The sequence below is a fragment of the Actinoallomurus oryzae genome (assembly GCF_039541955.1).
GTDB lineage: Bacteria > Actinomycetota > Actinomycetes > Streptosporangiales > Streptosporangiaceae > Actinoallomurus > Actinoallomurus oryzae.
This window is the reverse complement of sequence record NZ_BAABHF010000066.1, coordinates 1-42,786: the sequence shown is the minus strand read 5'-3', so window position 1 is coordinate 42,786 and position 42,786 is coordinate 1. Positions and strand designations below refer to the sequence as shown.

Annotated in this window: 42 protein-coding genes and 1 riboswitch; of the genes, 19 read left to right on the top strand and 23 right to left on the bottom strand. The window is 70.3% G+C overall.

The window, feature by feature from the left end:
* Positions 1–428 precede the first annotated feature (428 nt).
* Positions 429–806: a DUF1622 domain-containing protein gene (locus ABEA10_RS48485; RefSeq protein ID WP_345475478.1), complete on the top strand. Its 378-nt coding sequence runs from the start codon at positions 429–431 to the stop codon at positions 804–806.
* A 312-nt stretch (positions 807–1,118) separates the two neighbouring features.
* On the opposite strand, the gene ABEA10_RS48480 is transcribed toward ABEA10_RS48485, so the two are convergent.
* Positions 1,119–1,757, bottom strand: a complete 639-nt coding sequence (locus tag ABEA10_RS48480) for a hypothetical protein (protein WP_345475477.1) — start codon at positions 1,755–1,757, stop codon at positions 1,119–1,121.
* 1,077 nt (positions 1,758–2,834) lie between these two features.
* Positions 2,835–3,356 (bottom strand): DUF2199 domain-containing protein, encoded by a 522-nt coding sequence (locus tag ABEA10_RS48475; protein WP_345475476.1) that lies wholly within the window; start codon positions 3,354–3,356, stop codon positions 2,835–2,837.
* Positions 3,357–3,722: 366 nt separating this feature from the next.
* Between ABEA10_RS48475 and ABEA10_RS48470 the strand changes: the two genes are divergently transcribed.
* Together ABEA10_RS48470 and ABEA10_RS48465 are read left to right on the top strand one after the other, a co-directional pair.
* Positions 3,723–4,004, top strand: coding sequence for a hypothetical protein (locus ABEA10_RS48470; protein WP_345475475.1), 282 nt, complete (start codon positions 3,723–3,725; stop codon positions 4,002–4,004).
* A 453-nt stretch (positions 4,005–4,457) separates the two neighbouring features.
* Positions 4,458–5,222: a hypothetical protein gene (locus ABEA10_RS48465; RefSeq protein WP_345475474.1), complete on the top strand. Its 765-nt coding sequence runs from the start codon at positions 4,458–4,460 to the stop codon at positions 5,220–5,222.
* 512 nt (positions 5,223–5,734) lie between these two features.
* Here ABEA10_RS48465 and ABEA10_RS48460 read toward each other — a convergent pair.
* Positions 5,735–6,001 (bottom strand): hypothetical protein, encoded by a 267-nt coding sequence (locus ABEA10_RS48460; RefSeq protein WP_345475473.1) that lies wholly within the window; start codon positions 5,999–6,001, stop codon positions 5,735–5,737.
* Positions 6,002–6,700: 699 nt separating this feature from the next.
* Here ABEA10_RS48460 and ABEA10_RS48455 point away from each other — a divergent pair.
* Complete coding sequence (locus tag ABEA10_RS48455; protein ID WP_345475472.1) at positions 6,701–7,372, top strand: hypothetical protein; 672 nt, start codon at positions 6,701–6,703, stop codon at positions 7,370–7,372.
* Between the two features lie 277 nt (positions 7,373–7,649).
* Here ABEA10_RS48455 and ABEA10_RS48450 read toward each other — a convergent pair whose 3' ends face one another.
* The gene (locus tag ABEA10_RS48450) at positions 7,650–8,435 is read right to left on the bottom strand and encodes a barstar family protein (RefSeq protein WP_345475471.1); all 786 of its coding nucleotides are present in this window, start codon (positions 8,433–8,435) and stop codon (positions 7,650–7,652) included.
* Positions 8,436–8,872: 437 nt separating this feature from the next.
* A complete protein-coding gene (locus tag ABEA10_RS48445) occupies positions 8,873–9,478 on the bottom strand; it encodes a class I SAM-dependent methyltransferase (RefSeq protein ID WP_345475470.1) in 606 nt (201 codons plus the stop codon).
* A gap of 327 nt (positions 9,479–9,805) precedes the next feature.
* On the opposite strand from ABEA10_RS48445, the gene ABEA10_RS48440 reads away from it, so the two are divergent.
* Positions 9,806–10,681, top strand: coding sequence for an SdrD B-like domain-containing protein (locus ABEA10_RS48440; protein WP_345475469.1), 876 nt, complete (start codon positions 9,806–9,808; stop codon positions 10,679–10,681).
* 174 nt (positions 10,682–10,855) lie between these two features.
* On the opposite strand, the gene ABEA10_RS48435 is transcribed toward ABEA10_RS48440, so the two are convergent.
* Positions 10,856–11,338, bottom strand: coding sequence for a DinB family protein (locus tag ABEA10_RS48435; RefSeq protein WP_345475468.1), 483 nt, complete (start codon positions 11,336–11,338; stop codon positions 10,856–10,858).
* 261 nt (positions 11,339–11,599) lie between these two features.
* Between ABEA10_RS48435 and ABEA10_RS48430 the strand changes: the two genes are divergently transcribed.
* Positions 11,600–12,151 (top strand): DinB family protein, encoded by a 552-nt coding sequence (locus tag ABEA10_RS48430; RefSeq protein ID WP_345475467.1) that lies wholly within the window; start codon positions 11,600–11,602, stop codon positions 12,149–12,151.
* 33 nt (positions 12,152–12,184) lie between these two features.
* Here ABEA10_RS48430 and sigJ read toward each other — a convergent pair whose 3' ends face one another.
* From sigJ to ABEA10_RS48405, 5 genes are all read right to left on the bottom strand, one after another.
* Positions 12,185–13,069: an RNA polymerase sigma factor SigJ gene (gene sigJ / locus ABEA10_RS48425; protein WP_345475480.1), complete on the bottom strand. Its 885-nt coding sequence runs from the start codon at positions 13,067–13,069 to the stop codon at positions 12,185–12,187.
* A 5-nt stretch (positions 13,070–13,074) separates the two neighbouring features.
* Complete coding sequence (locus tag ABEA10_RS48420; RefSeq protein WP_345475466.1) at positions 13,075–13,542, bottom strand: carboxymuconolactone decarboxylase family protein; 468 nt, start codon at positions 13,540–13,542, stop codon at positions 13,075–13,077.
* Between the two features lie 109 nt (positions 13,543–13,651).
* Entirely contained in the window at positions 13,652–15,445 is a 1,794-nt protein-coding gene (locus tag ABEA10_RS48415) for an ABC transporter permease (protein WP_345475465.1), read from the bottom strand.
* Positions 15,446–15,450: 5 nt separating this feature from the next.
* The gene (locus ABEA10_RS48410; RefSeq protein WP_345475464.1) at positions 15,451–16,191 is read right to left on the bottom strand and encodes an ABC transporter ATP-binding protein; all 741 of its coding nucleotides are present in this window, start codon (positions 16,189–16,191) and stop codon (positions 15,451–15,453) included.
* The gene (locus ABEA10_RS48405) at positions 16,188–16,721 is read right to left on the bottom strand and encodes a PadR family transcriptional regulator (RefSeq protein ID WP_329243693.1); all 534 of its coding nucleotides are present in this window, start codon (positions 16,719–16,721) and stop codon (positions 16,188–16,190) included. The genes ABEA10_RS48410 and ABEA10_RS48405 overlap by 4 nt, the downstream gene beginning before the upstream one ends.
* A 134-nt stretch (positions 16,722–16,855) precedes the next feature.
* On the opposite strand from ABEA10_RS48405, the gene ABEA10_RS48400 reads away from it, so the two are divergent.
* The gene (locus ABEA10_RS48400; RefSeq protein WP_345475463.1) at positions 16,856–17,371 is read left to right on the top strand and encodes a GNAT family N-acetyltransferase; all 516 of its coding nucleotides are present in this window, start codon (positions 16,856–16,858) and stop codon (positions 17,369–17,371) included.
* 25 nt (positions 17,372–17,396) lie between these two features.
* On the opposite strand, the gene ABEA10_RS48395 is transcribed toward ABEA10_RS48400, so the two are convergent.
* A complete protein-coding gene (locus tag ABEA10_RS48395; protein ID WP_345475462.1) occupies positions 17,397–19,445 on the bottom strand; it encodes a hypothetical protein in 2,049 nt (682 codons plus the stop codon).
* Positions 19,446–19,593: 148 nt separating this feature from the next.
* Here ABEA10_RS48395 and ABEA10_RS48390 point away from each other — a divergent pair, with 148 nt between their 5' ends.
* Positions 19,594–20,472, top strand: coding sequence for an NmrA family NAD(P)-binding protein (locus tag ABEA10_RS48390; RefSeq protein WP_345475461.1), 879 nt, complete (start codon positions 19,594–19,596; stop codon positions 20,470–20,472).
* A 353-nt stretch (positions 20,473–20,825) separates the two neighbouring features.
* Positions 20,826–22,454 (top strand): ABC-F family ATP-binding cassette domain-containing protein, encoded by a 1,629-nt coding sequence (locus ABEA10_RS48385; RefSeq protein WP_345475460.1) that lies wholly within the window; start codon positions 20,826–20,828, stop codon positions 22,452–22,454.
* Between the two features lie 44 nt (positions 22,455–22,498).
* Here ABEA10_RS48385 and ABEA10_RS48380 read toward each other — a convergent pair whose 3' ends face one another.
* The 5 genes from ABEA10_RS48380 to ABEA10_RS48360 form a co-directional block, all read right to left on the bottom strand.
* A complete protein-coding gene (locus ABEA10_RS48380) occupies positions 22,499–23,293 on the bottom strand; it encodes a DUF4097 family beta strand repeat-containing protein (protein ID WP_345475459.1) in 795 nt (264 codons plus the stop codon).
* 89 nt (positions 23,294–23,382) lie between these two features.
* On the bottom strand, positions 23,383–24,759 hold the full coding sequence (locus tag ABEA10_RS48375; RefSeq protein ID WP_345475458.1) for a protein kinase domain-containing protein: 1,377 nt from the start codon (positions 24,757–24,759) through the stop codon (positions 23,383–23,385).
* Entirely contained in the window at positions 24,728–26,086 is a 1,359-nt protein-coding gene (locus ABEA10_RS48370; protein ID WP_345475457.1) for a serine/threonine-protein kinase, read from the bottom strand. The genes ABEA10_RS48375 and ABEA10_RS48370 overlap by 32 nt, the downstream gene beginning before the upstream one ends.
* Positions 26,083–26,910, bottom strand: coding sequence for a hypothetical protein (locus ABEA10_RS48365; protein WP_345475456.1), 828 nt, complete (start codon positions 26,908–26,910; stop codon positions 26,083–26,085). The genes ABEA10_RS48370 and ABEA10_RS48365 overlap by 4 nt, the downstream gene beginning before the upstream one ends.
* A gap of 151 nt (positions 26,911–27,061) precedes the next feature.
* Positions 27,062–29,551, bottom strand: a complete 2,490-nt coding sequence (locus tag ABEA10_RS48360) for a S8 family serine peptidase (protein WP_345475455.1) — start codon at positions 29,549–29,551, stop codon at positions 27,062–27,064.
* Positions 29,552–29,872: 321 nt separating this feature from the next.
* Between ABEA10_RS48360 and ABEA10_RS48355 the strand changes: the two genes are divergently transcribed.
* Positions 29,873–30,118: an SHOCT domain-containing protein gene (locus ABEA10_RS48355; RefSeq protein ID WP_345475454.1), complete on the top strand. Its 246-nt coding sequence runs from the start codon at positions 29,873–29,875 to the stop codon at positions 30,116–30,118.
* 137 nt (positions 30,119–30,255) lie between these two features.
* On the opposite strand, the gene ABEA10_RS48350 is transcribed toward ABEA10_RS48355, so the two are convergent.
* The 3 genes from ABEA10_RS48350 to ABEA10_RS48340 all read right to left on the bottom strand — a co-directional run bounded on the left by ABEA10_RS48350 (position 30,256) and on the right by ABEA10_RS48340 (position 32,886).
* Positions 30,256–30,813, bottom strand: coding sequence for a MarR family winged helix-turn-helix transcriptional regulator (locus ABEA10_RS48350; RefSeq protein WP_345475453.1), 558 nt, complete (start codon positions 30,811–30,813; stop codon positions 30,256–30,258).
* 69 nt (positions 30,814–30,882) lie between these two features.
* Positions 30,883–31,956: a calcium/proton exchanger gene (cax, locus tag ABEA10_RS48345; protein WP_345475452.1), complete on the bottom strand. Its 1,074-nt coding sequence runs from the start codon at positions 31,954–31,956 to the stop codon at positions 30,883–30,885.
* A gap of 123 nt (positions 31,957–32,079) precedes the next feature.
* Positions 32,080–32,886, bottom strand: coding sequence for an SAM hydrolase/SAM-dependent halogenase family protein (locus tag ABEA10_RS48340; RefSeq protein ID WP_329243659.1), 807 nt, complete (start codon positions 32,884–32,886; stop codon positions 32,080–32,082).
* Between the two features lie 99 nt (positions 32,887–32,985).
* Here ABEA10_RS48340 and ABEA10_RS48335 point away from each other — a divergent pair, with 99 nt between their 5' ends.
* From ABEA10_RS48335 to ABEA10_RS48325, 3 genes are all read left to right on the top strand, one after another.
* Entirely contained in the window at positions 32,986–33,312 is a 327-nt protein-coding gene (locus ABEA10_RS48335) for a DUF3263 domain-containing protein (protein WP_329243656.1), read from the top strand.
* Between the two features lie 146 nt (positions 33,313–33,458).
* Positions 33,459–34,265 (top strand): trehalose-phosphatase, encoded by an 807-nt coding sequence (gene otsB / locus ABEA10_RS48330; RefSeq protein WP_345475451.1) that lies wholly within the window; start codon positions 33,459–33,461, stop codon positions 34,263–34,265.
* Positions 34,266–34,362: 97 nt separating this feature from the next.
* The gene (locus ABEA10_RS48325; protein ID WP_329243651.1) at positions 34,363–34,776 is read left to right on the top strand and encodes a hypothetical protein; all 414 of its coding nucleotides are present in this window, start codon (positions 34,363–34,365) and stop codon (positions 34,774–34,776) included.
* Positions 34,777–34,881: 105 nt separating this feature from the next.
* On the opposite strand, the gene ABEA10_RS48320 is transcribed toward ABEA10_RS48325, so the two are convergent.
* The gene (locus ABEA10_RS48320; RefSeq protein WP_345475450.1) at positions 34,882–35,418 is read right to left on the bottom strand and encodes a PadR family transcriptional regulator; all 537 of its coding nucleotides are present in this window, start codon (positions 35,416–35,418) and stop codon (positions 34,882–34,884) included.
* A gap of 72 nt (positions 35,419–35,490) precedes the next feature.
* The gene (locus ABEA10_RS48315) at positions 35,491–37,170 is read right to left on the bottom strand and encodes a serine/threonine-protein kinase (protein WP_345475479.1); all 1,680 of its coding nucleotides are present in this window, start codon (positions 37,168–37,170) and stop codon (positions 35,491–35,493) included.
* Positions 37,171–37,224: 54 nt separating this feature from the next.
* Here ABEA10_RS48315 and ABEA10_RS48310 point away from each other — a divergent pair, with 54 nt between their 5' ends.
* Genes ABEA10_RS48310 through ABEA10_RS48300 form a run of 3 tightly spaced genes read left to right on the top strand, consistent with a single transcriptional unit; the run spans position 37,225 to position 38,684 of the window.
* Complete coding sequence (locus ABEA10_RS48310; RefSeq protein ID WP_329243644.1) at positions 37,225–37,776, top strand: RNA polymerase sigma factor; 552 nt, start codon at positions 37,225–37,227, stop codon at positions 37,774–37,776.
* Positions 37,776–38,219, top strand: coding sequence for a helix-turn-helix domain-containing protein (locus ABEA10_RS48305; protein WP_345475449.1), 444 nt, complete (start codon positions 37,776–37,778; stop codon positions 38,217–38,219). Before ABEA10_RS48310 ends, ABEA10_RS48305 begins: the two co-directional genes overlap by 1 nt.
* Before the next feature lie 48 nt (positions 38,220–38,267).
* Entirely contained in the window at positions 38,268–38,684 is a 417-nt protein-coding gene (locus ABEA10_RS48300) for a VOC family protein (protein ID WP_345475448.1), read from the top strand.
* 10 nt (positions 38,685–38,694) lie between these two features.
* Here the strand turns inward: ABEA10_RS48300 and ABEA10_RS48295 are convergent, their stop codons facing one another.
* Positions 38,695–40,116 (bottom strand): alpha,alpha-trehalose-phosphate synthase (UDP-forming), encoded by a 1,422-nt coding sequence (locus ABEA10_RS48295; protein ID WP_345475447.1) that lies wholly within the window; start codon positions 40,114–40,116, stop codon positions 38,695–38,697.
* Between the two features lie 178 nt (positions 40,117–40,294).
* Positions 40,295–40,462: riboswitch (SAM riboswitch) on the top strand.
* A 15-nt stretch (positions 40,463–40,477) separates the two neighbouring features.
* On the opposite strand from ABEA10_RS48295, the gene thrC reads away from it, so the two are divergent.
* The 3 genes from thrC to ABEA10_RS48280 all read left to right on the top strand — a co-directional run bounded on the left by thrC (position 40,478) and on the right by ABEA10_RS48280 (position 42,447).
* On the top strand, positions 40,478–41,722 hold the full coding sequence (gene thrC / locus ABEA10_RS48290) for a threonine synthase (RefSeq protein ID WP_329243638.1): 1,245 nt from the start codon (positions 40,478–40,480) through the stop codon (positions 41,720–41,722).
* Complete coding sequence (locus ABEA10_RS48285) at positions 41,719–41,997, top strand: MoaD/ThiS family protein (protein ID WP_345475446.1); 279 nt, start codon at positions 41,719–41,721, stop codon at positions 41,995–41,997. Before thrC ends, ABEA10_RS48285 begins: the two co-directional genes overlap by 4 nt.
* Before the next feature lie 249 nt (positions 41,998–42,246).
* Entirely contained in the window at positions 42,247–42,447 is a 201-nt protein-coding gene (locus ABEA10_RS48280) for a cold-shock protein (protein ID WP_285568450.1), read from the top strand.
* Positions 42,448–42,786 lie beyond the last annotated feature (339 nt).

The window sequence follows — 42,786 nt, the reverse complement described above, 5'->3', positions numbered from 1 at the left end:
CAGTCAGTCGTTGGGTCAGACCCGGCCGGGAGGCGCTCATCTACATCATCACTGTCAGTGGTTGAGGTGGAAGCCGGGTAATCCCCTCTGCCGACGCCCAGGCAAAGCCATGCAGACCAGGCCCTACAGGTCCAGGTCGTTCGTCCGGTGGGCCGCTCCCCCCGACCCGTAGGGCCTGGCCCGCTTCCCCTCCGGGATGGGCGACGGCAGAGGGGATGACCCGGTGGGGGGAACTGTGGTGTTCGGCCGAGCAGGTCATGAACCGTCAGCGGAAGGCGAGGAGGCGCTTCCCTCGGGTGGGGTTAGGGCGATCCAGTACTGTTCCTCACCTCCTCACACGACGTGATGATTTGTTTTGTCGGTGGCGCAGGTCAACAGCGCTCGATCGAGGCCAAGTCGACGACGCCGCGACTGGGTATGACCACCGCGTGGACCTCGCGGGCATCACCAAGGCGGTCGGTGCGGGTGTCGACCTCGCCGGGGTGGCGGTCATTGTCGTCGGCGGCCTCATCGTGACGGCCGTGTTCGCGGGTCGTCTCCGGCGCGATGGCGGCCGGCTCCCGGCCGCGTACCGGCTCTACCGGCAGAACCTCGGGCGGGCGATCCTGCTTGGGCTGGAGTTCCTGGTCGCTGGTGACATCATCCGTACCGTCGCCGCGTCCCCGACGTTCACGAGCGTCGGGGTGCTCGCGCTGATCGTCGCGGTGCGGACCTTCCTCAGCTTCTCGCTCGAGGTTGAGTTGGAGGGCTGCTGGCCGTGGCAGCGACGCCGGGCGGCGCGTGCGCTGGGCACACCGGAGGCGTGACGCGCGACCGCCGGAAGTCACGCATCGGCCGGTAACGGTTCCAACGCCCAGACCGCACCGCACAATGCGGGTTCAGCGTCTATGAGCAGCGGTCCTATGGCAAGACTATGTAGAGGGCGAACGGCGGGTCAGTGGTCAGATCTGGACCGCCGTGGACATGACCGGCCTCACTCGTAATGAAAATGAATGGGTTGGACTGCTGGCCAAGCGGGCGTCGCTCCCGTGGAGGCTTCGCGGTCTTGGGTGCTAAGGGATGGCCGTCCGATGCTGATTTCTATGGAGCACGCATTGGGTGAGCGTGTGATGGCCTGGTTACTGGGTGAAGAAGGACGCTGGGTGCTCGGGAGCGGCTGAACAGACGAAGAAGCCGCCATGGCTGTACCGGCCGATCTGCAGGCCGGTCGGTTCGTGTGCGCGGTTGTGTTCTGGGGTGGCGAATTCCAAGTGTCGGTCTTCCAGCGGCGCCCAGCGCAAGCCCTCGGCATCGGTGGACCACTCACAACTGTCCAACTGCAGCAGCAGCTCTAGGGACGCGCCGCAGACGTCACATGGGGGCAGTTCTCCCATGTCGGTGACTTCCCAGGACATCCCGCCGCTGACTTTGCAGCCGGGCACGATCGACAGCATGTACTGGTACAGGCTTTCTCCGGCCTCCCATTCCTCCAGCTTGTCCCGGAGGTCTTTGGGGAGTTCCTCGTGCCATGGATACTCGATTACGCGTTCCGGGTGGAGCACACATGGCCGCGGTACATAGTCCGCATCACCGATCAGGTGCGGCGTCGGAGGAGCCGCGAGAGGTTCGGCGACGGTGGAGGAGTCCCGCCAGATCAGCCGGAACGCGGGCGCGTAACCCCAGTCCGGGTGATGGCTCGGGCACCAAAGGATCTGTGCCAGGTCGGTGCCGGCGGGGAAGGCGATCTCGGGGAAGTCCGCCGCGGCAAGCTGAGCCACGGGGACCATCGCCACCGGATGGTCTGGCGTCTTCCGCCGGTTCTGCTCCGAGTATTTGGGGTCCGAGCAGTGCGGCCACGGTTCGTCCGCCGGCCACAGCACCGGACCGCCGATGTGACTGCTGGAGATGGCTGGGGTCCCTGGCCGTGGGTGCAGCCGGACGACCGTCCGGGCGTAGGCGCCCAGACCCGGAACGGCCTCAGCCATATCGAGCGGGGGAGGCTCGGTCGTACGAGCCCCCGTAGCATCATCCATGACCACACCGTAGAGCCCCACTCTGACACCACAACAAGGGCTCTGCCGGTCACGGAACCCGGGGTTCTATCGCGAAGTAGCGCGGTTGCGGTACAGCAGAAAAGTACGGCAACACCCCCGCGCACCAGCGGATCCGGCCCCCCAACGGGCGCTCTGCCAGCACCGGAACCGTCTGGCCTTGGGACTGCCGGTAATTCGAATTGCAGAGGGGTCTCATAGTGCCCGTCGACGTTCAAGCCGATCGCCCAGAGCGTTCGCCGCCGTAGGGTTCAGGGGCGAACGCCGCCGCGCGGTTTCCGGTGGGCCCGCTTGCCCTCAGGCAACGCGCGCGCAGCCGACGGCAACGGTGATGGCAACGACGGCAACTGGAGACAGCCGTCAGCGCACGGTCGGCACCCTTGACATCGGCCGATGTTGCGTGAGCACGGGTATCCGTATTTCTTGTAAGCGGCAGGTCGCCGGTTTGAATCCGGCCGGAGGCTCGTGTTGGCCCGGGGGGACGACCCCCCCACCGGTCGTATTGGGAGCGTCGGAACTCGATCGTCGCTTCAGCGAATGCGCTGTACGCCTGTAGGCGCTCCTGCCAGAGCCGTTGTTCACGAGCAGAGCGCTCGGCATGCTCCGCACTCCTGCGTTGCAGGAGGTAGGTCACCACCGAGCCAACGAGGGTCCCCACAACCGCGAACAAGCCAGTAAGCACACCCTGCATGAACCCAAGTGGACCACATCGCCCTGGTCGACTAACCCGGCTTCGATGGTCTCGGCAGCCCTGAACACGACACTGCTGCTGGTAGTGCGGGTTCGGTTCCCACCTTGCAACGGTTACTGCGGAGATTGCCCAGGGTGGAGGAGGGTTTCAGCGATTTCCTGAACTCTCGCGTGGGTGATGCCATTACGTTGCTCGACGGCCAACGGGTGTGCGGTGGGCTCCAGCTCAACTGCCGGACGTTCACCGACCGGGCGGGTGTGCAGATTGGTCTTCAGTTCGATCGTGGTCGGTGAGTAGAGCGGCAACTCGGTCGAGAGCCATCCGAAGTAAGGCGGCTCGCTCTCCCTGCCGGAGACGTTCCAGAGCTGTGAGGCGCGGATGAAGTTCTTCTCGCTGAGCGAGACCCACACTCCCCAGGTGAATACCTCGCCGGTGTCGATGACCGGGATCTCAATCAGCCCACGGACGAAGAACACCTGCTTCTTGATCACGCATTGGTCGGAGGAGAGTTCGCTGTCAGGGTCATCAAGCAGGTCAGGCGTCCAGTAGTCCGGGGCCGGAGTCATGAAGGAGAGCGGTACCTCTCCGTGGTGCTGGCCGCAGCACGAACACGTGAATCCCGGATCCTCTGGCATGGCCGAAGGCTACCGAGATGTCGATCTGCAGTGGGCGCGCACCCCCGTACGCGCTCACTGCCTCCGGAGCCTGGCTCCCGGGAGCCACCGAGGCGAACGACCTCGATGTTCGCCGTACGAGTCGGGACAGTCATAGCGAGGCTCACCCAGCGTACAGACTGATTCGAACGATCTCGGAGATCGTTTGGGTACCTGTCCCACCCCTCCAAGAGCCGGACCGGACCCATGCCCGTTCCGCCTCATAGGCGGGGTTCTCGGAGTAATCGACGCTGATCAGGGTCTCGCGCTGCGAACGTCCTCAACACGTGTACGACCTGATGGGGAAGGAAGCCATGTCGGGCAATCGGGCTGCCTAGACTCCAGGGCATGGATCTCAAAGAGGCGTCGTACATGGTCCTTAGCGAATCCGCTCCGTACGCAGAGTTGCGCAGCGTCGCCCAAGCCGCGTATGAGGACTTCTCCGCCGGTCGCGAAGTCCCCTACGTCGCTCTGAAGGGAATGTTCGTCGAGGCCAGCCGCAAAGGTGTGCTGGGCAAGCTCAAGCAGAGATACGGCTACGACACGTTCTGCGACATGGTCATCGTGCTCGGCCGCGAGACAGATCGCCAGCGGACCATCGCCGGAAAAGCGCCCGTCAGAAGCCGCTAGGTGTCCGACAGAACAAACGCCTCCGGCGGGGCGCTCCGGCCCGGGGATGGCCCGACACCGCACGTGCTGGAGCGGTAGTCAGGGGTTGAGGTGGAAGCCGGGGCATCCCCTCTGCCGACGTCCCAGGCGAAGCCGAGCAGACCAGGCTCTACGTCGACGGGTCGAGATCGTTCGTCCGTGGGGCGCTCTGCCCCGACCCGTGGGGCCTGGTCCGCTTCCCGAAGGGCGGGACGACGGCGGCGGGGATGACCCGACAGGCGGAAACGTAGGCGACGCCGCCCCGCGTACTCACTACCCCTCCGGCTACGCTCCCGCCACGGTTCCGCCGCAGTTCAGACAGATAGACGGCGTGAAATGCGCTACCGCCTTCCGGAGCCGGGTGCGTGGTTCCGGCTGGACAAGGTGTGAGCCGGTGTTGTGTCGATTCGGGCTCTGGTGTGCGAGGCGGAGAAAATGAGTGGTGTGCCGGACCGCTTTGATATCGCCCTTGAGATGGTGGCCGCTTGCCGCGGCCGGCGGGATGCCTGGGATTTCTTGTGTCGCTTCACCGAGGCCTGGGCGACCTGCCTGGATGAGTCGAGTGGCTGTGATGACCAGGAGCTCACCGCAGCCGAACGGCGTCTGGGGCTGACCTTGCCGGCGGCAGTCCGCGAGGGTTATGCGCTTTTTGGACGACGCGACGACCTCACCAGTAACCAGGACACCCTGCTGCGACCGGATCAACTGCAGTTCGATGAGACAGGCCAGGTGCTGGTCTTCCGCGTCGAGAATCAAGCCGTCGCGTACTGGGGCATCGCCGCGGAAGACCTGCGACTGGACGATCCGCCCGTGGTCTTTCAACTCAACGCCTCCCGCAGTGTTCCCCAGCCGTGGAGACGCTTCCTCGATCGCTTCTCCCTAACCTGTGTAGAGATGGTCTTGGCCGAGCACCAAAGCGACCATCACGACAACCGGGCGTCCGACCAGGCCACCCTTGAGCTCCTGGAACGCCATTACACTCGGTTGGCGATGCCGGACTATCCACTGTGGGCCGGCACGGACTACCCGATGCCGGCCGGTCCGGAGGAGCCGCCGGTCCGCTGGTTCGCCGGCCGCGATGTGCTGATCCGAGACGACAGCCGTCAATGGATGTGGGTTGCGGCTCGAACGCCTGAAGCCCTTCAAGCCGTACGTCACGCCATGCCCGGCGACTGGCTCATGGCGCCCCCGGCCGTATAACAGGGACCGACGCTCGGGCGCCGTCTGCATGTGCCGAGAGCCCGTTCCAAGATCTGGAACATACGCGGAATGCGTCGGCGGCTTCCGGGACACCGGTTCGCAGTCCGCAACCGTAAATCCGCCGGCGTCAGGGAGGCTGACGGCAACGGTGACGGCAACATGGGACAGCCACCGGCATACAACACCGTCTATCTCGGCGGACGGTGCGCGAGCAGGGATGTGCGTATTCCTCGTAGGCGGCAGGTCGCCGGTTCGAATCCAGCCGGAGGCCCCCACCTGACCAGGCCAGACGCCCCTGCCTCTGAACGCAGAGACGGGGCGTGAGTGTCTAACCGAGTGACTAAGCCTCCAGCTCTGTAGGGAAGATGGCGTCCATGGCGCGGGCGCCCTCCTACATGACCGGGCGAATCTGCTTCCGGCAGACGATCTCCGTCACGATGGTGTCGGTGTGGCCGATCAAGCGGGAGATGTTCTCCAACGGCATGTCGTGGGCGGAGAGCAGGAACACGCCGCTAGTCGCCGGTAACCCCGAAGAATGCGATCTCGTCAGGGACGTTGTCGCGGTAGAGAACCACGTAGCAGCCGTATCCCCGGTCCTGGATAACATCCCACATCACGTCGATCGCGCCTTCATAGTCTGCACGGGTAGGGCACTCGGCCCCGAACACCTCGCGCGTGACCTCCGGACTCAGAGGGGCGGCACAGCAAATTTGCGGCTCCTCTCCGGGCCGCGAGACGCCGAACATGTCCAGCACCGAGTGCGTCATGAGCTCCTGCATGACAGGGTCTTCCCAGAGCTCATCCACTGAGTCAGGCCGAGGACGTTCGGGAAAGCTCCGCCTCCCGTCATGGGCCCAGAAGTAATCACCCTCACTGAATGCCTTCGCCTGCGCCGTACTCAGCGCCACTGCAGCATCCTCGTGATACGGCACTACGTAGTCCCATGCAGACCCGCCCAAAGCAAACCCTCCCGGACGCGTTCTCACCTAGCCCGAGCGAAGCTAGCGAAGACGTCGGACAGTCCGGCACTCGTCGCCCGCAATAGCCTCCGGCGGGGGTACTCCAGCTCGGGGATGGTCCAGCCCGCACGCTCCCGCACGGCTGTCAAAGGTTGGGGTGGACGCCGGGCCATCCCCTCGGCCGCCGTCTCAGGCCAAGCCAAGCAGGCAAAGCCTCCGGAGGGAAAGTCGTTCAGTCAGTGGAGTGCTCCACCTTCACCCCCGGAGGCTTGTCCCGCTCCCCTGACAGGTGGGACGACGGCCGAGGGGATGACCCAGCGGAGGGAGCCGTCTGCACGTCACAGAAGACCGACAACAGGTCAGGTCGGCTCCAGGCCCGAGATGCGGTGCCGGCCGGCCTCCGAAGCCAGGTGCGCGGGTCCGGTGGTGCGATTAGCGTGGCATTGGCTCAGTGGTCCGCACCGAGAACGGTCACTCTCGAGCGCACTGGCGAGCAGGTCAGACGAGCGAAGGTCCGAGATGGAGATTGATGATGCGTGGCACGATCGCTTGGGCTGGGCTTTCGATCTGATCGCAGAAGATGCCACAGATCGATTTCGTGCGCATGCTCGTCTGATGGAGACGCAACGGCTGTGTATCGAGGCGTTGCAGCGTTTCAACCAGGTCTTCTATGAACGGGAGCACCCGGAGTACCGGCACCGGTTGGCGACGTGGCAGCAAGCGCGACGTGGCACCCTGCCCGACGCCCTTTGGGAGAACGTCGACCCGAGGACTCTGGCGGCATGGGCCGGTCTTCCCTACGCCCTGCTGTACCTGCGGTGGGAGGCGCTGTTTCCGGATGAGTGGTTCGCGTACGCGAAGGGCTGGGGAACCAAGCAGGTCTTGTTGTCGCTTTTCACGCGCGGCAGCAACGATGTGCCGGGTTCGGTCGTCCATCAGCTGATCGATCTGGTGGTCTTGGCCGCCCGTCGGGAGCATCGCTGCGAGGATGTCGGCTACGCGAGACTTGCACGCGTTCTCGACAGGCCGCATCTGCGGGCGCGGCTGGCGGCGGTCGCAGAACAGCCGATCGAACCGGCCCGTCTCCGCGCTGGCTACCTACTGTGGCTGCTGGACCACCCCGACGCGCCTCACCCGAAGAAGAGCCAATGGCTGTCCTGGCTCAGCGCACAGGACAGCCGGCCAAGCTGAAGGGGCAGCCCACGGCACCGGACGTGATCCTGAGTCGATGGCAACAGCTGACCGAAACCAAGATCCGGAAAATACGCGGAATGAGCCGACGGGGTCGGAGGAGTCGTCAGGAGGCCCGGGCAGGTCGGCAGTCGAGTAGCCGCAAGATCCATGGCGCACTGTCAATCTGTTGGCTTACGACGGCTAACAACGATCTGGATTGAGCATGGACCGGGTAGAGGATGGACAGCAGGTCAATGGTCAGAGTTGGGCCCTGTGCAGCCAACTTGGTGGCTGGTCAACACATGACGACGTCGACGCCGCCTTGATGGAGGGTCTCCAGCAGCGGTGCGCTGCCGGTGAAGGTTGGTTTGTGCTCCATCAGGTACGGTCGGGCGAGGTCGGAACGGCGCCAGTACAGAGTGAACGGAGGCTTTGCCCCCCAACAGCCGTGCAGGCAGTCAGCAAGCGCGTCGAGATTCCATCCGAAGTAGCCGCCTGGTCCGTTCACCGCCTCCCCGAGCGCGCAATAGAAGCTGTCCGTGTCCACCACATGCAGGCCGTCGAGTTCGTACTCAGCGTTGACCGGATCATCGGGGAGGGATCGATAGCCGTGATGATTCAGCGCCACGGACAACCACGCCCGGCGCCCGGCCGGACCGAGTGTTTGCCACATCCCCTTCCGGTTCAGCCGGTCGGTCCGGATGAGTTCCCAGACCCAGTCGGAGTGAGGGAACAAGTCGTCGCACCACAGGCGCACGGTGAGATCGATCAGATCTGAACCGTGCGTCGAGGACTCGGCAGCTTCGACCGTCAGATCGTTGACGAAGTAACCGCCGATCTCCGCTCCGGACGGAGCCAGTAGCGTGAGGTTGGCGTTTCCTGCCTGTGCTCGCTTGCGGCCGATATGACCAAGGCAGGTCAGCAGGCTGCCCCGAGGGGCGCACCCCAGCAGTCGGACCTGCCGGTTGCCATCCTTGTCTGAGCTAAAGAGTCCCGTCGCTTCCTGGACGTATCCCCAAACGTCGTTGTCGTCCTCATCGCTGGTGAGGAGGTAGTGAGCCCCGTTCGCCTCACAGGTCATGACGTGATTCCTGCTATTCGCTTGTGGAGTGGGTCCTACGCGCCCACCGATACACACCCACGACTCGGCGGTCGAGCGAGGTGTGAACTCCTCGGCACGGGATATGTGCGAGATGACCGATAGCGGGCTGCGGCGAAGCGTAGCTGTTCTCCGAGGTCAACGGGGGATTCGCATCGAGATTACTGGCCCTCTGTAAAGCCGTCGGCGATAGGGAGGTTGACTTCAACGATGGCAACCAGCGACAGCCATCGGCGCACATTCACCTGACTATGCCTCCGGGCGATTGCCCGAACCTTGAGAGGAATTCCATCAGTGCCGGCGACGCTCGCAGCGAGCCGCCCCCTCGCCCCCCACGGGCCGAGGTCCGAAGGAAGCGCTCAGCCGCTCAGCCGAGGTCAACAGCCCGGAACCGTCCTCCGGTGGAGACAGAGGGATCCTCAGCGGCGGTGGACGCTGATGGCATAGCCGCCGTCGTCGTAGGGGTCGGCGTCCCAAGTGGCGAAGCGGTCGACGAAGGTGAGGCCGGCCGCGACGCAGTAGGCGTCGTACTCCGGCAGCGTGATGCTGGGCGGTACCGGCAGGTGGGCCTCGTCCAAGCCGAATCCGGCGACCATCAGACCACCCGGGCGCAGGGTCGCGGCCAGGCGAGTGACCACTGTGGGCTCAGTGCCGGCGGCGAGAAGCGGGAAGATGTTGCCGGCGGCGACCACGAGATCGAAGTCTGCGGCCATATCGACCGCCGCCGGGTCGAACTCCGCCAGGTCAGCCTGGATCCAGGGCAATTCCGGCGCCTCTTTCCGCGCTACCGCCAGCATGGACGGATCAAGATCCACCCCGACACAGTCGTACCCGAGCTCCGCAAGGCGGATCATGACTCGCCCGGTACCGCACCCGGCGTCCAGCACCCGTGCTCCGGCGGGAACAAGTGTGGCGCAGAACCGCGCCTCACCGTGCATGTCCTTGCCGCTGGCGGCCAGAGCCGCGAACCGCGCGGCGTAGTCCTCCCCAGACCTCCCACCGGTCAGCTCGTCCCAACGACTCATGGCGGCAAGCATATTGAGCGGGTTTCCGCTCTGCTATGGCCCATGGGGTGAGCGGCGATGAGCCGGACGGACGCTGCGTTGCTCGTGCTCCGTCACGAGAAAGCCGTGCTGCGCCGCCATGTGGCTCATCGCAACCACTGCGAGTTTCCTGGATGTCTCCGGAGCGGGTACTCCGAGCCCGGGATCGTCTAGCCGGTCAGTGGTTGAGGTGGAAGCCGAGTCCGCTCCGTCGACGTTCTGAGGTGGCCATGTACGGTCACGCCGCCAACCGGTGGGCCGTGGGGGCGCGTCCCTGTTGCGGGAAACCTCAACGGAACCGGGGGAAGCATGGCCAGAACACGGATGACCTTGGCGTTGCGCGGCCCGCTGGTGGCGGTCACCGCGGCGGCGCTGACGTTCACGGCGAGCGGAGTCGCGCACGCGGCCCCGGCGGCCAAAGCACTTGCGGACGTGGCGGTCGACCTGAGTGCGGATCCGCCCGTCGTCGGCACTGGTTATGGCACCACGGTCACGGCGACGGTTCGCAACCAAGGCGACCGCCCCGCTCGTGACCTCCAGTTGAAGATCACGGTGCCGACCGGCTTCGAGCTCTTCGGCACAAGCTCGTCGTCCGCCCTGCCCTGCACCCCGGCCGCGCAGGTGGTGACGTGCACCGGGACCGCCGACCTCGCCGCGCACGCCACCGAGTACCCCATCACCCTCAGTCTGGAGGCGATGGCGCCCCCGGGCACCGACGCGGACTTCGACGCGAGTGTGACGACGACGTCACGAGAGTCCGACACCTCCAACAACACGGCGACTCGAACCGTACAGATCGTCGGCGTCGGCACCGTCCAGGGGAACGTCTGGAACGACCTCAACGGCGACGGCCAGCGCGAACCCGGAGAACCGCCCCTCAACGACATCAGCAGCATCCAGGTGATCAATCCCGACGATGGCGATGGCTCGGGCGTCAGCAACATCTTCGACGGCTACTACTCCTTCTGGGACGTGCGCGCGACGCGGAACATCGTTCGTGTCACCCTCAACGGGTCGGGTCCCTGGACGTTCACGACACCGAACGTCGGCGACGACGCGACGGACTCCGACATCAGCGACGTCTCGGAGACTGGATCCGTCATCATCGGCGACAGCGCCGAATTCAACGTCACCGCGGGTGGCGTGGTGACCATCGACGTCGGTCTGGTGGCCAAGTCCCAGTGACGGGCCGGCCGGTCGGTCACCAGCCGGCGCTGGAGACCGACCGGCTCCGCCACGAAGAGGCCGGACGGTTTTCCCTCCAGGCGCCAGGTCGTGAAGAACAAGGGCACGGCGTATCCGGTGTGCGACCTGATGGCGGAAGAAAGCAGTCCCGGCTGATGCTCGCCGCCCGAAGACTCACCGGGGGCCGAGTCCCGTCTTTCCGTCGATCAGCTCGCGCGCGATGTCGAGGTGGCCCGCATGGCGCGCGGTCTCCTCGATCATGTGGAGGACGATCCGCCGTAGGTCAGTGATCTCTTCTCCGAGTGGATCAGGGTGACGTCCGCGCGGGGGCGTCGACAGTGGCATCGAGGCGAGGATCGCGTTCGAGCGCTCGCACTGGGTGCGGTAGAACTCGAAGACCACCGATGGTGGCCGTGACATGATCAGTGGCGTGTGGTCGTCCGGCCAAGGCAGCGGCTCGGCGGAGCCGGTGGCGATCTCTTGGAACCAGTGCCGCTCGGCGTGGCCGAGGTGTTCCACGAGTCCTAGAGGTGTCCATCCCGATGGCAGGACCGGGGTTGTCAGGGCTTCGGTATCGAGCCCATCGATGATCGCCAGAACGCTCGCGCGTTGCGCCTCCAAGAACGTCAACAGTGCGTTCTTCTCGCCGTCGTCCATCCAGCCCATGCCCTTCCTGATCGCCCGGTGAAGAGGGGTCCGGGATCTCACGCCGGCCATCGCCGGCGCCTGCGGACGGTAGCAGGCCGGACCGTCAGTCTTGCCGCGGCCGCGTACGCCCGTCGTCCGATTCCGCAGGGCCTCATGCCGATGAACACGGTCGCCGCGATCAGCCTGAACGTCGATGGGCCCGACGAGCGCCTCTGGTGATTCGCGGAAATTCGCTGGCGAGCCGGCTGTCCGAGGACCACCATGACCCGAGTGAGCGACCAACCCCAGCGGTGGAGCCGGGCGAACGTCTACCCGGACATGTGGGTGGATCCGGATGAGGATCCCCGAGACAACGCCGGAGCCAGCCCCGACGGCGAGCTGGCGACGCTGCAGGACTACCTGGCGAATTACCGGCTGACCCTGCTGATGAAGTGCGAGGGTCTCACCCCGGAGCAGCTGGCCCGCCGGTCGGTGCCGCCGTCGACCATGTCACTGCTCGGCCTGCTTCGGCACCTCGCCGAGGCCGAACGGGACTGGCGCGGCTGGATCCTGCCCGGCGACCCTCCACCGAAGCTGTACGACGCCGACTTCGACGGGGCGGTCGCCGAACAGGCGATGGTCGACGCCGCGTACGCCGATCTGGCCCGTGAGCAGGCGGCCACCGACGCCGTGCTGGCCGAGCACCACGATCTGGGCGTACGTCTGGGGAAGGACGCCATCGCCGTACGGGACCTGCTGGTGCACCGGATCGAGGAGTACGCCCGGCACTGTGGCCACGCGGATCTGTTGAGAGAGTGCATCGACGGTCGCGTGGGCCAGTGAGGCGTTGAGTGCGACGCCCCGGCGGCCTCCGGTTCACCTGGGCAGATGGCTCAGCTTCTCGGGCGTGAGGATGGCGAACAGCTGCCCGATGCGTCCCTCGGCGTCGTACTGGAAGAGGTAGACGACCCTGCGTACCGGCGTGTCGATGACCAGCGCCGGGGCGTGGTTGTACCAGGCGTGCCGGATCTCGGTGCGGGGGTCGAAGCGCTCGAAGACCTTGGTGACGAGCCGGCCGACCTTCTCCGCCCCGTGGACGGGGTGCCGTCCCGCGCGGGCCGTGCCGTTGCCGTCGGTGGTGAGGGTCACGTCCTCGCGCAGCAGCGACTCGAGCCGCCCCAGGTCGCCGCTGCGGGCGGCGGCGAGGAAGGCGTCGACCAGCGGTCGGGCCGCCGCCGGGTCGAGGGCGCTGACGTGCGTCGGGGCGGTGACCGTACGGCGGCGGGCGCGGCTGAGCAACTGACGGCAGGACGCCTCGCTACGGCCCAGGATCGCGGCGATCTCGGCATAGGGGACATCGAAGGCCTCGCGCAGCACGAAGACGGCCCGCTCTGCCGGGCCGAGCCGGTCCAGGAGCAGCAGCATGCCGACGGACGCCGACTCGCGCAGCGCCGCGCTCTCGACAGGATCGTCCCGATCGGCCGTGGGAAGCGGCTCCGGCAGCCACGAACCGACGTAGAACTCGCGCCGCGCCGTCGCCGAGCGCAGCCGGTCGACGGCGAGCCGGGTGGTGATCGCCGTGAGGAACGCGGCCGGGTTCGCCACCTCCGCGCGGTTCGCCGCGCTCCAGCGCAGGTACGCGTCCTGGACCACGTCTTCGGCCTCGTGCACCGAGCCGAGCAGGCGGTAGGCGAGCGCGAGCAGCATCGGTCGATGGCCGAGGAAGATCTCCTCGTCCGCCCGGGCCGCCGCGCCCGCCACCGTACTCAATGCCGCGGCCTCACGTGCGCGTGCGTCGCGACGGCCAGCCGGTTCCACCCGTTGATCGTAACGATCGCCATCAGGACCCTGACCAGCTCCTTCTCGTCGAACTGTTCCGCCGCTGCGGCCCAGACGGCGTCCGGCACCCCGTGCTCGCCGAGCCGGGTCACCGCGTCGGTCAGCGCCAGGGCGGCCTGCTCGCGCTCGGTGAACAGGTGCGGTGCCTCGTTCCACGCGCCGACGACGACCAGGCGCTGCAGTGTCTCACCGCGCTCGGCGGCGTCGGCGGAGTGCAGGTCGAGGCAGAACGCGCAACCGTTGAGGTGGGAGGCGCGCATCCAGATCAGCCCGCGCAGGGTCGGGTCGATCTGGTCGGCGCCGACCTGGTCGAGCCGCAGCATGGCCTGCCGTGCCTCGGGGTCGACCCGCGCCCAGGCGAGGCGGGTCCGGATGGCCTGCGGCTGTTCACTCATGATCTGCCCTCTCGAGTAGGAGCGGCGCCGGCCGGCGCCGCTCCTACTCGACGAGACAGCCCTCCCGCTTGTGACAACCCACCGAAGCAGCCAGATCGTCGGCTGGGGCTCACGCCGCTTCGGCGCTGAGGGTTCGTGCCACGGATCTGCGGGCCGCGACGCGGGCGGGCACCGCGGTGAGCGCCGCCGTTGCGGGCAGGGCGGCGAGTGCGGCGGCGAGCAGCGACCACGCGGGTGGCCAGGTCACGTTCCCGGCGCTGAAGGGCAGGCACAGGATGATGCCCATGGGGACGCCGGCGAGGGCGCCGGGCAGCGTCGGAAGCAGTTGCGCGACGGAGAGCCCGGCGGTGATCTGTCCGGGGGTGGCGCCCAGCGTGCGGGCGATGGCCATGGTGGGCCGGGCTTCTTGCGCCGTGGTCCAGGTGGTGGTGACGGTGTTGATGGCGGCGAGGGCGATCAGCGCGGCGGTGACGGCCAGGATCACGTGGTGTTCCTGAGCGTTTCGCAGGTCGTTCGCCATGGCGGAGCCCGGGTACCCCTTCGAGGGCTGGGCGTAGATCATCAGCAGACCGGTGACCGTGGCCAGGGTGGCCGCGGTGTTGCAGGCGTGCAGGACGGCGCGGCCGGGTCGGCGGGCGATCAGGCGGAGCCCGAGGAGGAGCGGGGTCGGCAGCAGCGCGGACAGTCTGGTCAGGTGGGCCCGGTGCTGAGGCTGGTGGGCACTGTCGGCGAGCGCCGTGACGGTCTCGGTGCGCAGGGCCCGTACGGTCGGGCCGAGGCTCGTCAGGGCCGCCACGGCCACGGCGACGAGGGTCGTGACGACGATCGTGCCGCCGGTCGGCCCGGTCGCCGTGGTGACCAGGCTGGCGCTGGGATTGATGATGACGGGCTGGATCAGCCTCGCGGCGACCAGCCCCAGTGAGTCGGCGAGCAGCGCCAGGGTCAGGTACTCGGCGAGCAGGACGGCGGCGACGATGCCGGGTGTCGCGCCGACGGCCTTGAGCAGTCCCACCCGGCGGGTCTGCTTGGCCGCACGTCCTGCGGCCAGCGTGGCCACACCGGCGGTGGCCAGGAACGCGAGCAGCCAACTGCCGATGACCAGGATCGGCTGGCTGGCCTTGAGCATGATGGAGTCCTGGGCGGCCATGTCCTGCCACGCCCTGATGTTCACCCAGGTGTCCCCGACCGCGGAGGCCACGGCGGGATCGCGATGCCCCAGCGTCAGGGCCGTGTCGGGATCCCGCAGCTTCAGGTTGACGAAGGAGGTCACCGAGAGATCGGACGTCTTCAGCGCGCGGGTGTCCCGTTCGGCCATCCAGACCAGACCGCCGCCGTCGCTCGGCCCGCCGCCCGGGCCGATCCCCGGCGCCCACGGGTACACGTTGTGGGCCGCGGTCACGGCGATCCCGACGATGGGCAGCGAGCGGCCGGCGACGGTGACACGGTCGCCGACGCCGGCGCCCAGAGCGGTGGCGAAGCCGCGTTCGACCACGACGCCGCCCGGGCGCACCCAACGGCCCGAGGTCACGAGCGGACGGTCGATCGGACCCGGTGTCGCATCGGCGGCCTGCACCACCGCGGCTCCCGTGGAGCCGTGCGCCGTGAGCGTCGTGTAGTACTCGCGGTACGGTCCGCTGTACGCGACCACCCCGGGCATGTGCGCCAAAGACGTCAAGGCCCTGATCGTGGCCCGGTCGGTGCCGGGGGAGAGCGCGACCGCGTCCGGTCCGGCCGTGGCCGTCCGGGTCTTGCGGTAGAGCGCTTCGGTCGCACCGTGCAATGACGCGCCCAGGCCCAGCATGGCGGTGGCGGCGGCGACCGAGACGAGAAGGATGACCGCCTGGGTGGGATGGCGGCGTACGTCGGCCAGGACGAGGCGGACGATGAGCAGGACGCGACCCACGGCGATCAGTCCTCCAGCCCGATCAGGCCGTCGAGCCGTCCGGTGGTGCGGCCGGCCAGCTGGGTGTCGTCGACGAACATCCCGTCGCGCATCGAGATCAGCCGATCCGCGGTGGCCGCGACCCGCTCGTCATGCGTGACGATCACCAGGGTCTGTCCCGCGGTACGCAGGTCCTCGAAAAGCCGCAGCACATCGAGCGTCGCCGCCGTGTCCAGGTTCCCGGTCGGCTCGTCGGCCACCAGGACCAGCGGCTCGTTGGCCATCGCCCGCGCGATGGCCACCCGCTGACGCTGTCCGCCCGACAGCTGCCAGGGCAGATGCCGGGCGCGGTCGGCGAGCCCGAACCGCTCCAGCAGAAAGGCGGCGCGACGCCGGGCCGCGCGCGGCGAGCCCCCGGCCAGCAGGACGGGCAGCTCCACGTTCTCCGCCGCCGACAGCTCCTCCACCAGATGGAACGCCTGGAAGACGAACCCCACGGCCCGGCGCCGCAACCGGGCCAGGGCCCGCTCGTTCAGGGTGTCGATGCGCCGGCCGGCCACCCACACCTCGCCGTCGGTGGGCCGCTCCAGGCCGCCCATCAGATGCAGCAGGGTGGACTTCCCGCAGCCGCTCGGGCCCATCACCGCCAGCATCTGCCCCGCCGGCACGTCCAGGTCCACTCCGTCGACCGCGCGGACCAGGCTCTGCCCCTGCCCGTGCTCCTTGTACAGGTCGCGGGCCTGCAGCACCGCGCCGATGTCGTTCATGCGTCCTCAGATTTCCGTCCGGCTCTGGACCAGGCCCGCTCGCAGGCCGCCAGCCAGCGCAGGTCGGCCTGCAGACGCAGCACGACCCCTTCCAGCAGCAGACCGGCGGTCGACCCGTCCGGCTCGGCCAGCATCGCGCGCTGCGCATCGCGCAGGCGCCGCATCAGCTCGCGGCGCTGCGCGGCCACCAGCTCCACCGGGTCGGCCAGGCGGGCCGCGGCGGCCGTGGCGAGTTTGAGGTGGAAGTCCGCCAGGTCCGGCTTCGGCCAGTTCACCTCGGTCAGCCAGGCGGCCACCCGCTGCTGTCCGGCCGGCGTCAGCGCGTACACCTTGCGGTCGGGCCGCTCCGGCAGCCCGTCCGCCCGTTCGCAGACGACCAGTCCCGCGCGCTCCAGCCGGGCCAGGGCCACGTAGACCTGACCGGCGTTCATCGACTCACCCAGCGGGCCAAGAAACCGCCGCAGCCGGGTGCGCAGCTGATAGCCGTGCGACGGCTCCTTCGCGAGCATCGCCAGCACTGCGTCCTGCATGTATCACCCCTAACGGCTAGCTAATAGATAGCGGTTATCCCCCCGGTCGTCAACCGGCGAATCACGCGGCGGCATCGCGCGCCCTCGACATTGGTGCGTACGTGGCCATAGCGGTCTATTGAGATGATTCGGACATGGATGCGAGTACGGGGGCGGACGGGACACGGCCGGGGCGGGTCGCGGCGGACCGGCCCATCGAATGGAGGCTGCGTCCTGCCGAGCCGGCGGACGTTGAGGCGATCGCGGAGCTGCGGGCGATAGTGATGCGACCGGACCTGGAGCGGCTGGGGCGGTTCGACGAACATCGGGTCCGGCAGCGGCTGCGCGATTCCTTCTCCCCGCGGCACACGTCGGTCATCGTGGTCGACGGCGCCCTCGCCGGCTCCGTGACCGTGCGCCCGGCCGAGGGCGGGCGGTGGCTGGAGCACTTCTACCTGGCCCCGGACCTCCAGGGCCGGGGGCTCGGATCGGCCGTCCTGCGCACACTCCTGGAACGGATCGACGCCGACCGTGTGCCCGTCCGCCTGAACGTCCTGCAGGGCAGCGCCGCCCGGCGACTGTACGAGCGCCACGGCTTCACCGTGGAGGATCAGGACCCGATCGACGTCTCCATGGTGCGACGGCCGGGAGCGGGCGCCCTGCCGACGTGAGACGGGCCGCGGGGGTGACGCGTCGTCAGAGCTCGCGGAGTGCGACGACGGCCTCTCGCAACCGGTCCTGCAACCGCTCGTCCTGCCAGACGATGTCGTCGTCGATCCCCGAGGTCACGATCCGCTCGTCGCGGCGGGCGAGGCGGTCCAGATCCGCGACGGCGTCCACGGCGCCCATGTCGACCAGCAGCGCCACCGCGCCGCGACCGCCGTACGGGGCCGGGATCGCCGCGATCAGGGGAGCGACCAGCTCGGCCGGAGGGGTGCCGAGACGCCACAGTGCGCGGGCCGCCGCCACCGTGCTCCAGCGATCGTCGAGCCGGCCGCGCAGGACCGGTTCCAGGTCGCCTACGCCGGTCCGGAACGTCGTGGCGAGGTCGGCGACCAGGCCGGCCGCCCCGCTCGCGGACGTGCCGCCGGCCTCGAGGACGGCGCGGACGGTCGGCAGCGCCGGCGCCGGGTCGCCGGTCGCGGCCGACAGCACGCGGGCCGCGAGTACCTGGACGTCGCGCTGCGGGTAGGTCGCCGCCGCGGTGCCGGTGAGGTGGTGGCGTGCGGCGGGGACCAACGGCAGCAGGTGGGAGCCCACGTCGCCGAGGTCGGGCGGGTTGCGCGGCGGCTGTACTCGCTCACCCGTCAAAAGCCGGTTCAGGGCCTCGATCGGCAACCGGGCGTCATCGGTCATGCGCCACGCGTCCAGTGCGGCCTCCAGGTCACCGGTCCGCTCGGCGAACGCACGCAGGTAGGGCTCGGTCTCGGGAGCGGTGTGGCCGATCCGCGACAGTGCGCGGGACACCGCCTCGCCCGCGTGCGGCAGGACCGCCAGGAGTTCCGGAACGGCGGGCGCGGCGTCGGAGCCCCACTGGCCGAGGACCGTGGCCAGGACGGAGACCGTCGCGGCGTCCCGGCCGGCCGGCGCGGCCAGCCGCCGCCGCACTTCGTCGAACGCCCGCCGGCTCCACGGCATGCCGTGATGCAGAAGCCGTATCCGCCTCGTGTCAGGGTCGGCGGCGACGGCCGCGCAGACCGGGTCGATCCAGCCGGGATCGCCGAGCAGCATCAGGGTCTCCACGGCCTTGAGCTCGGGGGTGATCGCCACCTGATGCGCCGTCCGCGGGTAGCGCGCGGCCACCGTACGGAGCTCGTCGGCGAACCGCGCGGACGCACGCCCGGACCTGCGCAACGCGCCGACGACCTCACCGCGTACGCCCTCGTCCGGGTCGTCCAGCAGCGGGCGCACCAGCGGCAGCAACAGCGCCGGGGTCGTACGCCGGGCCTGGCCGCGTACCGTCATCCCCCACACACCCGCACGGCGGACCTGCGCGGAAGGCGCCGTGAACATCTGCCTCAGCAGGGTGGTGGCGAGGGCGTCATCCGTCTCGACCAGCAGGTCGTCGGTCCAGTCGGCGTGACGCTGCCAGGCGTACTCGACCTCGGCGTCGTCCATGGCGCCGACCACGGCGGCCGCCGCGCCGTCCGGCCACGCTTCGCCGTTCCGCGTCAGGGCCAGGGCGGCGGCGACCCGCTCCACCGGCGGAGCGTGCACGACGGCGCGGGAGAGATCCTCGACGGCCCGCGCCGGATCGAGGAGACCGAGCGCGAACGCGAGCGAGGCACGCACGTCCGCGTCCTCCTCGACCGCCCGCCGGTCCCACAGCGGGGCCGGCGGCGCGCCGCACTGGGCGAGGGCGTACGCGGCGGCCGCGCGTACCTGCGGGTCGGCGTCGCCCAGGAGCGGTATCAAGGCGTCGGCGTTCGCGCTGACGGCGGCCTTGACCGCGTCGAAGGCGGAGCCGTGGGCATGGTGCGGATCGGCCGACATACCGAGCAGCCAGACGAACTCGCTGCGCCGTTCCGGCGCGTACCGCGCCAGCTCGGTGAGGAACGGCACGGCCGCCGTCGTCGCGGTGTAGACGGTGCCCTGGTGGAAGAGGCAGCCGAAGATCTCCGAGAGGGCCTCCTCGGCCGCGTCCCCGCCCGACGCCGCCCGGCGCAGCAGGCCGGGAACGTCGCCGGCCTCTCCGTACGCGTGCCTCAGCTCAGACCATGCGACGTCGTCGAGTCCATCCAGCATCGACGCACTCTATCCGGGAGAACACCGGCGTTTTCCACCGCTCCCGTCACCTGATTGACAACCGGAATCTGGATTCCGTAACGTACTCCTCGCCTCCTACTGGAAGCGAAATTCCGGTTCCGAAAACCGAGCGAGGGGCAGAGATCTCGTGATCGTCATCACCACTCCCACCGGCCAGATCGGCCATCAGGTCCTCGACAACGTCCTTGAGCGCGGCGCGCCGGTCCGCGTGCTCGCGCGCGACCCCTCTCGCCTCTCCCCACGGGTCCGCGAGCGTGTCGAGGTCGTGCGGGGTTCGCTGGACGACGTCGGCGCGGTCACCGAGGCGTTCGCGGACGCCGGCGGTGTGTTCTGGCTCGTGCCGCCGACGCCCACCGCCGACAGCATGCGCGACCGTGCCCTGGAGTTCACGCGGACGCTGTGCGCGGCCATCGGGAGCCAGGGCGTCGAGCGCCTGGTCTACATCTCGGCCCTGCGCGGCGACGGGGACGCGCCGGGCAGGCACGCGCCGACGTCGCTGATCATGGACGAGATGATCGAGGGCACGGGCGTGAGCTGCCGGGCCCTGCGGATGCCGGCGTTCATGGAGAACCTGCTCCAGCAGATCGGGCCGCTCAAGAGCCAGGGCGTGTTCTTCTACCCGGTGTCCGGGGACCGAAGGCTTCCGACGTGCGCCACCCGCGACGTCGCGGCCACCGCGGCCCGGCTGTTGCTGGACGACTCCTGGAGCGGGCGGGCCAGTGTCCCGATCCTCGGGCCCGAGGACCTGTCCTACGACGAGATGGCGCAGATCATGTCCGAGGTGCTGGAGCGGCCGATCCGCTACCAGCGGGTCCCCGGCGACGCGTTCAAGGCCAACCTGACGCGGAACGGGATGAGCGAGGGCTGGGCCCAGGGCCTGGTCGACCTGCTCGCCGACGTCGACGAGGGCGTCTATAACGCCGAGCCGCGAACCCCGCACTCCAGCAGCCCCACGACCTTCCGCCAGTGGTGCGAGGAGGTGCTCAAGCCCGCCGTCCTCGGCTGATCGAGCGGGTCACCGGGGAAGACGGGGACACCGGGCCGTTGCGACCTCCCCGAAATGCGTTTGCCCGCCGGTTCCGGGCCTGTCTAATATCGGCTCGTCTCTGCTGCCGGCGATAGAGGTGGATGTTGCTCGTCTGAGGTTCGCGATCACTACGCGGTACGGCTCCGCCGTACGACGACGCGTGGCAGCGACCTCGGTGCACGAGCCTTCCTCAAGCGCTCCGCTCCGCCGCGTGGTGTTCGCATACGACGCCCCGAACACCACGACCGCGAAGGACCCCATCATGAGCGAGCGGAAGCGAGTGAATCAATGAACACAGCGCGCCTGGCCTCCCCTCCGACGAAGGAGGGCTCATGACTGCATCCGTGACCTGCTCCGCTCTCTCGTTCGCCTGGCCGGACGGGACGACGGTCTTCGACGGGCTGTCCCTCGGTTTCCCGCCGGGACGCACCGGGCTGGCCGGGGCGAACGGCTCCGGGAAGTCGACCCTGCTCCGGCTGCTCGCCGGACGGCTGAAACCCATCGCCGGATCGGTCGGCGTCCGCGGCGGCCTCGCCTACCTCCCGCAGACCATCACCCTCGACACCGCCGTTCACGTCGACGAGGCGCTCGGGATCGCCGACCGGCGCCGGGCCCTGCGCGCGATCGAGAGCGGCGACGTGCGAGAGGAGCACTTCGAGACGGTCGGCGACGACTGGGACGTCGAAGAACGCGCCCTCGCCATGCTCGGTTCGCTCGGGCTGGACGGCATCGGCCTGGACCGTACGGTGGGGGAGATCTCGGGCGGTGAGACGGTCCTGCTGCGCCTCGCCGCCCTGCTCCTCGAGCGCCCCGACGTCCTCCTGCTGGACGAGCCGACCAACAACCTCGACGTGCACGCCCGCAAGCGGCTGTACGAGGCCGTCGACGCATGGCACTCCGGCATCCTGGTCGTGGTCAGCCACGACCGTGAGCTGCTCGAACGCGTCGATCGCATCGCCGAGCTCCGGGCCGGCGCGGTGTCCTGGTACGGCGGCGGCTGGTCGGCGTACCAGGAGGGCGTGGCGATCGAGCAGGAGGCGGCCGGGCGGATGCTGCGCGCCGCGGAGGCGGACGTACGCCGGCAGAAGCGGGAGCTGGAGGAGACCCAGATCAAGATCGCCCGGCGGCAGCGCAACAGCCGGAAGATGGACCTCGAGCGGAGGGCGCCGAAGATCGTCGCGGGCGCGAAGAAGCGGTCCGCGCAGGAGTCGGCGGGCAAGCTGCGCAACCTTCACCAGGACCGGCTCGGCGAGGCGCGCGACCGGCTCCAAGAGGCGGCGGACGCCGTACGCGACGACGACGAGATCCGCGTGAGTCTCCCGCACACCGCCGTGCCCGCCGGGCGCACCGTGCTCAGCCTGCGCGGCGTACGGCCCCGGTACGGGCGGCTGCGCGAGGCCGACCTGGAGGTGCACGGTCCGGAGCGGATCGCCCTCGTCGGGCGCAACGGCGCCGGCAAGACCTCCCTCCTGCGCACCCTCACCGGAGAGCTTCCGCCGCTGGAGGGGGAGGCGAGGACGTACGTGCCGCTGCGGTTCCTCCCGCAGCGTCTCGACGTGCTGGACGACGATCTCAGCGTCGCCGCGAACATCGCCCGCCGGGCGCCCGGCGTGACCGACAACCACATCCGCGCCCAGCTCGCCCGCTTCCTGTTCAAGGGGGCGCGGGCGGAGCAGCCGGCCGGCACCCTCTCCGGCGGCGAACGCTTCCGCGCGGCGCTCGCCGCCATGATGCTCGCCGAACCGGCGCCCCAGCTGCTGCTGCTCGACGAGCCGACCAACAACCTCGACGTGCCCAGCGTCCAGCAGCTCACCAGCGCGCTCGCGTCGTACGAGGGCGCGCTCGTCGTCGCGAGTCACGACCTGCCGTTCCTGGAGTCGGCCGGCATCACGCGCTGGCTGCTGGTGGAGGACGAGGAACTCCGGGAGACCACCATGGAGGAGATCACCTCATCGGACTGACCAGGAGAACGTGACGGGCTCCCGCTCGCGGGCGGAACAGGCGGCTAACCGGCCGGGACGACGTTCACGCTGCCCGAGTCGGTGCGCAGCGACAGCCGTGCCGTCGCGCCGGACGCCGTGGGCACGCCGACGTGCCGGCCGCCCGAGTCGGTGTGCACGGCCACGGTGTACGGACCGCCGGGCACGGCCAGGTGCAGCGATCCGGAGTCGGCGGTCATCCGGACGTTCTTGGGCGCCGAGGCGAACGCCAGATGGATGGAGCCGGAGTCACTGGAGGCCGTCGCGTCCGCCGAGCGGAGCTCCGTCGTGTGGATCGACCCCGAGTTCGTGCTCACCTGGAGGGTGCCGCCGACATCCTGCAGGGTCACCGACCCCGAGTCGGAGCGGGCGCTCACGTCGCCCGCGACGTGCCGCACGGTCACCGAGCCGGAGTCGGTGCTCACGTCGGCGGTCCGGACGTCCTTGACGTTCACCCGGCCGCTGTCCGTGTGGGCCCGTACGCTGACCGAGGCGGGGACGACCAGGTCATAGTCGATCCGGCACCGGGTGCAGCCGGAGCTGAAGGTCAGCGTCCCGTTGTTCAGCCGCTGACCGGGGTGGGGAGTGCCGCGCTGGTAGTGCACCACCCGGTGGACCGTCACGTCGTCTCCGCTGCCCTTCGTCACGACGACGTGGCCGTCGCCCGCGTCGACCTGCACGCTCGTGACCCCGGAGACATGCGTGTCGTCCATGGTGGTGGTGTGCCGGTAGTCGGCGAAGTGCACGCCCACGCCGCACCCCGACGCGGCCATTGTGGTCAGTGCGGTGAGGGCGACGATCGCCACGCCACGGCTCTTCACGGATGACTCCTCGCAAGTCGGTACGGGAAGAACGCTACGGGACCACCGTCGCCGCTCCCATCCGGCTGGCACGCCGCGTGATGGTGGGGCTAACCCCCCATACCCGGCGCCGGGCCGGGGCGGTCCAGCACGACGGTGCCGGCCAGCTTGTCGGCGAAGGTCTGGTGCTGCTCATCCCAGAGCGGCCAGAGGAAGCCGAGATAGCACGGCAGCGAGTCCAGCACGTGCGCCAGCCGCCGGACCAGGGCCCGCCCGATGCCGACCGGGCGGCCCGTCCGGGCGTCGAGCAGTTCGATCCGCAGCAGCCGCTTCCCCGGGCTTTGCCCGGTGCGTCCCTCCCGCACGAGGGTCCGTACCAGCAGCACGAAGAAGGTGATCAGGCAGGCGAGGGCGACGATGGGGACGGTGGCACGGATCGTGGAGATCGCGACGCCCCGGTTGAGGACGGTGATGTTCTCGCGGCCCCACACGAACGCCATGAGGTAGGCGACGTAGCAGAGGATCGGCAGCACGATGAACAGACCGTCGAGCAGGGCGGCGGCCAGCCTGCGGCCCCACGGCGCGTACGGAGGGGAAGGCGCGGTCGCGGGTGCGGGTGGCCGGAGGGCGGCCTGGCGGAGCACGACGTCGGCGAGCGGGGCGGGGAGCCAGCCCAGGCCGTCCTCCGGCCGGGCGAGCGCGGACAGCAGCCAGGCGGGCGTCGGCCGCTGGGCGGGGTTCTTGTGGAGTCCGGCGGCGATGAGGTCCCGCAGTCCGGGGTCGGCGACGGCGGTGAGATCCGGTTCCTCGTGGAAGGTGCGGTGGAGCAGGAGAGGGACGTCGCCGACGCCGAAGGGGCCGACGGCCGTGGCCGCGAAGCACAGCACGGCGGCCAGGGCGAACACGTCCGTGGCGGGGCCGACCGCGCCGCCCGCCGCCTGCTCGGGCGCCAGGTAGCCCGGAGTGCCGAGAAGCTGCCCGCTCTGGGTGAGCGGGCCGCCGTCGGCGGCCTTGGCGATGCCGAAGTCGATGACCCGGACGCCCTGCGGAGTGATCATGACGTTGGAGGGCTTGAGGTCGCGGTGCGCGATGCCCGCCCGGTGGACGGCGACCAGGGCCTCGGCCAGCGCGGCGCCGAGGGCGCGGACCGCCGGGGGTGGCAGCGGGCCGTGCGCGCGTACCAGGTCGAGCAGTGACAGACCGGGCAGGTAGGCGGTGGCCAGCCAGGGAACCGGGCCGACCGGGTCGGCCTCGACGACCGGTGCGGTGAACGCGCCGCTGACCGTGCGCGCCGCCTCGACCTCCCGCCGGAACCGCTCGCGGAATCCGGCCTCGGCGGCCAGCGCCGGCCGGACCACCTTGATGGCGACCGGCCGCCCGCCCGGCGACGTGCCGAGGAAGACCTGACCCATTCCGCCTTCGCCCAGCCGGGCGATCACCTGGTGGTCCCCTACGCTACGGGGATCGGTGGGGCGCAGTGGTTCCATCGGTGGCTCCGTCTGTGGGCGAGGGCAGGGTGGATACGGCGAACAGGTCCTGGTCGAGGGCGAGCAGAGAGGAGTTCAGGCCGGTCGCCCCGGGGCGGCAGCTCGGGCAGGCCCGGTAGGCCGCGAGCCGCCGGTTCAGGAGGGTCAGGTCGGCGAGGGGCCGTGCGTACCGGGACGCGTCGGTGCGCAGGTGGATCTCCTTCGCCAGCCCGGTGAGCACCGGCGCGGTCTGGTCGGCGCAGCCCGCGGCGCCCTCCGCGCAGCTGTGCGCCGCGTTTTCGATCTGCGGGCTCCAGATCAGGTAGAACGCGGCCTCACTGGTGTGCGCGTGTTCGCACGCCTCGTCGCAGCCGTCCCCGGAGGGCAAGGCCAGCAGCGCGGCGTACACCAGTGCCGCGAGGAGGAAGATTCCGGTGATCAGCACCGGCAGCCGCGTGAGGAGGCGGCGGCGCGGCAGTCCGGCGGCCCGCGCGGAGATCCCGGCGGCGACGGGATCGGGCAGCCAGGCGACGCCCTGCGGCGGGCGGGCGAGCCGGCCGAGCAGGTCGCGCGTGGTGGGACGGTGGCGGGGATCCCGCGCGAGGCAGGACGCGATGAGGCTCCGCAGCGAGGGGTCGGCCACGGCGCCGAGGTCGGGCGGCCCCTGCGCGACCCGGTAGAGCTGGGTGTGCGGGCCGCCCGGCCCGTACGGCGGGTGCCCGGTCGCCGCGTACGTCAGCACGCAGCCGAGGGCGAAGACGTCGTCGGCCGGACCGCTGTCCCGGCCGGCCGCCCGCTCGGGTGACATGTATCCCGGAGTGCCGATCATGGCCCCCGCGCGGGTGATCCGGTCGGCGTCGGCCGTGTGCGCGATGCCGAAGTCGATGACCCGCGGACCGTCGGGGGTGAGCATGATGTTGGACGGCTTCAGGTCGCGGTGCACGACGCCCGCCTCGTGGACCGACCGCAGCGCCTCGGCCAGGCCCGCGGCGAGGGAGAGGACGGCGGGTGCGGTCATCGGGCCGTACTCCTCGACCGCCTCCCACAGCGACAGCCCCGGCAGGAACTGCGTGGCCAGCCAGGGCGGGTCGCCGTACGGGTCGGCGTCGACGACGGGCGCGGTGAACGCCCCGCCGATCGCACGCGCCGCCCGCGTCTCGCGGGCGAACCTCGCGCGGAAGCCCTCGTCGGCGGCGAGATCGTGGTGGACCACCTTCACGGCGACGGGCAGTCCCGAGGGAGAGCGGCCCAGGAAGACCTGGCCCATGGCACCCGCGCCGAGCCGCTTGATCAGCTGATAGTCGCCCAGCCGGTGCGGGTCACCGGGCCGCAGGCCGTCGCCGGTCATCGCGCGTTCGGCGGGGCGGTGATCGGGACGGGCGCCGGCAGTGTGGCCAGGTCCAGGTCGCCCTTCACGTACAGGGGGACGTCCGCGGGGGACCACAGCCCCCAGTCGACCGCGATCCGGCGGACGACGTGGCGCCCGGGGTCGATCCAGACGTCCTCGGCCGCGTCGGAGGGGTTGCCGTGCCAGACCCGGAACAGCGAGCCGAGCCTGGCCCAGTCACAGCCGGGATAGCTCGAGCCGTAGCCGCATCCGGTGAGGTAGTGACGGGTCCGTACGCCGCCGGTCGCGGTCGTCTCCTTGGGCTCGGGCATGTCGATGCCCGCGTGCGAGGTCCAGTACGCCGGATCCATGACGGCCAGATAGAACCGCGGGTCGAGCACGGCCAGGTCGACCGTCGAGGATCCGGTGATCGGCACCAGCTGGTTCGGAGACGACAGCAGGGTCCACTGATCGGCCTCACGGTGCGGCAGGCGCGCGGAGGCGGCGTACGAGCGGCCGGCGACGCTGATGACGCGCACCTTCCGAGTGGACAGGCCCGCGCCGGCCCGGACCGTCGAGGTGCCCGTGAACGTGAAGCCCGCCGTCGTCCGGTCCACCGTGCCGGACAGCTCGTACCGGGCCATCAGGTAGGTGAGCGCGACGTGCACGGTGGCGCGTACGGCGACGGCCGACCGGGTGGCGGCGGCCGCCGCGCCGGTCTGCCGTGCGAACGCCGCGTAGTCCGGCGGGCTGGACACTGTGGAGCAGGCGGTGACGAGGCACACCGCGGCGAGAGGAACCCGCGTCAGACCGCCCGGACGCCGGGCGGCCGCGAGTCGTGGCACGGACACTGGGGACTCGGCTTCGTTTCTGTTCGACGGCGACCTCGCCGTGACAGTAGCGACCCCGAGGATCGGCGCACCGCCAGAACGTGCACGGACTCTCGCCATTCCGTGCACACGCCTCGTCGCCTTCGCCGGCTGAGGCGGCGAGAGGTCAGGAAGGCGGGCGTTTGTCGTCTTCGTCTTCGTCCGGGTCGACGGTGGGGAGGGCCGCCGTCTCGTCGAAGGCCTCCTGCGGGGGCGCGTCGCCGGTGACGTCCAGGTCGGTCTTGCCGAGAGACTCCCAGTTGGTCATGTCCTTGAGCCGGTCGAAGCCTCGCCGGATGCTCTCCCAGCTCTCGTCGGCCAGCGGAGTGCCGACGTCGGAGGAGGAGTCGAACGGGGAGTCGTCGCTCAGCGGGTCGGGCTCGCCGCCGCCCGCGACGCGGAAGTCCTGGTGCGCGGACGTGCGGTGGCCGTTGGTCTCGGCGGGATCGCGGGGCGGCGGCTCGTACGGCTCGAACGGTGTGGCGGGAGCCGGAGTCTCGGGCGCCGGCGGCTCGGCCGGCGGAGTGTCCCGCACGTCCGGCTCCGTGCGGTCCCCGGAGCCGGTGGGGGAGGAGGTCTCGGCGGGCAGGCTGTTCCAGGACTCGGTGGGGGAGGAGGAATCGGCGGGCAGGCTGTTCCAGGACTCGGTGGGGGAGGAAGAGTCGGCGGGCACGCGGCCCCAGGCCTCGGTGGGCGAGGAGGAGTCGGCGGGATCCCAGGATTCGCTCGGGGACGAGGCGTCGGCCGAAGGCGGGTCCCAGGAGTCGGCGGGCGGCGAGGAGTCGGCGGGCGGCCGGTCCCACGAGCGCTCCGCCGGGGGCGGCCCGTCCCAGGAGGCGTCCGTGGCGGACAGCCGGTCCCACGACGGCGACGGTGCCTCGGTCCGGTCCCAGGAGGGCTCCGCGGGCGGCTGCTCGTCGCGGCCGGGGGGCGGTGTCTCGGGCCGGGGCCGGTCCCAGGCGGTCTCGTTCGGCGAGGAGCCCCAGGAGCCGGCGGGCCCGCGGCGGTCCCAGGGGGTGACCGGCGGCGTCGCCTCGGGCGGTGCCGAGTCCCAGTAGGACGCGGGTGTCTCCGGCCGGCGGTCCCAGGGCGTGACCGGCGGTGACGCGTCGGGCGGACCGGCGTCCCAGTGGGGCGCGGGCGTCTCCGGCCGGCGGTCCCAGGGCGTGACCGGGGGCGACGCGTCGGGCGGACCCGGGTTCCAGCGGGGATCCTCGTCCGCGGGCGTCTCCGGGCGGCGCTCCCACGGTGACAGGCCCGTACGCGACGGCGGTGGCGCGGGCCTGCGCTCCCACGGCCCGGTGGCCGACGACGCGTGCGCGGCGACCGGCAGCGCCGACCGCTGCGGCTCCTCCGGCTCGTCGGCGTCCTCCTCACGTTCACGGGCGATCCGCCGCCGTCGCTGCCGCCAGCCGAGGATCAGGCTGAGCAGGATCAGCGTGCCGCCGCCGCTCAGGACGGCGATCAGCATCAGGTCGGGGTCGCTGTGCCCGGACGCCACCGGCTCCGGCCGAGCCGTCTGCTGCGGCGTCTGGACGGGCGTGCCGTCGTGCTCGGCCTTGTTGATCCGCGCGGCCGTGCGCAGTGCGCCGTACGCGTCGGCGACGCCCGTGCCGATCTCGCTGCTGCGCCCGTCGGGCGGCCGGTGGGTGGCGCCCTCCTCCAGGGCCTGCTTGACCTCCTGCGCCGTGAGGGTCGGGTAACGCGCCTTGACGAGCGCGCTCATGCCCGCCACGAAGGCGGCCGAGGAACTCGTGCCGGTGCCGAGGATGTAGCCGTGCCCGGCCGCGTCTGCGCTGACGATCTCCACGCCGGGGGCGGCGACCGAGATGTAGGTGTGCCGGTTGGTGAACTTGGCCGCCTTGAACGCGCGGTCGACCGCGCCGACCGCGATCACCCCGGGGTAGGCGGCGGGGTAGTTGCGCCGGTTGGCGCCGTCGCCGTCGTTGCCCGCCGACGCGACGAGCACGGTGCCCTTGCCGAGGGCGTACTTGATCGCCGCCTCCTCGGCGGCGTTGCCGTTGTAGAACAGGTTGCCGCCGCCGAGCGACATGCTGATGACCTGCGCGCCGTGGTCGGCGGCGTAGCGGATGCCCTTCGCGACGGCGTCGCGCGACCGGTTGACCTCCGCGTGGTCGTCCCGGATCGGGTCGTTCAGCTCCCAGGTCACCCGGATCGAGAGGATCTTGGCGTCGGGCGCGACGCCCATGACGCCCGACGCCGCGCCGGCGCCGTGACCGTGCCCGGCGATGAGGCTCGCCATCTCGGTGCCGTGCCGGCCCCAGTAGCGGCCACCCGGCTTGCGCACGTGGCCGGTGAAGTCGGGGCCGTCGATGACGCGTCCGGAAAGGTCGGCCTGGTGGCCGTCGACACCGGTGTCGAGCACCGCGACGGTCACGCCGTTGCCACGGGAGTACTTCCACGCGCGGGAGATGTGCAGCGCGTCGAGCGTCCACTGCTGGCCACGGTAGAGGTCGGCCGGCGCCGCGGGCACGGCCAGGCGGGCCGGCTCGGCGGGCGAGGCGGACTCGGCCGCGGGAACGGACAGCACGCCGACCGCGGCGCTGACCAGCACTGCCGAGGCCACGCGGGGGAGGGCGCGGCGAACTTCGGACAAGTGCACCGGTTCCCTCCCGGCGGTCGACAGCGAGCGTAATTCTGCCACGGCCTGAGGTCGGATGCTTACGCGATTGAATGTGACCTACGGTGATCGGGGCGAATATGGTCGAAATCCCGAGAGATGTGTACGGTGCACGGTGTACGCGTTCCGGGCCTGTGATCCCGATGGCCGCGCGCGGCGTCGTCCGCGCACCCCTTCCCTGGCGGCCATCCGGACTGCCGGCCCGGACTCGTCTGGTGAGACTGCGCCGCCGGGCGTAGGCACGGAGCCGCCCGCCGTACGACGCGCGAGGCCGTGTCGCCGGGTCACCATCACCTCATGAACGCCATGACGCTGACCGCGTACGGTCCCTGGCACGACGGCCACGCACACGGGTGGTGGCCGGTCTTCCCGATCGGGTTCGCCGTGTTCTGGCTCCTGGTCCTCGGCGGAGGGTTCTACCTGCTGTCGAAGCGCACGAAGTGGCGCGGAGGGGGCGCCGAGCGCGTCCTCGCCGAACGCTACGCCCGCGGCGAGATCGACGAGGAGGAGTACCGCGAGCGCCTGGGCGTGCTGCGCTCCTGAGCCCCGTCTCGAAGCCCCGCCGTCCTACTGCACGGCGCTCGCCGCGGACGGGCACTTCGGGATCGAAGTCCCGCCGTCCCGCAGACGCGGTGCCAAGGCGGCGCCGCGGCTACGGACGGGGACTTCGCGACAGGCCCTCACCCGTCATTCGCGCATCGCCGAGCCGCCTCGAGCTCCGGCTCGGCCCCCAGCCCGACGGCCTCCAGGCCCGCCGCGTTCGTGGGGAAGTGCGCGGCGGCCTCGGCGAAGCGGCCGAGCAGGTGCGCGAAGGTGCGCCGGTCCTCCTCCGGCCAGTCGGCGACGAGCTGGGCGATGAAACGCCGCCGGAACTCGTCGGTCAGCGCCCTGACCCGCTCGCCGGCCTCGGTGAGCCGCAGGTGGGCGCGGCGCGCGTCGACCGGCGACGAGGTGCGCGAGACGAACCCGGCGTCGGTCGCGTACCCGACGAGCCGGCTGGCGGTCGAGGGGTCGATGTCGAGGAAGTCCGCGACCGCGCCCACGGTGACGTCGCCGGAACCGGAGCCCTGGCCCGCGATCGCGTGGATGACCAGCAGACTCGACAGCTGAATCGGCCGCCCGCCGCGCCCGCACCGCTCGCGCAGGCGCTGGAGAAGCTGAGGCTTGGCCCAGAGCCGGCGGAGCTGGAACGCCGCCCGCTCGATCTCCGCGACACTCGGGTCGATGTGCGGATTCACAAGGTCACAGTAGTTGAGAAGGGCCGGTATGACGCTCGTCCGGTTTCGGACTCTTTAGTGCTTTTCATCTCATCCCCACCAGAAGGCGGTGGCGATGATCCCGTACAGAACGATCAGTGTCGCGCCCTCCAGCCAGTTCGACTCGCCGTCGAGCACCACCAGCACGGTGATCACTACAGCCATGATCAGTACGGCGATGAGCAGCGGCGACAGCACCAGCGTGAACGACGCGCCAACGATCGGCGAGAGCAGCACGAGGGCGGGGGCCACGACCAGCGAGATCTGCAACGGGCTCTGCAGGATCACCGACAGCGCGTAGTCGGACTGGTTCTTCAGGGCGAGCTGGATGCCCACGACGTTCTCGACGGCGTTGCCGGCGATCGCCACGATCACCAGACCGGCGAACGCCTCGGAGATGCCGAGGGAGGAGATCGCGGGTTGCAGCGCGGCCACGAACCAGTCGGAGACGAAGGCCGCTCCCAGCCCGGTGATCGCCAGCATTGCCAGCGCCACGCCGAGCGGCCAGGAGTGGTGCTTCTCCCCGGCGCCGTCGGACGGGGCCGCCGCCGAGGAGGGCTCGGGCTTCTCGGCGCTCTTCTGCCGCTTGATCGAGGACGGCAACGACGCCACGAACAGGCAGAGCAGCAGGATCGAGACCACGATCGACAGGTTCCGCTCGTGTAGCGCGGCGCGCGTCGCGTGCGAGCCGAGCGCCGCGGTGAGCGAGGGCACGAGGAGAGCGGCGACCGAGAGCGCCAGGAGCATCGACAGCGTGCGGGCGGCGTCGCTGCCGAACTTCTGCCGCCCGTGCTTGATGCCGCCGAACAGGAACGCCAGGCCGAGCACCAACAGGACGTTCGCCAGGATCGACCCGACGATCGTCGCGGTCGCCACGCCGTACAGCTTGTCGCGCAGCGCGAAGAGCACGACGAACAGCTCGGGCAGGTTCCCCAGCGCGCTCTGCACGACGCCGGTGGCGCCCGCCCCCAGCCGGTCGCCCAGCGCTTCGACGCTGCGGCCGACCAGGCTGGCCAGCATCGCCAGGGCGATCGCCGCGACCACGAACGGTGCGACGTCCCCCCCGAGCTTGGCGTAGTGCGCGACGCCGGCCGCCGCCGCCACTGCGACTGTGATGATGATCAATCGCCAGTCAGAGCGCGTGAAACCCATGGGAAAGATCATGCCGCATTCGGACCAGCCGCCTTGACGGTTCCGTTACCTTCGAAGCGTCGGATTTCGCCGGAAGACGGGCGGCGTGTCCCAGGATCAGTCCGCGACGGCCAGTCGTACGTGGGCTCCCGGTGGCAGGCCCAGACGCTGGGCGGCGTCGCCGGCATTGACCGCGAAGGCCACCCGGCCGGCGGCGTCGGTGTAGGCCACGAGCTCGCCCGGCGGTACGGATCCGAACGTCTCGCCGTACGCCATGCGCACGGAGTGGCGGCCCAGCGTGACCGTGAGGGTGCCGCCGCACCGCGCGCCGATCGCGTCCAGGTCCGCGCGGGTGAGGGAGAGCTGCACGTTGCCGAACCGGTCGACCGTGACCACCTCGCCCTCGGCCGTGCCGTCGCGCACCGTGCGGGCCGGCGGCGGCAGGCGTACGAGATCCGCGGGGTCGATCTCCCGCCCCACGGTCGCGACGTCACGGCCCGCGGCGATGTGGGCCGCCACGGGCGCGAAGATGTCGCGGCCGTGGAAGGTCGCCGAGACCGGCTCCACCCACAGGTCCCGCTCGGTCAGCTCCCACGCGCGCACGTCGGCGCCGGACGCCGCCCAGGACAGCACGCCGTTGTCCGGGCCGACGAAGACGCGGTCGCCGGCCGCGACCGCGATCGCGCGCCGCCGCGTGCCGACGCCCGGGTCGACCACGGCCACGTGCACGCCGGCCGGCAGGTACGGAACGGTCTGCGCCATGATCGCGGCGCCGCGCCGGACGTCACCGGGGGGCACGAGGTGGGTGATGTCGATGATGCGAGCGTGCGCGCAGATGCTCACGATGACCCCGTGACATGCGGCGACGAAGCCATCTTCCAGTCCGTAGTCGGTCAGTAGCGTTACGCAGTGCGTCGACGTCACAGTTCAGGTTACGGCAGTGGTCATCCGCGAGAACAGCGCGAAGATGTCACTGATCGCGCGTAGCATGACAGCCCCCCGAACCCGTACAGAGGGGACCTGATGCAACCGGCGGACGCCCGGGGCGACGGCCCTAAGAACAGCCCTGACGACAACGGCCCCGAAAACGGTGGCGACGGCGGCCTGACCGACCGTGACCTGCAAATCCTCGCCTTCGAGCGGCAGTGGTGGCAGTACGCGGGCGCCAAGGAGCAGGCGATCCGTGAAAACTTCGGCATGTCCTCCACCCGCTACTACCAGCTCCTCAGCCGGCTCATCGACCGTCCTGAGGCGCTCCGGCACGACCCGATGCTCGTGAAGCGGCTGCGGCGGCAGCGCACGCAGCGCCAGCGCCAGCGTGCGGCACGCCGCCTCGGCATCCGCACCTGAGAGACCGCCCGGCCCCCGGCGGTCTCTGACGGAGACCGCCGTCCGTCGTGGCGGACCGTTCGTACGCCGCCGCTCCGCTACCGCCGGGCGAACGACGCGGCGCGGCACCCGCCGCTCCGCGCCGATGTCGGTACGCTGGGCGACCCATGAACGTTGAGTCCCGTACGGCCGCGGGCGCCGAAGCGCTGGCGGCGATCAAGGCGCGGCCCGGCAAGACGCTGGCCGCTTTCGACTTCGACGGCACGCTCTCGCCGATCGTCGACGATCCCGACGCCGCCCGGCTCGCGGACGGCGCCATCGCGGCGCTCACCGAGCTCGCGCGCCAGGTCGGCAAGGTCGCGATCATCACCGGGCGCCCGGCCGCCACCGCGGTCGAGAAGGGCGGCCTGTCCGGCATCGAAGGGCTCGTGGTTCTCGGCCAGTACGGCCGCGAGCGCTGGGAGGACGACGTCCTGGACGCGCCCGAGCCGCCGCCGGGCGTCGATGAGGCGCGGCGCAAACTGCCCCGCCTCATCGAGTCGGCCCCGGAGGGCGTCGCGATCGAGGACAAGGGTCACGCGCTGGCCGTGCACACCCGCCGCGCGGCCGAGCCGGAGGTCGCCCTCGAACGCCTGCGCGGCATCGTCGCCGCGCTCGCCGAGCGCACCGGCCTCGTGGTGGAGCCCGGCCGGTTCGTCCTGGAGCTTCGCCCGCCGGGCATGGACAAGGGTGCCGCGCTGCGTGCGCTCGCCGCCGAACTGGGCAGCGTCGCCATCCTCTACGCCGGCGACGACCTCGGTGACCTGGCCGCCTACGACGCGATCGAGGCGCTTCGGGAGGAGGGCGTGCCGGGGGTCAAGGTGTGCAGCGGGTCCGACGAGGTGACCGCGCTGGCCGACCGCGCCGACATCGTGGTCGACGGCCCGCCCGGCGTCGTCCGTTTGCTCGAATCGCTCACGAACGAATTGTTCTGACAGTGGGCCTCCGGCGGAACCGGTAGCATCCCCGGCGATCAACTCCTTTTCGCGGCGGAATGAGCCTTCTGTCGCACCCGAAATGAAAGGTGAGATGGTGGCCGTTCGCAAGGAGACCATCAAGCAGCAGGCGTTCGAGATGGCTTCGAGGGCGCTCCAGCCCGGGGAACCGATCATCAGCGGCGTCTACTCCATCACCGGTCCGAGCCCGTGGCTGATGAACCAGCTCGGCCTGCTGGGCCAGTTCTTCGTCGACTATTACTTCGTCGCCGTCACCCCGCAGCAGATCATCTTCGTCAAGATGAACCGGGTGTCGAACCGGCCGAAGGAGATCGCCTTCACCGCGCCGCTGCAGAATGTCCGGATCTCGAACTACAACCGCGCCACCGTGTGGAGCTCGTTCCAGTACCAGACGCCCACCGCCCCCAAGCCGCTGCGCCTGAACGTCCACCGGGTCTGGCGCCAGGAGCTCGACGCGCTGATCGGTGCGTTCGGCGTGCCGGTGGCCTGAGACACCGCCCGACGCCCCGTGCCCCGCTCGCGACGGGCGAGGATCTCCCGCAGTTCTCTGCGCGCGCGGAGCCGATGAGGGCGCCATCATCGGCTCCGCGCGAGTTCACTCCTCGTCGTCGGCGAGGATGCCGTACAGGCGCCGCCGCGCGTCGTTGATCACCTCGAGCGCGCGTGCCTTCTGCTCCTCGCTGCCCGCGTGCATCACCTGGCGGATCGCCATCATCAGCCGGCCCATCGCGTCGTGGAAGTGCGTGGCCGCCTCGCCGGCGTCCTCGGTGATCTCGGCCCAGGGGGGCGTCCGCTGCGCCTCGGCCTCGGTGCGCCCGGCCTCGGCGAGAGAGAACAGCCGCTTGCCCGATGACTGCTCGCCGCTGATCAGCCCCTCGTCCTCGAGCAACTGCAGCGTCGGGTAGACCGAGCCCGGGCTGGGCCGCCACAGGCCGCCGGTGCGGCTCTCCAGCTCCTGGATCATCTCGTAGCCGTGCATGGGGCGCTCGGCCAGCAGCGCCAGGATCGCCGCGCGGACGTTGCCGCGCTTCGTGCGGCGTCCGCCACGGCCGCCCCGCCCCCGGGGCCCGAAGCCGGGACCCCAGCCGCCGAACGCGGCGCGCTCCTCGCGGTGCATCGATCTCTTACGCATGGTTCTCTCCCCGGCCGAGCTATTACCGATATATCGTACGCGACCTTCGCGGGGGCGAGTGGCCGGGGAGTGTCAGCCCTTGGTCTGGATGCTGTCGAGGATCGTCCGGGTGATGTCCGGCGGCCCGGTCAGCTTCACCCGCACCCACATCGCGAACCGGCCGCGGGAGTCGCGCAGCCCGACCTCGTTGATCGTGATCGAGCCACGGCAGGTCCACGGGGTGATCCGGCCGCTCAGCGAGCCGTGGCGGTACGCGCGGGGGGTGCCGCGGGTGCACTTGGAGGAGTGGTCGCCCAGGCTCGCGGGCGGCAGCCGGACGCCCAGGTCGCGGGTCAGGCCGGCGAACACGCCGGGCACCCGTACGTCGTCGCGTACGAACTGGTCGTAGTTCGGCGTCGCGCGCAGCGCGGGCGCGGTCGCGCCGTCGCTGACCCGCACGGGCCAGTGGCTGTGGTCGCGCTGCAGCGTCCAGGACGGCGGTACCCGGAGGCTCAGCCGTCCGGTGGTGTCGGTGACGGACACCAGGCCGTCACCGGGCGTGTGGTCCTGGCCGGCCGACCGGGTGGCCTTGACGCCGGTGAGCCTGGCGATGCCGTACGCGCCGCCTCCGCAGACCACGAGGACCGCCGCGAGGCCGGCGGAGACCAGCGCCCGGCCGCGGGCGGTGTCGCCGGTGCGCACCTCGCCGGCGGGCGGGGTGTTCGGTTCCGGCCGGTACACCGGCAGGTCCACGCGCGTCGTGTCCGCCGCGCTCTCCATGTGGGGCAGCGGGTTCTGCTCCGTCCGCTCGTACGGCGGGGGCAGCCGGACGGTCCCGCCGTGCGGCGGGGGCCCGTGACCTCCGTGGTGGAACGACGGGTCGGCGGTCGCCGGGTCCTCCACGGTGTGGTCGGACGCCGGTCCGCCGGAGACCGTGGGGTCGCCCACCGTCGAGTCGGCGAAGCCGCCCGGGCTCCGGCCGGACACGAGCGGGCGAAGCCCGGCGAGCGCGGCGGCGAACGCCTCAGCGGTGGGCCAGCGGCGCTCGCGGTCGGCCTCCAGGGCCCGCATCACGATCTCGTCGACGGCCGGCGGCAGGTCCGGCCGGATCGCGCTCGGCGGCACCGCGACCGGCGCGGTGCCCGGCGCGCGGCCGGTGAGGAGGTGGTAGGTCAGCGCGCCCAGGCCGTACACGTCGGCGCGGACGTCGAGGCCTCCGCCGAAACGGGCCTGCTCGGGCGACATGTACCCGGGGGTGCCGACCGGAAGGGTGAACGCGCCGGAGGCGTGCGCGAGCGCCTTGGCGAGGCCGAGGTCGGCGATCAGCAGCCGCTCGCCGCCGTCCGTGGTCGACTGGAACAGCACGTTGGACGGCTTGAGGTCGCGGTGGATGACGCCGAGCCGGTTGATGACCTCGACGCCCCGCGCGACCTCGGTGGCCAGCCGGATCGCCTCGGCCACCGGCAGGGTACGGCCCCGCATCCGGTCCGCGAGCGTGCCGAGGTCGGCGTAGGACATGACGAAGTAGGGGCGCCCATCGGGGAGTTCGCCGATGTCGTGCACGCGCACGAGCCGCTCGGAGTCGGCACGGCGCAGTATCTTGGCCTCCTCCAGGAAGCGGTTGCGCACGTCGAGGTCGTCGATGAGCCCGCCGGCCAGCACCTTCACCGCGACCTGGGCATCGAGCACCTCATCGTGGGCGAGCCACACGGAGGCGAAGGCCCCTGATCCCAGAACACGATCGATTCGGTAACGGCCGACGGCCGAAGGCATGGACACCCCCGTATCATGCCCAATGCGGGGCGATGGTGAGGGCGAGGACGGGTCATGGCGTACGACGAGCGGACCGAACAACTGGCGCAGCGAGCCGCCGGGGGCGATCGGGCGGCTCTCGAAGCACTACTGCGGGTGATCGAGCCGGACGTGCTCCGGCACTGCTCGCGGTTCCTTCCGTGCCGGCAGGACGCCGAAGAGGCCTGCCAGGACGCGCTGATGCAGGTCGCGCGCAACATCAACCGCTTCGAGGGCCGGTCGCGCTTCACGACGTGGCTGCACGTCGTGGTGGCCAACTCCGCGCGCTCGACGTACCGGTCGCTCAAGCGCCGCTCGATGGAACAGGCCGGTGAGCTGCCCGACCAGCGGCCGGACCCGCGTCGTACGAGCGTCATCGCCGGCTCGCGCGTGGACATCCTCGACGCGATGGAAGACCTGGAGCGCCGCAAGCCCGACCTCATCGAGGCGCTGGTGCTGCGCGACGTGTCGCAGCTGGAGTACACCGAGATCGCCACGCAGCTCAACCTTCCGCTGGGCACGGTGAAGTCGCGCATCCACGAGGCCCGCAAGCAGGTCCGGCAGAGCCTCGGCGACGGCTACAACTGATGCCGGGTCCGGTCCCGGCCGTCGCCCATCTGCGGCGCGCCCGCGACCTGATCGACCGGCGCTTCGCCGAGCCGCTCGACCTCGATGCCATGGCCCGCGAGGCGGGATTCTCCCGCTACCACTTCGCCCGCGCCTTCCGCGCGGCGTACGGGGAGACGCCGCGGGCGTACCTCACCAGGCGCCGCATCGAACGCGCCCAGGACCTCCTGCGCGCCGCGAACCTCACGGTCACCGAGATCTGCCACCTGGTGGGCTTCTCCAGCCTGGGCTCCTTCAGCGCGCGCTTCTCCGAGCTCGTCGGCGTCCCGCCCACGGAGTATCGGCGGCGCCACGTGGAGCGCGGCTCGCGGCCGCCGATCCCCGGATGCTTTCTCATGGCCTGGTCCCGGCCGCTGCCGACCGGAGCAATCCCGGAGAAGGCGCCGGTCACCGGCCACTCGTAGGCTCGTCGGAAACCACCACCGACGAGGGGAAACGCCATGATCAGCCGTATGTCCCATGTGACGTGTTTCGTCCTTGACCAGGACCGGGCCAAGGAGTTCTACACCGACAAACTCGGCTTCGAGGTGCGCACCGACGTGACGATGGGCGGTGAGTTCGAGGGCGCGGGCCAGGGCTTCCGCTGGCTCACCGTCGGCCCGCCGGACCAGCCGGACTTCGAGGTCGTCCTGGCCGACTGCGCCATGGGGCACGACGAGCGCACCGCCGAGCAGATCCGTGAGCTGGTCGCCAAGGGCGCGCTCGGCGCCGGAGTGCTGGAGACGCCCGACTGCCGCAAGGCGTACGAGGAGCTGTCCGCACGCGGCGTCGTCTTCGTGCAGGAACCGGCCGAGCGGCCGTACGGGATCGAGGCCGTGCTGCGCGACGACTCGGGCAACTGGTTCAGCCTCACGCAGCGGACCGAGTGACCGCGCGGCGTCAGCCGAGGGCGCTGAGCTGGTCGGCGAACCACTGCTGCGGCGGCAGGGCGGTCGCGGCGGCGGCGAGGCGCTTGCAGCGCTCGGAGCGTTCGTCGGCCGGCATCAGCAGGGCCTGGTGCAGCGCCTCCGCGGTCTGCGACACGTCGAAGGGGTTCACCATGATGGCGTCGCCGGACATCTCGTCGGCGGCGCCCGCCTGGTCCGACAGCACGAGGGCGCAGCCGTTCTTCGACAGCGCCGGACCCTCCTTGGCGACGAGGTTCATGCCGTCGCGGATGGGGTTCACCAGTAGCACGTCGGCCATGCCGTACGCCGCGAGCGACCGCGGGTAGTCGTCGTTGACCTGCAGAATCAGCGGGTCCCACGCGCCGTCGCCGAACTCGTCGGAGATCTCGGCGGCCATCCGCTGCACGGCGGCGGTGTACTCCCGGTACTCCGGCAGGTCGTGCCGCGACGGGTAGGCGAACGCCAGGTGCATCACCCGGCCGCGCCATTCGGGGTGCTTGGCGAGCAGCTCGCGGTAGGCGGCCAGGCCGCGCACGATGTTCTTGGACAGCTCGGTGCGGTCGATGCGCACGATCAGCCGCCGGTCGCCGACCTGCTCGCGCAGTGCCGCGGCGCGGGCGGTCACGTCCGGCTCGGCGGCGCGGGCCCGCAGGGCGTCGCCGTCGACGCCGAGGCCGTGCACGCCGACGCGCGTGACGTGGCCCTGGTGGGTGACCGTACGGGCCTCACGGTCGACGCGGGCGCCCAGGACCGCCGCGCAGCACTCGACGAACGCCTCGGCCCAGCGCCGGGTCTGGAACCCGGCGTGGTCGGCGCCGAGGATGCCCTCGAGCACCTGGCGTCCGATGTCGTCCGGCAGCAGCCGGTAGTACTCCGGCGGCGCCCATGGCGTGTGCGAGAAGTGCGTGATCTTCACGTCGGGCCGGCGTTCGCGCAGGAGCGTGGGCACGAGTGTCAGGTGGTAGTCCTGTACGGCGACCTTCGCGCCCTGCGCGGCGTCCTGGGCGAGCGCGTCGGCGAAGGCCGCGTTGTAGGCCTCGTAGGACTGCCAGTCGCGGCGCGACCGCGCGTCGAAGTGCGGTTTGTTCGGGGTGTCGTACAGCATGTGGTGCACGAACCACAGCGTGGAGTTGGCGACCGCGTTGTAGGCGCGGTGAAAGGTGCCCGGCGGGATGTCCAGCATGCGGACGGCGCCGATGCCGGGGACGTCGAGCCGGCCCTCCTCCGCACGCCGCGCCGCCGCACGGTCGGCGTCGGAGAGCGTGGCGCAGACCCACAGGATGTCGCCGCTGAGTTCGCCCAGCGCGGACACGAGCCCGCCGCCGCCGCGTCGCATCGACAGTGCACCGTCGTCGGCCAGCGAGAAGGAGACCGGGCCACGGTTGGACGCGACGAGCACCTGCGTGTCAGCCATGGGGGGAGAGTAACCGGCCGTCGTGGGCCCCAATCGCCGAAGGTCGGCCCCTGTCTGTTTCGTGACCATACGGATGCTCACCGTGGCGTGAGATCCGTCTCGTGTCTCGCGCGCTGAGACTCCGGGCTGGCCAAAGAACCGGTCAGTCACGTATACAGTTCCTGATACAACTCAATACCGCTCATCCAGAGGGGTGGAGGGACCGGCCCGTCGAAGCCCCGGCAACCCTCCCGGACACGCGGTCCAGTGCGGCGCAGCCGCGCCGCAACTCGCCGACAGATGCGAGGCCGCCCGGGACAGGTGCCAACTCCGGCTCGTGACCAAGGTGGCACGAGAAAGATGAGGAGAGAGGCCTCGCTCCATGTCGCAGACTGCCGTCCGAAACCTCGGCCCCGCGACCGCACTTGCGTGCCGCGAATGCGGCGAATCCTACGATCTCGGCCCACGCTACGCCTGTGAGCAGTGTTTCGGGCCCCTCGAAGTCACCTACGACTACTCCCAGGTGAGCCGGGAGCGCATCGAGGCGGGTCCGCGGAACATCTGGCGCTACCGTGACCTGCTTCCGGTGCCCCCGAACGTCGCCGAGACCCCGAACACCGAGCCCGGCTTCACGCGCCTGGTCCGCGCCGACAACCTCGCCGAGGCGCTCGGCGTCCGCGCGCTGTGGGTCAAGGACGACAGCGGCAACCCCACGCACTCCTTCAAGGACCGCGTCGTCGGCGTCGCCCTCGCCGCCGCCCGCGAGCTGGGCTTCAAGGTGCTGGCCTGCCCGTCCACCGGAAACCTCGCCAACGCGGTGGCCGCCGCGGCGGCGCGCGCGGGCATCCGCAGCGCGGTGTTCGTCCCGTCGAACCTGGAGCGGCAGAAGATCGTCACGACCGCGGTGTACGGCGGCACGTTCGTCACCGTGGACGGCAACTATGACGACGTCAACCGGCTCGCCTCCGAGATCGCCGGCGAGCAGGACGACTGGGCGTTCGTCAACGTCAACGTGCGGCCCTACTACGCCGAGGGCTCCAAGACGATCGGGTACGAGGTGGCCGAGCAGCTCGGCTGGCGGCTGCCCGACCAGATCGTCGTCCCGATCGCCTCCGGCTCGCAGCTCACCAAGATCGACAAGGCGTTCCAGGAGCTCATCAAGCTCGGCCTCGTCGAGGACAGGCCGTACAAGATCTTCGGCGCCCAGGCGACCGGCTGCTCGCCGGTCGCCGCGGCCTTCAAGGCCGGGCACGACGTCGTACGGCCGGTCAAGCCCGACACGATCGCCAAGTCCCTCGCCATCGGCAACCCGGCGGACGGCCCGTACGTCCTGGACGCCGTCCGGCGCACCGGCGGTGCCATCGAGGACGTCTCCGACGACGAGGTGGTCGACAGCATCGGGCTGCTCGCGCGCACCGAGGGCATCTTCGGCGAGACCGCCGGCGGCGTCACGCTGGGTTCGCTGCGCAAGCTGCTGGCCTCGGGAGCACTCGACCCGGACGCCGAGACCGTGTTCATCAACTCCGGTGACGGTCTGAAGACCCTCGACGCGGTGGCGCCGGTCGCCAAGCCGTCGGCGAACATCGCCCCCACCTTCGACGCTTTTCGAAAGGCAGGCCTGGTATGAGCTCGATCAGCGTGCGTATCCCGACGATCCTTCGGAACTACACCGGCGGTGAGTCCGAGGTGACGGCGTCCGGGACGACGGTACGCGAGGTCGTGGCGGACCTGGAGTCCAGTTTCTCCGGGATCGCCGCCCGAATCCTTGACGAAAACGGCAAAATCCGCCGTTTCGTCAACGTCTATGTCGGCGAAGAGGATGTCCGATTCGCCGACGGCCTCGACACCGCCACCCCCGACGGCACGCAGGTTTCGATCATCCCTGCCGTCGCCGGCGGTTAGGCGGCGGGCGCGTCAGGGCATTTTTACTAGTCCGTGCCGAAGTTCCCATTTCAATGAACTCACATTGACCAGGATCGGCCGTCCGCTCATCTTGGGTAAAGGGTGTTCCACGGACCGTAGCCGTGTGTATGGTCGGCGATGGTCATCGCGGCGCACCCGTGCTGACCGTCGGGTTCCGCGCCTCCGGCGGGCTCGAGTCGGTAGCCGTGGGAATGACCACGGGAATTGCCCTGGTGGGAGTTGTTAGGAATGGCACAAGGCACCGTCAAGTGGTTCAACGCGGACAAAGGCTACGGCTTCATCGCGGTCGACGGTGGCAGGGACGTGTTCGTGCACTATTCGGCCATCCTCGCTGATGGCTACCGCAGCCTCGAGCAGGGGCAGCGGGTCGAGTTCGAGATCACCCAGAGCGACCGGGGTCCGCAGGCGGAGTCGGTTCGCACGCTCTGATCGGTATAGCTCGGTCGAGGCCCGGCGTCTGGCGCGCCGGGCCTTGGCATGTCAGTGACCAGGTGAGACGGGGTACGGCTTGCACTCTCCTGGGTAGAGTGCTAAACACGACATTGGCACTCGGCCATTGAGAGTGCCAGCCCTGAATAAGCGATCGAGGCGACGAGGCCTCACACCCGGCGGCGGCATGGAAACCGCCGGGCAGGTCGTCCGTCGCGGGCGTCGACTCGATCCAGTGATAGCCACCCCGTTCCGGGAGGATCTGGAGCCTATGGCTGCAAAGATGATCGCGTTCGATGAGGACGCGCGGCGCGGCCTCGAGCGCGGCATGAACCAGCT

Bases quoted from the DNA above. Each gene is read 5' to 3' on its own strand.
- ABEA10_RS48475 (WP_345475476.1), bottom strand. From the start codon at position 3,356: ATGCCAGAGGATCCGGGATTCACGTGTTCGTGCTGCGGCCAGCACCAC.
- ABEA10_RS48470 (WP_345475475.1), top strand. From the start codon at position 3,723: ATGGATCTCAAAGAGGCGTCGTACATGGTCCTTAGCGAATCCGCTCCG.
- ABEA10_RS48465 (WP_345475474.1), top strand. From the start codon at position 4,458: ATGAGTGGTGTGCCGGACCGCTTTGATATCGCCCTTGAGATGGTGGCC.
- ABEA10_RS48460 (WP_345475473.1), bottom strand. From the start codon at position 6,001: ATGCAGGAGCTCATGACGCACTCGGTGCTGGACATGTTCGGCGTCTCG.
- ABEA10_RS48455 (WP_345475472.1), top strand. From the start codon at position 6,701: ATGGAGATTGATGATGCGTGGCACGATCGCTTGGGCTGGGCTTTCGAT.
- ABEA10_RS48450 (WP_345475471.1), bottom strand. From the start codon at position 8,435: ATGACCTGTGAGGCGAACGGGGCTCACTACCTCCTCACCAGCGATGAG.
- ABEA10_RS48445 (WP_345475470.1), bottom strand. From the start codon at position 9,478: ATGAGTCGTTGGGACGAGCTGACCGGTGGGAGGTCTGGGGAGGACTAC.
- ABEA10_RS48440 (WP_345475469.1), top strand. From the start codon at position 9,806: ATGGCCAGAACACGGATGACCTTGGCGTTGCGCGGCCCGCTGGTGGCG.
- ABEA10_RS48435 (WP_345475468.1), bottom strand. From the start codon at position 11,338: ATGGACGACGGCGAGAAGAACGCACTGTTGACGTTCTTGGAGGCGCAA.
- ABEA10_RS48420 (WP_345475466.1), bottom strand. From the start codon at position 13,542: ATGAGTGAACAGCCGCAGGCCATCCGGACCCGCCTCGCCTGGGCGCGG.
- ABEA10_RS48410 (WP_345475464.1), bottom strand. From the start codon at position 16,191: ATGAACGACATCGGCGCGGTGCTGCAGGCCCGCGACCTGTACAAGGAG.
- ABEA10_RS48405 (WP_329243693.1), bottom strand. From the start codon at position 16,721: ATGCAGGACGCAGTGCTGGCGATGCTCGCGAAGGAGCCGTCGCACGGC.
- ABEA10_RS48400 (WP_345475463.1), top strand. From the start codon at position 16,856: ATGGATGCGAGTACGGGGGCGGACGGGACACGGCCGGGGCGGGTCGCG.
- ABEA10_RS48395 (WP_345475462.1), bottom strand. From the start codon at position 19,445: ATGCTGGATGGACTCGACGACGTCGCATGGTCTGAGCTGAGGCACGCG.
- ABEA10_RS48385 (WP_345475460.1), top strand. From the start codon at position 20,826: ATGACTGCATCCGTGACCTGCTCCGCTCTCTCGTTCGCCTGGCCGGAC.
- ABEA10_RS48375 (WP_345475458.1), bottom strand. From the start codon at position 24,759: ATGGAACCACTGCGCCCCACCGATCCCCGTAGCGTAGGGGACCACCAG.
- ABEA10_RS48370 (WP_345475457.1), bottom strand. From the start codon at position 26,086: ATGACCGGCGACGGCCTGCGGCCCGGTGACCCGCACCGGCTGGGCGAC.
- ABEA10_RS48355 (WP_345475454.1), top strand. From the start codon at position 29,873: ATGAACGCCATGACGCTGACCGCGTACGGTCCCTGGCACGACGGCCAC.
- ABEA10_RS48335 (WP_329243656.1), top strand. From the start codon at position 32,986: ATGCAACCGGCGGACGCCCGGGGCGACGGCCCTAAGAACAGCCCTGAC.
- otsB (WP_345475451.1), top strand. From the start codon at position 33,459: ATGAACGTTGAGTCCCGTACGGCCGCGGGCGCCGAAGCGCTGGCGGCG.
- ABEA10_RS48320 (WP_345475450.1), bottom strand. From the start codon at position 35,418: ATGCGTAAGAGATCGATGCACCGCGAGGAGCGCGCCGCGTTCGGCGGC.
- ABEA10_RS48315 (WP_345475479.1), bottom strand. From the start codon at position 37,170: ATGCCTTCGGCCGTCGGCCGTTACCGAATCGATCGTGTTCTGGGATCA.
- ABEA10_RS48310 (WP_329243644.1), top strand. From the start codon at position 37,225: ATGGCGTACGACGAGCGGACCGAACAACTGGCGCAGCGAGCCGCCGGG.
- ABEA10_RS48305 (WP_345475449.1), top strand. From the start codon at position 37,776: ATGCCGGGTCCGGTCCCGGCCGTCGCCCATCTGCGGCGCGCCCGCGAC.
- ABEA10_RS48300 (WP_345475448.1), top strand. From the start codon at position 38,268: ATGTCCCATGTGACGTGTTTCGTCCTTGACCAGGACCGGGCCAAGGAG.
- ABEA10_RS48295 (WP_345475447.1), bottom strand. From the start codon at position 40,116: ATGGCTGACACGCAGGTGCTCGTCGCGTCCAACCGTGGCCCGGTCTCC.
- thrC (WP_329243638.1), top strand. From the start codon at position 40,478: ATGTCGCAGACTGCCGTCCGAAACCTCGGCCCCGCGACCGCACTTGCG.
- ABEA10_RS48285 (WP_345475446.1), top strand. From the start codon at position 41,719: ATGAGCTCGATCAGCGTGCGTATCCCGACGATCCTTCGGAACTACACC.
- ABEA10_RS48280 (WP_285568450.1), top strand. From the start codon at position 42,247: ATGGCACAAGGCACCGTCAAGTGGTTCAACGCGGACAAAGGCTACGGC.